Raw genomic sequence first — 57,671 nt, 5'->3', positions numbered from 1 at the left:
CACAGATGGAATCGTATTGCGGTTTATTCTGTTGATTGGCGGTCTGGTGATCTGTATCGGCTACGTGATGCGGTATGCTCGCCGGGTAAAAGCCGATCCGTCGAGATCCGTGGTTGCCAGGCAGTGGCCAGCGCACAAGAAGCTGTTCCTGGAGGATCACGAGCAAGAGATTCACAGCGCCAAGCTGACTACCACTCAAATTATTGCCCTGATTATATTTGCCCTGACCTTTGCCGTGATGATCTGGGGTGTGTCATCCCAGGGATGGTGGATGGCCCGGATGGGCTCTTTGTTCTTTGGTGCGGCCATCGTCATCGGCATTGTTGCGCGGCTGGGCGAGAAGAAACTTACTGGCAGCTTCGTTGATGGTGCGCGGGATCTGCTTGGGGTTGCCCTGGTGGTTGGGCTCGCCAGGGGCATTGTTGTGATCATGGAGCAGGGCATGATTGCCGATACCATCCTTCACAGCGCCGAAACCTCGCTGGGAGGTTTGCCCGAGCTGGCCTTTATCAACCTGATGTTCTGGATCGAAGTTGGCATGAGTTTCTTCGTACCATCTTCTTCCGGTCTCGCCGTTCTCTCCATGCCGATCCTCGCCCCGCTGGCGGATTTTGCCAGCGTCGGACGAGACCTCGTCGTGACGGCTTACCAGTCTGCCAATGGCCTCGTAAATCTGATCAACCCCACCTTTGCGGTTGTCGTCGGCGGGCTTGCCATCGGGCGGGTGTCCTACGATCGTTGGCTCGCCTTCATCTGGCCCTTGCTGCTTATCCTGACCGTGTTCATCACGATAGTCATAAGCCTCGGCGCTATGCTGTGAACACTCGACAAAAGGAGCTTTGTCATGTCTGAACACACTCTTGGAGTGCACTCTGAGACCGGAACCCTGCGCCAGGTCATCGTTTGTCGGCCTGGGTTGGCGCACCGTCGCCTGACGCCCTCCAATTGCGATGCGCTGTTGTTCGATGATGTCTTCTGGGTCAAGCAGGCCCAGAAAGACCATGACGTGTTTTCAGGCCTCATGCGTGCCCGGGGCGTTGAGGTGCTGGACGTCAACGAGTTGCTGGCGGAGACGCTGGATATCGCGAAGGCTCGCAAATGGATACTGGATCATCGCATTACCTGGAACGAAATCGGTGTCGGGATGGTCTCGGATCTACGTGCCTGGATGGACGAACTGCCGGGGACCAGGCTGGCAGAGTTTCTTATTGGAGGCCTTGAAGTAGCCGATCTGCCTTTTGATCCGGTTGGCCTGTTTGGCAACCATCTCGGTCATTACGGCTTCGTGTTGCCGCCACTGCCAAACTTCCTGTTCACCCGCGATAACAGCGCCTGGATCTATGGTGGCGTCACCCTGAACCCCATGTACTGGCCGGCGCGGAAGCCAGAAACCCTGCTTATGGCGGGTATCTACAAATTCCATCCCAAATTTGCCGGCAAGGTTAATGTGCACTGGGGCGATCCTCTCAAAGACCACGGTCTTGCCTCCCTGGAGGGTGGGGATGTCATGCCGGTGGGTAATGGTGCCGTGTTGGTGGGTATGGGGGAGCGCTCGTCCCCTCAGGCTATTGGTCAGTTGGCCAGGTCGCTTTTTGAAAGTGGCACAGCCGAGCGCGTCGTTGCCTGCCAGATACCCAAGTCCCGATCAGCGATGCATCTGGATACCGTCTTTACCTTCTGTGGCGGCAATGTGGTCACGACGTTCAAGGAAGTGGCCGATGAAATGGTCTGCTATGACCTGCGCCCCGGAGAGGGCAAAAAGCATCTCGCATTTCGTCAGGACCCGCGTCCGTTGTTCGAAGTAGTAGCCGACGTACTGGGTTATAAGCAACTGGAGATCGTTCCCACCGGCGGTTATGACCCGGCGGAGCGAGAGCGTGAGCAGTGGAACGACGGCAATAACGTCCTGGCGTTAAGCCCAGGGGTCGTCGTTGGCTATGATCGCAATGACGATACCAACGCTGCTCTGGAAGCTGCAGGCATCGAAGTGTTGGCAATACCGGGAGCGGAACTTGGGCGTGGCCGGGGCGGCGGTCGCTGCATGAGTTGTCCAACCATTCGGGATGCTGTCTGACAGTAAAGGAGAGGCTCAATGGCTTTCAATCTCAAGAACCGGCATTTTCTGACACTGCGGGATTTTAGCCCCAGGGAAATCGCCTTTTTGCTGAAGCTGTCGGCGGATCTCAAGACCGCCAAGTATGCTGGCACTGAAGTGCCCAAACTCGACGGCAAGGACATCGCGCTGATCTTCGAGAAAAACTCCACTCGAACCCGGGTCGGGTTTGAAGTGGCCGCCTTCGACCAGGGGGCGCGGGTTACCTACCTGGGGCCGACCGGAACCCACATCGGGCACAAGGAATCGGTGAAGGATACGGCGCGGGTGCTTGGCAGGGTCTACGACGCCATCGAGTACCGGGGGTTCGGACAATCCGTTGTCGAAGAGCTGGCGCAGTACGCCGGCGTGCCGGTCTACAACGGGCTCACCAATGAATTTCACCCCACCCAGATACTGGCGGATTTCCTGACCATGCAGGAGCATGTGGAAAAGCCGTTGCGGGATGTGGCCTACGTGTTCATTGGCGATGCCGCCAACAACATGGGCGACAGCCTGCTGATTGGTGGCGCCAAGATGGGTATGGACGTGCGCTTGTGCGCACCGAAGGCCTGCTGGCCCAATCAGGCCGTGCAGGAGGAAGCGCGAGCGCTGGCGGCTGAAACCGGAGCACGCATCACCATTACCGAAGATATCGACGCCGCGGTTGCCGGAGTCGATTTCGTGTATACCGATGTCTGGGTCTCGATGGGCGAGCCAAAGGAAAAATGGGCCGAACGGATCAAACTGCTGATGCCTTACCAGGTGAATGCGGCCCTGATGGCCAAAACCGGCAATCCGCGGGCGCGTTTCATGCACTGTCTGCCGGCTTTTCACAACACCGAAACTGTGGTGGGCAAGGAGATTCAGGAGACCTATGGCATAGACGCCATGGAGGTGACTGAAGAGGTGTTCGAAAGCCCCGCTTCGATTGTTTTCGATCAGGCCGAGAACCGCATGCACACCATCAAGGCCGTCCTCGTGGCGACCCTGGGAGGCTGACATGCTGGTTGTGGCAGCGTTGGGGGGGAATGCCCTCTTGAAGCGCGGGGAGCCGCTGACTGCAGAGGTTCAGCGAAAGAATGTGCAAGCGGCGGCGGTTTCGCTAGCAGCTATTGTCCGTGCCGGTCACGATCTGGTTGTCACCCATGGCAACGGTCCGCAGGTCGGGTTGCTGGCCTTGCAGGGCGCCGCTTACAAACCGGATGAGGCCTACCCGCTGGATGTCCTGGGTGCGGAAACCGAGGGCATGATCGGCTATATGATCGAGCAGGAACTGGAAAACGCCCTCGGACACGACCGACCGGTCGCGACTTTGCTGACTCAGGTGGTGGTGGATCCCAAGGACCCTGCTTTCGAAAAACCGACCAAATTCGTGGGACCGGTCTATGACCGCGAGGAGGCTGAGCGCCGGGCAGAGGGTGCGGGCTGGAGTATTGCGCCGGACGGTGACAAGTGGCGCCGTGTGGTGGCGTCGCCGAAACCTCTGGAAATACCGGACATGCGCGTGCTGAAACTGTTGCTCGATCAGGGTGTGGTCGTAGTGTGTGCCGGTGGTGGTGGAATACCGGTGCTGCGTCGGGAGGATGGCAGCATGGTCGGCATAGAGGCGGTCATCGACAAGGATGCCGCCAGTGCCTTGCTGGCCGGGCAATTGGGGGCGGACGCCCTGCTCTTGCTGACCGATGTGGATGCTGTCTACAGGGACTTCGGCACTGAGCAGTCGACACCACTTTCCGAACTGATCGTGGGCGAGGCGCGGGCGCTGGACATGCCTGCCGGATCCATGGGCCCGAAACTGCAGGCCGCCTGCGATTTTGCCGAGGCTGGCGGAATCAGCGGCATTGGACGGCTGCAGGACGCCTTGGCCATTCTGGAAGGATCGGCGGGCACTCGAGTGTCGGCCGGGTAGACCCGCTCTCGTGTTTTCCGGCTGCGAATTTTGATAATCTACGGTTATTAGGTAATAACCAAAACGATTTCCCGGAGGGCTTCATGGGGCGAATGGCTGCTGCAGGATTGATGATCACTCTGGGCTTGCTGGCCCCAACGGCGGAGGCACAGCAGGCGTCGCCTGCCCAGCCGGTGACAACAGCGGTCACCGAGCGAGGCGAACTGCAAGAGACTGTGCACCTCGATGGCGTTATTGAGGCCGTACAGCAAAGTACTGTTTCCGCGCAGACCAGTGGCACCGTGCAGCGCCTGCCTTTCGACGTTGATGATTCCGTGGCTGCCGGAGACCTGATTGTCCAGCTAGAGGACAGCGAACAGCGGTCCCGTCTGCGCCAGGCCGAGGCCGGGCTTGAGGAGGCCGAGGCGGCATTGGCGGATGCGGGGCAGCGCTTTGAGCGTATTGAAGCGGTAAACGAGCGTGGCCTTGTGTCCAGGCAGGAATTCGACCAGGCCCGCAACAACCTTGCCGCTGCCAGGGCCCGGGTCGAACGCGCCCGGGCTTCGGTTTCCGAGGCCCAGGAGCAACTCTCCTATACCCGTGTGCTGGCACCCTACGGTGGCATTCTTACCGAACGGCATGTCGAAGTCGGAGAAGCGGTCAACCCCGGCCAGCCGCTGCTCAGCGGCTTGTCCCTGGAGCAGCTCCGGGTTGTGGTGGATCTTCCCCAGAAGTATGCCGAACTGGCCCGTATGGAGCGTCAGGCCCAGGTCACCCTGGCTGATGGCCGGGTGCTGGAAACCGGTGAGATGACCTTCTACCCCTATGCCGATCCGCAAACTCACACCTTCCGTCTGCGGATGCGACTGAGTGAGCCCAATGGCTCGCTGTTTCCCGGCATGCTGGTGAAGGTCAGTGTGCCGGTTGCCAGCCGTGAGACCCTGTGGGTTCCGTTCAGCAGCCTGATCCAGCGCAGCGAGCTCCGGGCGGTATTTGTGCTCGATGATCAGGATCAGCCCAGGCTGAGGCAGGTTCGCACCGGGGTGCGGGACAATGGCCGGCTGGAGGTTCTTGCGGGCCTGAGCGAGGGCGAGCGGGTAGTCACAAACCCGTCTGTGCTGGTGGGCAGCGAGCGCCTGAGTCCGCTTGAAAGAACGGGCGAGGAGTCGAACCCGTGAGCCGTGATTTGCCGCCTGTTGGCCCCTCCGGCGCCATTGCCCGAGTCTTCCAGGACAACCACCTGACACCGTTGCTGGCCATTCTGGCGATCATCCTCGGTGTCCTGTCGGTGATTGTCACACCAAAAGAAGAGGAACCCCAGATTGATGTCACCATGGCCGACATAATGGTGGCGCTGCCGGGAGCCAGTGCCCGCGAAGTGGAAAGTGTGATTGCCACGCCGGCCGAACAGGTGATGAGTGAGATCCAGGGCGTGGAACACGTCTATTCCGTATCTCGCCAGGGACAGGCGGTGATTACGGTGCAGTTCGAGGTGGGCATCCCGCGGCAGGAAGCCCTGGTCAGGCTCTACAATCAGGTGTATTCCAACCAGGACTGGTTGCCGCCCAACCTGGGCGCTGCCCAGCCGGTGGTCAAGCCCAAGGGTATTGATGATGTCCCGGTGATGACACTCACTCTCTACGATCCGGTCAACGGGCATACCGGGGAGGAACTGACTCGCCTGGCGCACATGCTGGAAGTCGCCCTGAAACGGGTACCCGGCACCCGGGATGTCTATACCACCGGCGGGATCCCGGATCGGGTCGATATCCGGTTCGATCCGGCGTTGCTGGCGGGGTTCAACCTCACCATCGATGACATCCGGAACGCCCTGATGGCGGCCAACACCAGCAGCCAGGAGGCACGGATTGCCCGGGACAACCTGTCGATACCGGTCCAGGCCGGAACGCTGCTGGAAACCGTGGAGGATGTCCGGCGCCTTGTTGTGGGCATGCACAATGGCTCCGCGGTGTACCTGGAGGACGTGGCGCAGGTCCGCCGGGGAGGCACCGTGGCGGACCAGAGTGTAATGACCGGATTCGGGCCGGCCCGGGAAGCCGGCGTGGCTGGCCAGCCCGGCGAGGTTTATCCGGCAGTTACCCTGGCCATCGCCAAGAAGCCGGGCGAGAACGCCATCAATATCACCACGGCCATTGAAGAGCGTCTGGACCAGCTGCGCAACCGGGCCCTGCCGGAATCGGTGGAAGTGCTGGTCACCCGGGACTATGGCGTAACCGCCTCCCAGAAAGCCCGCAAACTGATTACCGATCTGATCTCCGCCACTTTGTGCGTTGTGCTGCTGGTGCTGGCGGCCATGGGCTGGCGCCAGGCCCTGATTGTCGGCATCGCGGTTCTGATCACCCTGCTGCTGACCCTGGTGTTCTCCTGGGCCTGGGGATTTACCCTGAACCGGGTGTCCCTGTTCGCGCTGATATTCTCCATCGGCATCCTGGTGGACGACGGCATCGTCATCACCGAGAACATCAATCGCCGGATCCAGAACTCCCGTCGTGCGGTCAAGGACATCATCCCGGTGGCCGTGGATGAAGTGGGCACGCCTACCATCATGGCCAGTCTCACCATCATGGCGGCGCTGATTCCGATGGCGTTTGTCAGTGGCCTGATGGGCCCCTACATGAGCCCGATTCCGATCAATGCCTCCGCGGGTATGGTGCTGTCCCAGATTGTCGCCTTCGTGGTGGCCCCCTGGCTGGCCTTCAGGCTTCTTAAACACAAGAAGGGGGAGCAGGCTGCCGAAGCCGAGGAGGCGTCCAGCTCTGCGGATGGCGTCAGCCCGTTATCCCTGCGAATTTTCCGGACCGTGCTCGGGCCATTCCTGGGGGATCATCCCTGGCGGCGCCGTTTGCTGGCACTGGTGGTGGTGGGTCTTACCCTTGTAGCTTCGTCATTGCCGGTGTTCCAGGCGGTGATCCTGAAGATGCTGCCGTTCGACAACAAGTCGGAACTTCAGGTTGTGGTCGACATGCCCGAGCGCACGCCAATGGAACAGACCCAGCGGGTGTTGCTGGATATGGGCGGCTACCTGGAAACGGTGGACGAAGTGGCCAACTGGCAAACCTACGCCGGCACCGCCTCACCCATCAATTTCAATGGCCTGGTGCGGCAGTATTACCTGCGTGGCGATCCCTACCACGGGGATATACAGATCAATCTCATGGATGAAGAGAGTCGGGACCGGTCGTCCCATACGATTGCACAATCCCTCCGGGACCCACTGACCGAAATCGGTGACCGGTACGGAGCCAGTGTGAAGATTGTCGAAGTGCCGCCCGGGCCGCCGGTACTCTCACCCGTGGTGGCCGAGATTTATGCGGTGGATGAAACCCGCCGGGCAGAGCTGGCCCGACAAGTGGCCGAAGGCATGACCAGCGTCGATGGCCTGGTGGATATCGATACCACGCTGGAGGCACCCACGCGGCAGTGGGAAGTGGTGGTGGACAGGGATCGAGCGGCACGACTTGGCGTCTCCCAGGCCCAGGTTGTCGGAGCCCTGCAGACGGCCCTGGGTGGAACCAGTGTCAGTTTCCTGCACGATGATCACGCCAAGTATCCGGTTCCAATCCGGGTGATTCTCGACGAGGGCGACAAGGCCCAGCCGTCGGTGCTGTTGTCGCTGAAGGTGCGCAGCCGCGATGGCACGCTGGTCCCCCTGGCAAGCATTGCCGACGTTCGCGAAGCCGACTGGATGGGCGCGATCTACCACAAGGATCTGCTGCCGGTGACCTATGTGACGGCGGATATGGCGGGCGAAGTCGATTCACCGCTGTACGGCATGTTTGCCATGGTCGAGCGCCTGAACCAGCAAGCGGGGGCCCCGGAGCAGTATTTCATCGACCAGCCCCCATTGCCGGAAAAGGGCACGCTTAAATGGGACGGCGAATGGCAGATCACCTACGAAACCTTCCGGGACATGGGCGCGGCTTACAGCGTGGGTGTGTTCATGATCTTCGTTCTGCTGGTGGCGCAGTTCCGTTCCTATATTCTGCCGCTGGTGATCATGGCGCCCATCCCGCTGACCCTGATCGGCATCATGCCCGGCCATGCGCTGCTGGGGCGCGAGTTCACGGCCACCAGCATGATTGGCATGATTGCTCTGGCCGGGATCATCGTGCGCAACTCGATCCTGCTAGTGGTGTTTATCCGGCAGCTGATCGACGAAGGCGTAGAGCTGGACGAAGCGGTGGTACTGGCAGGTGCAGTCCGCATCAAACCGATTGCCCTGACGGCCATTTCGGCGATGGTGGGTGCTTACTTTATTCTGAACGATCCTATTTTTAACGGCCTGGCGATATCGTTGGTCTTTGGCCTGGCCATGTCCACTTTGCTGACGGTTCTGGTGGTTCCGCTTCTGTACTACACACTTGCGCGTTGCCGGTGGATTTGACGCCAGGTCATTTGCTATCGGGTTGGCCAGTAGCGCTGCATTTCCAGGAACAGGAAGGACGCGCTCCAGGTAATCAACAGAAAACCAGTAAGCGCTTCAATGCCAGTAAGGTACCGGAGTTGGCCAATCGCCTCGATATCGCCATAGCCCAGGGTGGTGAAGGTGGTGAAAGAAAAATAGGCACAGTCCAGCATGGTGCCGCTGAAGTTGCCTGTTAGCTGGCCCCAGCCCTCGGCATGGTGCATGAAATAAAAGGCCGTGGCGAAGATCCAGACTTGCAGGGCATGGGCGGTCAGGCAGCCGAGCACCGCCACAATCAAACGGAAATGGTGGCTTTGACGCATGCGTGCGAGAAGGCCGCTCAAACGGATCAGGACTTCGTTATGTATCACTACAACGGCACACACCAGAAGGATGTTCAGCAGGGTGACGTTGATCAGAGTATCGTGAGTGGCGTCCAACGGAGTCGGTCCTGAAGCCGGGAAACCTGCCGGAGTAATCCGGAACCTGTTGAAAATTGTATAGTAAATTCGTTGCTTTCGCGCACTTTCATTTAATCAGAGTATTGACTGTCCATGTCCAGAAAACTGCTTCCCCTGTTGATGATCGCCCTGGGTATTGCCGGCTTCCTGCTTTTGAAGGCAACCCGGCCGGAACCGGCGGAAGTATCCGCCACTGAGCGCAGCTGGCTGGTGCAGGTGCAGGAGATCAATCCCACTCAAGCGACCCCGGTGTTGCCTCTGTATGGTGAGGTAGTAGCGCCGGATCTGCAGACCATCACCGCGACTCTGGCCGGGCGTATTGACCGGTTACCGGTACGGGAAGGGAAGCAGGTGAGCGAAGGTGACTTGCTGATCGCGCTGGATTCCGCCGATATCGAGCCGGTACTTGCCCAGGCCCGGGCCCAGGTCGCCGACCTGGAGGCGCAGGTGCGGTCCGAACAGGTGCGATACCGCAACGATCAGCGATCCCTGGAAAGTGAAAAGGCCATTCTGGACAACGCCCGTCGCCAGTTTGAGCGTATTCAGTCGCTGGTTGAGCGTAACCTGGCCTCCCGCGAAAGCCTTGAGGCTGCCACCGATGCGCTGGCGAGGGCGGAGTTGACCCTTCGTATCCGGGAGCGGGCCATAGCCGAGCATCCGGCCCGGCTGCAAAGCCTGGAAGCCCGGTTGTCGCAGGCCCGGGCCAGTCTGAGTTCGGCAGAACTTGACGGTGAGCGGGCGGTATCAACAGCGCCTTTTGACGGTATGGTCACCAACCTGCAAGTGGCGGCTGGCGATCAGGTATCCCGCAATCAGGCGTTGTTGAGCATCTATCCGATACAGGGGCTGGAAGTCCGGGCGCGGGTGCCGCAGATGTATCTCGGCGAGTTGGTGGATGCCCTGGCCAAGGGGGCAACACTAACGGCTACCACCGAGGATTCCGGCCAGCGCTTTGAGCTGGTCCGGTTTGCTGGCCTGTCTGATCCGGCCGGTACCGAGGCGGTGCTGGAGCTGAACGGGGAATCGGGAGCCTTGCGGCCCGGGGCCTTGCAGCCACTGCTGCTGCAGCGGCCAGCAAGGGACAACCTGATTACCATACCCTTCAGTGCACTGTACGGGGCCGACAGTGTTTACATCATGACTGATGAGAACAGGATGCAGCGGGTGACGGTGCAACGGGTTGGCGAGGCACTCAGCGAGAATGGCGAGCGCCGGTTGTTGATCGCCAGTGAACACCTGAAACCGGGCATGCGCCTGATCACCACCCACCTGCCCAATGCGATCACCGGCCTGAAAGTAAAGCTGGCGGATAGCAAGGGAGCACCGGCCTCATGAGTCGCAAAAAGGGTGTGATCGGCTTTTTTGTCCATCACCGGTTGGCCGGCAATCTGGTGATGCTGGTGATGTTGCTCGGTGGCGTAATGGCCCTGACTCGCATGAATATCCAGTTCTTCCCTACTTTCGCCCTGGATGTGGTCAGCGTGCGGGTGGTGTGGAGTGGTGCGTCGGCCGAGGATGTGGAGCGCGGTATTACCGATCCGCTGGAGCAGCGTCTGCGCAGCGTCGACGGCCTCAAGAAGATGACCTCCACGTCGGCGCAGGGGGTGTCGTCCATTACCCTGGAATTCCATGAAGGCACCGACCCGATACAGGCAGTGGATGACGTGCGCCAGCAGGTCGACGAGTTCAATAACTTGCCGGCGGATGCCGAAGAACCGCAGGTGGCCAGGGTTGAACGGTACGAACCGGTGGCCCGGCTGCTGGTTTACGGTGATGTCGACCGGGCCGAGTTGCGCCAGCTGGTGTACCGGTTTGAAGATGAATTGCTGGACCGGGGCATCGACCGGGTCACGCTCCGGGGCCTGCAGGAGCAGCAGATCAGTATTGATGTGCCGGTGGAGCGGCTGGAATCCCTGGGCCTGTCGCTGGAACAGATTGCCGATCGGGTGGCGTCGCTGTCCCGTGACCTGCCGGCGGGGATGATGGCTCAGCAGGATGCCACCCGAGAGCTGCGGGCGGTGGAACAGCGACGCAGCCCCCAGGCCTTCGAGACCATTCCGGTACTCAGCGGTGATCGCATCCGCATGCAACTGGGTGACATAGCCATCATCCGCCAGGAAGCCCGGGACAACCAGACGGTCATGGAAAACAACGGCATGCCCGCCGTAGAGCTGCAGCTTCAGCGGGCGGAAAACGGCAACTCCCTGACCGCCGCGCGGGTGTTTGAGTCCTGGCTGACGGATACCCGCCCGACCTTGCCGGCCACCGTAAATATCAAGGTGTACGACGAAACCTGGCAGCTGATTGAAGACCGGATTTCCCTGCTGGTGAATAACGGCCTGGGTGGTCTGGTGCTGGTGGTGGGGCTGCTCTACCTGTTTCTTCCCGGGCGGGTCGCCGCCTGGGTGGCGGTGGGTATTCCCACCGCCTTTCTCGCCGCCCTGGGGGTGCTATGGCTGATCGGCGGCTCCATCAACATGATTTCCCTGTTTGCCCTGATCATGGCCCTGGGGGTGATCGTTGACGATGCCATCGTGGTGGGGGAGGACGCGGACGCCCATGCCCGTATGGGAGAGCAGTCCATCTATGCCGCCGAAGGCGCTGCCAAGCGTATGGTCTGGCCAGTACTGGCTTCGTCCCTGACCACGGTGGCGGCGTTCATGCCACTGCTGGTGGTGGGAGGTGTAATAGGCAATATCCTGGGCGATATTCCGGTGGTGATGATCTGCGTGTTGATTGCCTCTCTGCTGGAGTGTTTTGTGGTCTTGCCAGCCCATCTTCGCCATGCCTTTGTCCGCAAGGTTTCCGAGAATCAGCCAGAGCGACGCCCTCACGCCGTGGCCCGTTTGCGCCGGGGATTTGAGCAACGGTTCGATACCTTCCGCGACGGCCCTTTCCGCCGGTTCTCCCGCTACAGCCTGAAGCACCGGGGCATGACCGTAGCCTCGGCACTGGCGTTGGCCATTGTCACCGTCGGCCTGCTGGCCGGTGGACGGCTTGGGTTCAATTTCTTCCCGACGCCGGAACCATCGGTGTTCTACGCCAATGCCAGCTTTGTGGCGGGCACGGACAAGGACACGGTGGCGCGCTTCATGCGGGAAATGCAGCGCTCACTCACTGAAACGGAGGAGGCCCTGGGTGGCGATCTCGTACTCCATGCCGTGACCACCTACGGCGCTACTCAAGGGGCTGAGGGCAGTTCCCGGAACGATGACGAGCTTGGCTCCATGCTGGTGGAGCTGGTGCCTTCGGACAGCCGTTCTGTGCGCAATGCCGAGTTCATTCGGGAATGGCGCAGCCGTATGACGCTGCCGGCCGGACTCGATGCCCTGAACATCAATGAGCGCCAGGCCGGCCCGCCCGGGCGAGATGTCAATGTGCGACTGACCGGTGATGACGCAGAGGCCCTGAAGCGGGCAGCGGATGAAGTGGCCCAGGCTCTGGATACCCTCCCGGGCGTGCTGGATGTGGAAGACGATATGCCCTGGGGCCGGGAACAGTTGCTCTATCAGGTCAGCCCTTATGGTGAGGCCCTGGGGCTGACCACTGTGGATCTGGGCCGACAGTTGCGGGCGGCATTTGATGGCCGGATCGCCCAGATCTACCAGGATGGTCGCGATGAGGTGGAAGTCCGGGTGCAGTTGCCGAGGGCGCAACGGGAGCAATATTCCACCCTGGAGCGCATGACCATCCGCATCCCCGATGGCCGTTTTGTACCGCTGACCCAGGTGATGAACCTGGATCACCGCCAGGGATTCCAGGCCCTGCGCCATGCCGATGGCAAGCTTGCGGTGGAGGTCACCTCGGCGCTGAATACCCGGGTTGCCACCACCGACCAGATTCTTGAAAGCCTGCAGTCCGGGCCTTTGCCGGAGATCGCCAGTCGCCACGGTGTGCGCTACAGCTTTGAGGGCCGCTCGGCCGATCAACGCGAAACCATGGCGGACATGCAAACGGGGCTGCTTATCGGCCTGGCCCTGATGTATGTGGTGCTGGCCTGGGTGTTTGCATCCTGGAGTCTGCCCCTGATCGTCATGGCGATTATTCCCTTTGCCCTGGTCGGTGCCCTGCTGGGCCACTGGATCATGGGGCTGCAGCTCACCATACTGTCGCTGTTTGGGTTGTTCGGCCTGTCCGGTATCGTGGTGAATAACGCCATTATTCTGGTGGCTTTCTACAATCAGCAACGGCAGAAGGGGCTGGACATCACGGATGCCCTGAATGAGGCCGCCGTGCAGCGGGTTCGCGCGGTTCTGCTGACGTCCTTGACGACCATCGGGGGGCTGACACCGCTGCTGTTCGAAACGTCGTTGCAGGCCCAGTTCCTGATTCCCATGGCAACGTCGATTGCCTTTGGCTTGGGACTGTCCACCTTCCTGGTGCTGCTGGTGATTCCAGCGCTGTTGTCCTGGGTCGAGCAATTCCGGGAATGGCGTGCCCAACGCAGGAACGGTGCGGCAGAACCTCTGGGGGCTGCCGACTGAATACCGGGAGAAAACATGGCCGATAACCTGATCAGTGTCGCCGGTCTGAGTAAACAGTTCGAGAGCGGCGACCAGCATGTGACCGTGTTGCGGGAACTGAGTGTGCATCTGGGGCGAGGCGAGTCGCTGGCGCTCACCGGCCCGTCCGGTTCCGGGAAAAGCACGCTGCTGAATGTTCTTTGTGGTCTGGAGTCTCCCGGTTCCGGTCGGCTGGCGATGTTGGGACAGCCTTTGGCCGGGGATGGCGCGCCAACGGGCAAGGCCCTGGAGCGGGCCTGGTGCGAATTGAGGCAGAGCCGACTCGGCGTGGTCTTTCAGGATGCCAACCTGATGCCGACCCTGTCCCTGCTGGATAATATCCGGTTGCGAGCGCGCCTGGCTGGCCGGGACGACACCAGCGCTGGCAACTGGCTCCAGAGGTTGGGCATTGGTGAGCTGGGCCAGCGTTATCCGGATCAGGTTTCCGGTGGCCAACGCCAGCGGGCTGCGCTGGCCATGGTATTTGTTACCCGGCCGGCACTGATTCTGGCGGATGAGCCGACCGGTAGCCTGGACCGGAGGACGGCTGAGACTGTCGCCGATGAGTTGTTCGAACTCCAGGCCCGCCATGGCTGTGGGCTGGTGCTGGCGACCCACGATGCGGACCTGGCAGCCCGTTGCCTGCATCAACTGGACCTCGGGCACCAGGGCGGGCCCTGAAGACCTATGTCTCCCCGCATCGCATTGTTCAGTCATTATCGTCGTCACCCCCTGCAGCTGGCCGCGCTGGCTGCCATGATCCTGCTTGCCAGCGCGCTCTGGACCGGGATACATCACCTCACCAGCCAGGCCAGGACCAGCCTTGAACAGAGCGAGCGTGCTGTCGCCGAGCGACAGCAATTGGTGCGAGAGGACGGTAATCCGGTTTCGGTACAGGACTTTGTTAACCTTCGGCGCCAGGGCCTGTGCGTGATGCCTTGGCTGGAAGTGCCGGTACCGGGGCGCGGTCGGCTGGTGGGCATTGATCCGCTGGCGGCCCATTGCTTTGCCGAGCCGGGACACACGCCAGCACCCTGGCAGGGCGAACTCGATGGCAAGCCCTTCGTCGATATCAGCGAAGCCGCCGCCCAGGCCTCAGCCGAAGCATCGGCCCTGGTTCTGCTGGTGTCGCAAGCCGACGGTCAGTCGCCACCACCGGCGGGCTACCGCTATCAGGCATTCGCCGTTGCGCCTGACACGGCAGAGCTGGGTGACAGTTTTCTGCTCAACCTGGATGCGCTCGGAGTGCTGGTCCTGCTGATTACCTCGTTGTTGTTGCGCAGTGTGTTCCTTCTGGGTCTGGCTCAACGCCGGGAAAGCCTGGCTTTGCTGTATCGCTATGGCGTGAACAGGAGCCAGCTCAGCCGACTGTTGCTGGTGGAAAACCTGCTGCTGGCGTTGGTGTGCATACTGCCCGGGGTTTGGTTGGGGCGGGCGCTGTCACTGGTTTTGGCAGATGGCTTTGGGCAGGCCCTGGAAGGCCTGTTCGACCGTCCGCTCTATGCCGGTGGAGGGGAGGACTGGTGGCTGCCAACCCTGACCATGGTGGCGGTGATCGTGGCCGCTTGCCTGGCGGGCGTTCGGGACTCGTCGGGGCCGCTCCTGACTCGGGTGCAACCGGCATTTTTTGCGGTGCTACTGGCCCTGGGGCTGGCAGTATCTCTGTGGGCACCAACTCTGATCTGGCTGTTCCTGGCGGTGGCACTGGTTTTTCTCGCTGCCGGTTGGCTGGCCCCGCTGGCGATTGCCGGGGTTGTCCGCTGGCTGGCCCGTAACACCGGGGATCCGCTGATTCGCTGGCGTCTACAGGAAGTCGCAGTCCTGGTGCGTCGGCTGGCGTTACCGCTGGTGGCCCTGCAGTTTGCCTTGGCACTGGTGCTGGCGGTTCATGCCCTGGTAACCACGTTCGAGGACACCTTTGATCAGTGGCTGGGGCAACGGCTGGAAGCGGATTACTACATTGAAGTACCGCAAGGGGCGGATATCACCGCTGCCGTAAGCTGGCTGGCGGCAAAGCCGGAGCTGGTGAGCCCGGAATTGTGGCATCAGGTGATTCGTGGGCGGGCCAACGTGCAGGCAGCATCAGGCAGGGAGCCGGTGCCTGTCGATGTGTTTGCGCTCGGGCCGGTCAGTCACCTGGTGCAAAACTGGCGCCTGCTGGCGCAAACAGAAACGCCCTGGCAGGCGTTGGCGCGGGGTGAGGGGCTAATGGTCAATGAGCAGTTGGCCAGAAGGCAACAGCTTGCAGTAGGCGACCGTCTCATTGTCAGGCTTGGCGCCCGTCGGTTACAGGCTCCGGTGCTGGCCGTTTATCCGGATTACGGGCGGCCCTCCGGTGAGGTGCTGGTGCCGGCGAGTCTCTTGCCCGAGGACTTTGAAGCCCGCTTTCGAAGCCTGTCGATAAGCGCGGGCATCGAAGAGATCAAAGTGGTTGAGGCGCAACTGGCCCGGCTTTGGCATACCCCTCAGCTGACGGTGAGGGATAACCAGGCCATCCGGACCCTGGCCACTGATGTTTTTGATCAGACCTTCTTGCTGACCCGGGCCATGACTACCCTCACGCTGATTCTGGCCGCCGCCGCGTTGTTGCTGATGGTGTGGGTCTTTCTCTCTACCCGCGCCTGGTATTTTCGCCTGCTGATCGTCTGGGGTATGCCCCAACGCCAGGCCGCGACTCAGCTCACCCGGGTCTCCCTGGCTCTGATTTTTGCGGTATTGGTTTGTGCACTGCCACTTGGCGTGTGGCTCACCTGGATTCTGGTCCAGCGCATCAATCCGCTGGCTTTTGGCTGGTCACTGCCGATGGCGGTGTACCCGGGGTTCTGGATCGAGCTGGCCGTGTTGGCTCTGATCATCGGCCTCAGCATTGCCTTGCTGATGCGCCTGCAGCTGCGTCGCCCGGCCTCGGCGCCGGAGTCCGCACACGGGCTGCAGGGAGGGGAACGATGAATCGTTTCGTTATCGTACTTCTGGCGCTGCTACTCACCGCCTGTGATCGAGCAGAAGAGCCGAGCGGATTCGCAGGCCTTGCCGGTGTGGCGGAATCTGAGCATGAGATTCAGTTCCTGCAGCCCGGGCCCGGAGACCGGCTGTCCTTCCCCGCCGATTTCGGCCCTCATCCCCAGCACCGCATTGAATGGTGGTATCTCACCGCGAATCTGGAAACCGAAAACGGCGGGCCGCTGGGTCTGCAATGGACGCAGTTCCGGCAGGCCTTGACCCCGAGGTCCGTTGAATCCGAACCGCCGAAGCCGGCACTTTGGCCTCTGGAGGCTGCCTGGATGGCTCACGCAGCGGTGAGCTACAGCGGTCAGCACCGCTTTGCCGAAAAGCTGGCCAGGGGTGACGTCGGGCATGCCGGGGCCACCGCCCAACCCTTTTCAGTCTGGCTGGATCACTGGCACCTGAGGCCAGCGAGCGGACACGTTGGCTGGCGGCTGTCGGTCGCTACAGAACACTGGTCCTACGATCTGTTGTTGCAGCCGCAAGGTGATCCTGTGGCTCATGGTGACGACGGTTTCAGCGCCAAATCCGCCAGTGGCGAAGGCTCCATGTACTTCAGCCTGGTAGATCTGAAAATTGAGGGAACGGTTACCCTTGAGGGTGACACGTTGAGGGTGGCGGGCACTGGGTGGTTCGACCGGGAGTGGAGCAGCCAGTTTCTCAAAGCCGGACAGCAGGGCTGGGACTGGTTTGCCCTGCATCTGGATTCGGGGGACAAGCTGATGCTGTTCCAGTTGCGGGAAACACAACAGGCATTCCGCTCGGGTACCTGGATTCCAGCCACGGGCGAGCCGGTGGCGCTGGGGCCGGAACAGATCGGGCTGACCTCTGTGGGCCAGCCAGCCGGTTATCCGCGCCGTTGGCAGATAACCCTTCCGGCTTTCGACGTGAACCTTGAGGTCTCCGCGCCGGCAGGGGATTACCGGAATTCCGGGCTCTATCCGTATTGGGAGAGCCCGGTTTCCGTCACCGGAAGCCATTCCGGCGTGGGTTACATGGAGCTTACCGGTTACCAGGCACAATAAGGCCCGGAAACTCACTCAACGGCATTGGCACCGATACGGTGAATGCTGAGGTCGGCACCGTTGAACTCTTCTTCCTCTGTCAGTCTCAGGCCGCTAATGGTTTTGATGGCACCGTAAACGATGAGCCCGCCGGCAAAGGCCACGATCACACCGGCCACCGAGCCAATAATCTGCGACATCAGGCTGACGCCACCCAGGCCCCCGAGCGCTTCCTGGCCGAAGATACCGCAGGCAATGGCGCCCCAGACACCGCATACGCCATGCAAGGGCCAGACACCCAGAACATCATCCAGCCGCTCGATTTTCGCCTGTGCCCACTCGAACAGGTAGACAAAGATGGCGCCGGCCACGCCCCCGGTAATCAGGGCGCCGACGGGGTGCATCAGGTCTGAGCCGGCGCACACCGCCACCAGTCCGGCCAGCGGACCGTTGTGAATGAAGCCAGGGTCTTTGCGGCCGAGCAGCATGGAAACCAGAATACCCCCCACCATGGCCATCAGGCTGTTGACCGCGACCAGGCCACTGATGCCGTCCAGAGTCTGGGCCGACATGACGTTAAAGCCGAACCAGCCCACGGTCAGAATCCAGGCGCCGAGGGCGAGAAACGGAATGTTGGAAGGGGCAAAGGCCACGACCCGACCGTTGCGATAGCGACCGGTGCGGGCGCCGAGCAGCAGCACCGCAGCGAGAGCAATCCAGCCACCGACAGCATGCACCACAACGGAGCCGGCGAAATCATGGAAGGACGCACCAAACTGGTTCTCCAGCCAGGCCTGGAAACCAAAGTTCCCGTTCCAGATCAGGCCCTCAAAGAAAGGATAGACCAAGGCCACGATCAGGCCCGAGGCAATCAGCATGGGGTAGAAGCGGGCACGCTCTGCGATACCGCCGGAAACGATCGCCGGAATGGCCGCGGCGAAGGTCATCAGGAAGAAAAATTTGACCAGTTCATAGCCGTTGGCGGAGGTGAGTTCGGCGGCGCCATTGAGAAAGTGCCCGCCATAGGCGATGTAGTAGCCGATGAAAAAATAGGCGACTGCGGATATGCCGAAGTCGGTCATGATTTTAACCAGGGCATTTACCTGATTTTTATGGCGAACAGTGCCCACTTCCAGGAACGCAAAGCCGGCGTGCATGGCCAGCACCATAATGGCGCCAATCAGAATGAAGAGCGTGTTGGCGCTCTCGGTCAGGGTGTGTACGGCACTCGTGATATCCACGGGTTTTTCTCCTGAGTGTTTTGATTACGCGGCTTCTGATGAGCCGTTGTGCATTGTTGGGGTGCGACTTAAGCAAGTGCTGTTCCAAAACAATGCATATCAAGTACTGCAGGGGGGTTGGAGAACCTGAGGGCGCCGAGGGAGGTATTTATCTGCGTCAAAGTGCACCAGAGGCGTGCGCATCAAGGGCTTGTGCACCAATCTGGATAGGGCGCGAGGCAAGGTTTTACTACCAGGTAATCTCGCTGGGCGTATCCCGACCGGGCTCAATGCCAATAATGGCTTCTTGCGACTCGCTTTCGGAACGAATCAGCTCGCGAAGGCGCAGTTCCTGCTCTTCCATGGGCTCTGACAGATCGATAACGATTTCAACCCGCCGGTTCTTGGCTCGGTTTTCCGGCGAGGTGTTGGGTACCCGTGGTTCGGTGTCGGCCAGACCGGTCACCCGGATGCGGTCCGGAGTCACCTGCTCCCGAGCCAGCAGAACATTAGCCACTGCGGCGGCACGGGCTGCGGACAGGTCCCAGTTACTGTAGAAACGTTCGGTGCGGATGGGCACGTTATCGGTATGGCCTTCAATGGCGAGGTCGCCGGGCATGTCGGCCAGAACCTCCGCCATATCCAGAAGCAGGCCTTCGAATTCCCAGGTCAGTTGGGCTGAACCTGAGGCAAACGAGCCCTTCTCCTCAATGCGAATGATGATGCGGCGCTGATCTTCCGAGACGTTGATCCGGCCATCCAGAATCGCCGGTTCCAGCACTTCAAGAATCCGGGCCATGTTGGCGTCCATCTGTTCCTGGATGGATTCCTCAATGGCTTTCTCTTCGGGGCTTTTCAGAGTCTGGATTTCGGGCTGTACGTCGGTGGTGGTCTGTTTGACTTCATTGACCACAGTGGGCTCTGGCGGCGCCGGCGAAAACTTGTCGAAGATCGGGCTGGTTCCCTGAGGGATCTCAAGCGCAGGCACTTCCCGCTGCACCCCGAAGGCCTTGGAGAGTTCACCGGCGATCTGTTTGAACTTCTGGGCGTCAATTTCCGAAAACGACAGGAGCAATACGAAAAAGCACATCAGCAGCGACATCAGGTCGGCAAATGTGACAACCCACGCAGGAATCCCGGGCTTTTCCTCTTCTGGCAAATCATCCATGTTTAACCGCCTGCCGTTTCCGCATCGCCGTTTCTGGCCCGCTCTTTGGGCGAAAGATAGCTGGACAGCATCTGCTCGATAATGCGCGGGTTGGTGCCTTCCTGGATGGCGACGAGGGCATCAATATAGAGCGATTGCATGCGGGCCTCCTCCGTCATGCGCAGGGACAGCTTGTCGGCAATGGGGGTAGCGATCATTGTGGCGATCATGGCGCCGTAGAGCGTGGTCAGCAGGGCTACGGCCATGGCCGGCCCGATGGACTTGGGATCTTCCATGTTGGACAGCATCTGCACCAGGCCAATCAGCGTGCCAATCATACCCATGGCCGGAGCCACATCTGCCATGGCGGTGAACACTTTTGCGCCCGACCGGTTGTGTTCCAGTGTCATCAGGCGTTCCTTGTTGAGGAGCTGCTTGATGGTGTTGCCGTCCTGTCCGTCCACCAGCATCTGAATACCCTGGCCCAGGAATGGACTACTGACCTCCCTCCCTTCGATACCAAGAACGCCCTCTTTTCGAGCGATGCTGGCAATCTCCACCAGTTCTTCGATGCTGGCCTGAGTTTCGGGCAGTTTGAATTTGAACGCTCGGGCTGCCACCTTGAAGGCATCAAAAAACTGGGCAAGACTGAACTTGGCCAGTACTACCAGCAAGGTACCGCCAATCACAATCAGCAGGGATGGCGGATTGATGAACATGCCTGGCGATGCGCCCAGTATAATGGCCGAAGAAATCAGAAGAATGGCGCCGACGAGGCCGATAAGGGTGGCGAAATCCACAGTAACTCCAGAACTGTGCAGGTGACGATTAAGGGGGCGGGAGAATACTCCCTGGTTGATTATTAATCAATGCCCGGTTGGTCCCTCATCCTATGATGAGTGAAGCTCCTTCCATGCAGCGTAGCGGTGCAGATCGGATTCGACCAGTTTAAGGCACAAGGCAACCACACCGGCATCATCAACCAGGCCGAAGCCGAAGATCAGATCCGGAATCAGGTCCAGCGGATTCAGCACGTACAGCAACGCTCCGGCTACCGCAGCGATGGACTTCCAGGGTATGGCCCGGTAGTGGCCGTACCAGTAATCGCGAATCAGCGAGAACATCAGCTTGATATCGGTAGAGAAACGATTCAGCCTGCCGCTGTTTTTGACTTTCTCTTCAACGGCTTTTTGTCGTTCAAGCAGGGCCTCAAGGTCGCCTCTGTGAACCTTGGCACTTTGCTCTTTCAACTCGTTTGCAGCCGTTTTATCTGAGATCCATGCCATACATTGTCACCACTTTGCTCAGCGATTGCCTCAACATAACGAAATCGTGCTGGTTCGTCACCTTCCCAGGTCATTTCAATAATTCGTGAGACTTCCTGGGAGTTCAGGATCGGGCGCTTCATGGTCTTTGGATTTGTGGTGGTCCGGAACGAAGGCCAGCCGTTTTCGAATCAGTACGTCCTGAGCTCTGAGTAATGGCTCGGTATCTGTGGCCGGCTCGGTCAATGTAAAAAGGTAGGCGACGGCTTCTGCGGTTGAGAGTTGCCCGGCCTTTGGGGCCTTTCGGATACGGTAACGCGAAGCCGGTGGATCAGCGAAATGAAAGCAGGGCAACTGCCGGAACTGCGGGTTCAGGTGCAGGATTTTAGCGGCTTTACGCCAGGTGCCGTCCAGAACCAGCCACTGGTCGATCTGGGCTGCCGCGTTGCTCTCCACGGGCTGACTGTCAGCACATGGAAACAGCAGTCCGGAACGGGTTTCGGTTAACAGACGCTCCAAGCCTTGATGGGAAAAAGAGGCAGGGCTCTCGCCGACCAGTACCTCCAGCCGGGTCAGGCACTGCTGAAGTACTCGCACAGTACCCTTGCTGTGACCGACTTCTGACGGGTGCTGCAAAATGATGACGCGATGGCGGTTGTCGACCTGCTCGCAAACCTCGCATACGCAGGTGTTCGGGTGCAGGCCGCAGCGGGTACACAGTGCTCTGGCCACGCTTAACCCACGAAAATGCGCTTGGCCAACCCCGCGCCTTTCAGGCCGCGAACGGCCAGGGTTGTAACCAGCCCGCCGATCATTGCCCCGACCACGCCACAGGTAAGAATATCCTGCCCGGTCAGGTACAGTCCGGGGATGTCGGTTTTCGGCCTCAGCCAGCGTTGCTCGAAACGTTCTGGCGTGTGGTCCAGCCCGTACAGCTCACCCTGCTCATAGCGGCAGAACCAGGCGGTCGACAGTGGTGTGGAGGTTTCCACATAGTCGACTTTACCTCGAAGCTGGGGCAATTTTTCGTACATGACTTCCAGAAGCTGCTCGGTGATCCGAGCCTTCAGAGCCTCATAATCCTCGCCCCGTTTGCCCCAAGTGGAGCCCTGCCACGGCTCGAACATTTCCCAGGTGGTGGGCGCCACAATCTCGATGGTGGAGGTTCCGGGCCAGCGGTTCTGGTAGTCCGGGTCTTTGGCTGCCGGGAACGAGATGTAGACTACCGGGAAAGAGGTGTTCCGGGGATCTTTCAGGAATTGCTCCACGTTGCCATCATGGTCTGCGCTCGGATAAATCCAGAAGTTGGTGCGCGGCAAGCCGAGCTGGTCGGGCGTGCCTTTCAGGCCTATATACAGGCCGATATGGGGCATTGAGGGTTTGATGTGTTCCCGGCTGCCAGGATAGCCAATGCTGTCTGCGACAGACTCGGGTAAAAGCCGTTCGAAAGTATTGATCACACCGGCGTTGCTGATCACCAGCGGTGACCGGATATCATGGCCATCGGCCATGCGCACACCCACGGCTTTGCCCTTTTCGACCAGGATCTCTCTGACGTCGGCGTAGGTGAGCACGTCGCCACCACCGGACTGAATCACCGGGATGATGGTTTTGGCAATTTCCGAGGCACCGCCCACCGGGTAGAAACCACCGTACAGGTAATGCTTGGCAATGAGCGCATGTATCATGAAGCTCGACTGTTTCGGGGTTACCCCGCAATCGCCCCACTGACCGGTAATGGCGCCAATCAGCTCTTCGTTGGCGGTGAGTTCCCGCAATACGTCATAGGTGGTGCGGTTGAAACAGTCCGGCAGTACCGTTTTCAACCCTCTGGAAACCAGTGGCGCAGCCAGCGCGGGCGAGAGTTTGGACAGGGTATACCATTGCATGCCATCGGCCACTTTTCCGAGCAGAGCCAGGTAACGGTCGATGGCCTCTTCTTCGTCCGGGAAGGACGCCAGTAGCGAGTGCCTCAGGCCTTCCTTGCCGGCCCTGAGGTTGACCACTTTGTCGCCCAGAAAGAACCGGTCGTAGTTTTCATCCATCGGTGCCCATTCGAGCTTGCCGTCGGTGATGTAATCGAACAGCCGGCGGCCGAGGGTGTGGCGCGCGCCCATGTCGCCTATGTAGTGCACGCCCACATCCCACTCGTAGCCATTACGGGCGTAGCTGTGGGTGTAGCCACCGGCGGTGTAATGCTGTTCCAACACCAGTACTTTGTAGCCGGCTTTGGACAGGCAGGCGGCGGTGGTCAGACCGCCGATACCGGAGCCGATCACTACCGCATCATAGGGCCCATCGAGCCGGCTCGCGCGGTAACGGGTACCGATTCGGATTGTACTGGGCTTCAAGGATTTCGAATTTGTATCTACCACCACGCTTTTCCCCACATTTCCGGATTGGCCCAGTTATCGGGATTGTTCCAGGCCCGTTTATGATTGTAAGTATCCAGATTGTAGGTATAGAGCGTGAGTGCGCCGTTCTCGCTTTCGATATCGGCATGACGCTGAAAGCCCAGGGCGATGAAGTCGGTAAAGCCCCAGTCTGTGGTTTGGGGCACCAATACCGCAATTTGATGGGTGCCATAGTTGCGTAACTGTCCCAGTAAAAGCGCCCCTTCTTCGTAGGGGAGATGTTCCAGGGTGTCGGTAATAATGGCCAGGTCGGGCACGGAATCCAGTGGCAGTCGGGCGTTCGGATCTGCGGTGTCCAGCGTCAGCAAGCGAACGGCTTCCCGTTGCCCGTGCCACACCTCGCTGACCCGGCTGGCGGTGTCGCCACAATACAGGAGGATGTCTGGCTGGCTGGTATCCAGAATCCGGGCCAGTACTCTCTCTGGTTGGCTAACAGGTGTTGTCATGATATCGGCCAGTCTGCTGCGTCTACGGTATGCAGGCCCACTGGTTGCTGAGCCTCCCCCTGCCAACGATGCACGAAGGCTCCGTCAGGATCGTACTGTTGCGCCTGCTTGTCCAGATTGAACTGCCGAAGCCCGCGGGGATCGGCGCCGACGCCGGCCAGATACTGCCAGTTTCCGTAGTTACTGGCCACGTCGTAATCCACCAGTTGCTGTTCGAACCAGGCAGCACCGTAACGCCAGTCCAGTTCCAGTTCATTGATCAGGCAGCTGGCCACCAGTTGGCGTGCGCGATTGCTGATGTAGCCGGTTTCCCGTAACTGATTCATGGCCGCGTTGACTATCGGATACTGGGTATTGCCCTCGCACCAGGCCTTGAATCGATGGCCATAGAAGGTCACCGGGCGGCGTTTACGTTGCACGCCATCGCGGCTAAACAACCGCCCCCCGTGTTTAAGGGCATACCAGTAGAAATACTCGCGCCAGAGCAGCTCAAACCAGAGCCAGTAGGTCGAATCGTTACGGGTGTGCTGACGTTCGTATTGTTCGATGGCGGCAACCACTTCCCGAGCTGACAGGCAGCCGTTCGCCAGCCAGGGGGAGAACTTGGAGGATGAGCTCCAGTCGTCCAGCGCATTGCGGGTTTCCTTGTAGTTGGCAATGCGATGTTGTCCGAATACGAAGGCTTGCAGCTGTGCCAGGCCGGCTTCCTCACCGCCGGTGAATGGTGACCGATGTATCGGTTCCGGTATCGGCGGGCACTGGCCCCGGTTATCTTCGGGGAATCCCGGGGGTGGTGGCAGTGCGCTGACGGTTCGAATCCTGAGGGTGTGGTCCGGTTGCTCAGCTTTCTCCACCTGCTTGCGGAATTGCGAGAAGGTATCGGGCAGCTCTGCCAGTTCCATGGGAAGCTGGCCTTCCGCAAACATGCCCAGGGTTTCGAACTGCTGAAACGTCACTTCCGGCAGGCGGGTTTTGAGGGCCTGCCACTGCGCGGCTTCTTCGGTGCCGGGTAGGCGTGAGCGGATCAAACGCTGCACGCCGTGCTCCCGGGCCAGCTCTGGCAGAACGATTTCCGGTTCGCCCCAGGCGATATGAAGTCGTTGCCCCAGGGGCCGCAGGCTCCGTTCCAGTGCCATCAGACTTTGCCACAGGAAGCGCCAACGATGATCACCCAGTGCACGGCACTGAAACCGGTCACCGGTAAACCAGCGCGGGTCTACGACAAAGACACACAACAGCATGTCTGAACGGGCCGCGGCCAGCAAGGCCGGGTTGTCGTGCAAACGAAGGTCGCGGGTAAACCAGTAAAGTGTATGCAACGTAAATGCCCCTCTGAATACGACTGACTGTACGGATTTTTACGTCTGCGTGCGGATTTGGTTTCCCTGAATAATGCACGCATTCATATGCGTGTCGGTGCGAGAACGATTCTCCGGAACGTGCCGCCCAAAACGAGCTTCTAACCCACAGAACAGGATGTCCGTGGCTTTTTGACCTGTGCAAGAGTAAACGACGATGTTCCTGACCCGAAAGAAAAAGCAAGACATGGCCGATTGCCAGGCCCGTGCCAGCCAATGCCAGGCTGTGTACAGCGCTATCCGCCACGCGGTGGCGACGATTGAATTTACCACGGACGGGTTGATCGTCGATGTAAACGACCGTTTCCTTGAGGTGGTGGGCTACCGCCGGGATGAGGTGGTGGGAAAACACCACAGCCTGTTCTGTGATCGTGAAGTGGCAAACTCGGCGGAATACCGGAAGTTCTGGGATTCGCTCCGGGCCGGCCAGGCGCAGACGGATACCTTCCTGCGCCGGCGAAAGGATGGCCGTCAACTCTGGCTGGAGGCAACCTATTTTCCGGTGCACGGGGATGATGGCCGGGTTCAGCGGGTAATGAAAATTGCCTCGGATGTCACTGAGAAACAGGAGCACTTGCGGGACCAGCAGGCGGTCTTTGAGTCCGTCGACCGCTCAATGGCGATCATCGAGTTCGAGCCGGACGGTACCATCATCACCGCCAATGCCAATTTCCTTGCCGCGACCGGTTACCGTCTGAGCCAGGTTGAGGGCAAGCACCACCGGATGTTCTGTGATCCCGGTTTTTACCGGGACAATCCCGATTTCTGGAAGGGGCTTGCCGGTGGCCAGTTCCGCAGTGGTCGTTTTCACCGCCTGTGCTCAGATGGCAGTGATCTGTGGCTGGAAGCCAGCTACAACCCGATACTGGATGAGCGTGGACGTGTCATCAAAGTGATCAAGTTTGCCAGTGACATCACCGAGCGGGTGGAAAAGGCACTACAGACCCAGGATGCGGCAGCGGTGGCGTCATCCACTGCCACCCAGACCGCCAACATCATCGGCAGGGCGGATGAGGCGCTTCGACAGTCGAAAACCACCGCCGAACGCATTGAAGCGGGCGTGGATAAAGCCCGGGCCCTGATTGCCGACCTGAATGAGCGGTCGCAATGCATCGAGAAAATGGTCGATACCATTGCCGGCGTCGCGGATCAGACCAACCTGTTGGCCTTGAATGCGGCCATTGAGGCCGCCCGGGCCGGAGAGCATGGCCGCGGCTTTGCCGTGGTGGCCGACGAAGTGCGAAAGCTGGCGGCCAGAACAGGCACCGCCACCGATGAAATTGCCGATGTGATTCATACCATTCTGGAGCTGTCTGGTGGCGTGGAAACCCAGATTGCAGAGGTTCTGGATGTGGCGGTGGAAGGTCGCCGGCAATCCGGGGATGCCGAGGCGGTGATCGCCGAAATCCGCGATGGCGCCAGAGCGGTACTGGCCGCTATTGATGACATAGGACACTAAAGCCCGGACGGCTCTGAGCCGTGCTAGAGTTGTGAACAGTATCAATGTCGGCGCTGGCCGACCGAACCGGACAACAGGAGAGTGAACGTGATCAAGTCCCGCGCAGCTGTGGCGTTTGAGGCCAACAAACCGCTGGAAATTGTGGAAGTGGATGTGGCGCCGCCCAAAGAAGGCGAAGTACTGGTGAAGATCGTGGCCACAGGCGTGTGCCATACCGATGCCTACACTCTGTCCGGCGCCGACCCCGAAGGCCTGTTTCCGACCATTCTCGGCCACGAGGGCGGCGGCATTGTTGAAGCCGTAGGGCCGGGTGTGACCGGCCTGGAAGTGGGTGACCACGTGATCCCGCTGTACACCGCAGAATGCGGTAAATGCAAGTTCTGCACCTCCGGCAAGACCAACCTGTGTGGCGCGGTGCGCGAAACCCAGGGCAAGGGTGTGATGCCAGACGGCACCTCCCGGTTCTCCTACAAGGGCCAGCCGCTGTATCACTACATGGGCTGTTCCACGTTTTCAGAGTACACCGTACTGCCGGAAATCTCCCTGGCCAAAATCCCTAAGGAAGCCCCGCTCGACAAGGTGTGCCTGCTGGGCTGTGGTGTAACCACCGGGATTGGCGCGGTGCTTAACACTGCCAAGGTTGAAGAAGGCGCCACGGTCGCCATCTTTGGCCTGGGCGGCATCGGCCTGGCGGCCATCATCGGCGCGACCATGGCCAAGGCCGGGCGCATCATTGCGATCGATATCAACCCCGGCAAGTTCGACATTGCCAAGCAGTTGGGTGCTACCGATGTGGTTAACCCCAATGACTACGACAAACCGCTCCAGGAAGTCATCATCGAGATGACCGACGGCGGTGCCGACTATACCTTCGAGTGTGTGGGCAACGTGAAGCTGATGCGTGCGGCGCTGGAAGCCTGTCACAAGGGATGGGGTGAAAGCACCATCATCGGTGTGGCCGGTGCTGGTGAAGAAATCAGTACCCGCCCGTTCCAGTTGGTAACCGGCCGGGTCTGGCGCGGTTCCGCCTTTGGTGGCGTGAAAGGCCGTACCGAGCTGCCATCCTATGTGGAAAAAGCCGAGAAAGGTGAGATCCCGCTGGATGTGTTTATCACCCACGAAATGAAGCTGGAAGACATCAACAAGGCGTTTGACCTGATGCACGAGGGCAAGAGCATCCGGTCGGTGATTCATTTTTGACCGTAATTCTCTTAAGGGGTGGCAGGCCGGCTGCTACCCCTCCTATCAGCGATCTGTGAGCTTTAATTCAATGCGCCGGTTTCTCTGCAACGCTTTCGGTGAGGTGCCATCTGCTACCGGGAAGAACTCGCCAAATCCGGCAGCCGCCATGCGACGTTCCGGCACTCCCTGGGTGGCAAGATAGCGAACCACGGCCACGGCACGGGCGGTTGAAAGCTCCCAGTTGGAGGGGAACCGTTGGGTATTGATGGGCAGCATGTCGGTGTGGCCATCAATCCTCAGGATCCAGTCCACGTCGTCCGGAATCCTGGATGAGATATCCAGGAGCAAATCCGCAAGTTTGTCCAGCTCCTGCCGGCCTTCTTCGCCCAGCTCCGCTGAGGCCGAAGCAAAAAGGAGTTCCGAGGGCAGCAGAAAGCGGTCGCCGACAATCCGGACGTTCTCATTACCTGCGAGAATATCCCGCAGCCGAGCAAAAAACTCAGACTGATACTGCTGCAATTGGTTGACCCTTTCCGCCAGCAGGGTGTTCAGCCGCCGGCTGACTTGTTCCAGTTCCTGTTCCTTTTCATCGGTCATCTGCTGCTGTAGCTCAAGGGCGGAGGCAATCTGACGGAGCTGCTCCCGCAGTGAAACAATCTGGTTGGACAGCTGCAGGATCATTGCCTGCTGACTGGCTGATATCTGGTCCTTTTCCCCCACGGCTTCTTCCATGCGGGCAAGTTGCTCGGCCTGGGCTTCGACGCTTGCTGTTTGGCGCATCAATTGTTCGCGGTTGGATTCAAGCTGTTCAATCAATTGATCATTCCGTTTCAGGCTGGTGCTGTAATCATCCTGAAGACGAACTATCTGGTTTTCCAGGGCCTCGGTTTTACTTTGTTCCAGCCCCAGCAACTCCGATAGTTCGTTAAGCTGGGCGCTAAGGCGCGCCAACTGGTTATCACGGTCAGATAATGTTTGGGACAGGTAAAGCTGACTGACCACGTACACCAGCAACATGAAAATCACCAGCATCAACAGGGCGGACAGTGCATCTACATACCCGGGCCAGACGTTGGTGGTGCTCCGGCTGCGGCGCCTGGATCCGATCATGACAGGTCTTTCTCGGCATCGACACGGTCAACCAGGTTGGTGACCCCGGTCAGCCATTCCTCCAGGCCGTCGTAGAAGCGGTTCTGGGCATGCCCCGCCTGGATATCAAGGAATCCCAGAATCAGTGAACCCCCGAGCCCCAGCAAAGATGAACTGAATGCGGTTCCCATACCCTCGAGTGGCGCAAGGAGCCCTTGCTGTAGTTCCGCAAAGACCTTACCAAAATCCTCCTGTCCCATGTCCAGGCCGGTGATTACCTGGCCTACGGAATTGATGGTACCGAGCAAGCCCCAGAAAGTGCCCAGAAGGCCGAGGAATACAAGCAGGCTAATGAAATACCGGGTAATTTTCCTTTGCTCGTCCATTCGGGTGTGAATGCCGTCCAGCACGGTGCGCAGGGACAGTGTAGAAAGCGTGAAGCGGTCCCGTTTGGCGTCTTCGCCCAACTGTCTGGCCAGTGGTTTGAGCAGGCGGGGTTCCCGTACCACGGAAAGGCCGGCATGGCCAGTGCGGAATTGGGCAATCCATTTTAGCTCGGGGAACAGGACAAATACCTGCCGGTAGGTGAGTGCAATGCCGACGATGAGAACCCCGACAATCAGGAGATTAAACACCCAGTTGGCCATGAACGCCGACATCAAGGGCTTGTGGATCAGGGCGCCGACGATGACGACAACGCCCAGGAACAGTGTCATCCAGAAGAGGGTATGCTTGGGATTGCTCATAGCGATGGCCAGCTTTTGAGAGAGTTCTCAAAGCGTTAGCACAGATATGAGAAGCTGTTGGCGACGGTAACTGAACTTTAATCGAAGCCCTTGGTGGCTGGTCAGTTGGTCGGTTTGGGCAGGGGAGCCTTCAAAGAGTGGGAGTGAGGTCAGATGATAATTCATCTGACCTCAGATTCATGGTCCGGTCTCTGCCTGATCAGCCTTGCTGAAGGGCCTGCAGCACAGCCTTGGCAGCGCCTTCGGAAGACGCCGGGTTCTGGCCGGTAATCAGCTTGCCGTCCACCACAATGTGCGGTGCCCAGTCATCGCCCCGGCTGTAACGGGCGTTGTTCTGCTTGAGCATGTCTTCCAGCAGGAAGGGCACAATATTGGTGAGCTGCACAGCGTCTTCTTCGGTATTGCTGAAACCGGTGACTTCACGGCCGCCCACGATGTTCTGGTCCGGTTTTATGAACACATTCTTGAACACGGCAGGAGCATGGCATACGGCGCCGATCACCTTGTCTTGCTCGTAAGCGGTTTTGATCAGGGCTATCGACTTGTCGTCCTCGGCCAGATCCCACAGCGGGCCATGGCCACCGGGGTAGAAGATGGCGTCGTACTGATTCATGTCCACGTCGGCCAGTTTTCTGGTGCTGGCCAGCATTTCCCGGGCATGGGTGTCTTCACTGAACCGCCGGGTGGACTCGGTCAGTGCATCTTCAGCCTCGCTGTTCGGGTCAACCGGTGGCTGGCCGCCTTTAGGGGATGCGAGGGTGATGTCGGCGCCTGCGTCTTTGAATACGTAGAACGGCGCAGTGAATTCTTCCAGCCAGAAACCGGTTTTGTGGCCGGTGTCGCCCATCTGGTCGTGGGAGGTTAGTACCATCAGAATCTTCATGCCAGTCGACCCTCCTGTCGGGAGTCCGGGTGTATTTCGTTCGTCTCACTACATCAAATTGTGATGATCGCTCGGTTTTCAACCGTCAGTACGTTAGCACTGGCATATTGGATGCTCATTAACGGCTATACTGCGAGGGTAGTTATCGCACATGTAACGTCATGGACCAGGACGGATTTATATGAGGTGGATTGCCTTGAAAGGCGTGCTTGCCGGCATTCTGATGCTGCTTTGGGCGCCTGGTGTTCTTTCACAACAGGGCACTGAAACAGTAGAGCCACTGACGGTGACCGTTGGCGTTGACCACTCGCCGCCCTACCGTATTCTCGAGCCGTCGCAAAAATCCGGTCTTTATCTTGAGCTATTCGAGGAAATTGCCGACCGGCTAGGCTGGCGTGTGCAGTACCGGGAGGCGCCATTCCGGCGCATCCTGCTGCTGATGCGCAGGGGTGAGGTGGATGTCATGCTGGGGCCGCTGCGTACCGAAGAACGGGAAGAATTCATGACCTTCGTGGCTCCGGCTTTTCCGCCGGAGCGGCGTCTGTTTTTCTACGTGAGCGAGAGTAACCGTATTGAGCGATACAGCGATCTGCCGGGAAAAGTCATCGGTATTCTGGAGGGCGCCCGTTACTTTACCCGGTTTGACAACGATCAGGCTCTGCATAAAGAGTCTGCGGCCCACTACGAAAACCTGATGATGATGCTTCAAAGAGGGCGGGTTGATGTCGTGGTGGCCCCCGAGCTGGTTGGTTTGTATACGCTGAGAGCCCAGGGGATAGACGCGAACATTTCACCGTTATTCGTGCCGGGTGACCGCTCCTGGATTGCGGTTTCGAACCAGTCTCCTGCCCGCCGGTATGCAGAAGATATAAGGGCAGCCCTGAAATTGATTGAACGCGAGGGGATTCGAGAAGACCTGGTGCTTAAGTACCAGGAACAAAAAGCCTATTGATCGATTTCCATGTTCTATACCGATACGCGCCTGCTAAAAGGAACTTAGGGTGCTTACCTTTGTCTGTGATCGTTTGACAAGTTTTGGCAAAGGGACTGGTATGAAGACGATTCGATTGTGGGATCTCCCCACCCGGCTGTTCCACTGGTTACTGGTAATTGCTGTGGTTGGCGCAGTGGCGACGGTCAAACTGGGCGCTGGCTGGATGGCCTGGCATGAGCGTTTTGGACTGGCGGTTGTAGGCTTGCTGGCGTTCCGGGTGGTCTGGGGGCTGGTGGGCTCCACATACGCGCGCTTTAGTCAGTTTATATCGGGGCCAGGGGCGATGATCCGTTATCTTAGGGGTCAGTGGCAGGGCGCAGGCCACAATCCCCTTGGTGCCTGGTCGGTGCTGTTGTTACTGGGACTGTTCGGTTTTCAGGCGGTTACCGGTTTATTTGCCAATGATGAAATTGCCTTTAACGGCCCACTCTATCGGCTGGTGTCGTCGGGCTGGAGCGATACCCTGAGCAGCTGGCACCGTCTCATGGAATGGGGGCTGTACGCCGTGGTTGCCCTTCATGTCCTGGCGGTGCTGTTTTACACCCACGTGCGTAAGGATAATCTGATAAAGCCGATGGTGACTGGCCGAAAGCAGGTTAAGAGCTCAGAGCTGAAAGACGCCAGCGGCGGTGGCTGGCTGGCAATGATCATTGCACTGGCGATTGCCGTTGCTGTGGTCTGGGCGGCTAGTGGCGGACTGATTCCGCCACCGCCGCCACCGCCCCAGAATCTGGGTTGGTAAGCCCCTTGGCCTACTTGGCGCGGAAGTTGTCGTGGCAAGCCTTGCAGGTTTCACCGACTTTGGCGAACTGGCGTGCAATCGCGGCCTGGTCGCCGGCTGAAGCCAGTTCCTGCAGTGCGTTGGCTTCACGGACGAAGCTGACCGCAATTTCCTGAACCTTCATCGGCTCCTCAAAGAAGTTGGGCTTGAGGCGGGTGTTCTCGGCCCGGTCATTGGCGCTGTCACGGCTGTAAAGCACGCTCATGCCGGAGTTGGCCACGGCTGCAATGGCTTTGGCGGCTGCGGCAACCTGGTTCTGGTCAAACGCTACGGAGCCATCCACGGTCTGGGCCTTGATTTTGCCCATGTTCCAGGACGCAAACTGGTAGGCGGCCTGGCGGGTTTCGATCTGGTCTTCCACGCTCATCTGGGCCACGGTCGGGGTTGAGATCGCGGCCGCAAGCACCGCAACGGAAACAAAACGTTTATTCATTCCAGGTCCCTCTCTTGGTGTGATTGGTGATAATGCAAAAATGCTCTATAAAGGCGTGGTTATAAGCATGCTACCTGTATAGACTCATTCCTGACAGCTATAAGAAACGAAAGTTCAATCTGAGGAGTTGCACGATGTCGATCTGGACGGTTACCCCTAATCTTGAGCAAATGACAGAGGCCAGCAAAAACACCGCGGTCAGTCATATGGGCATTGAATACCTCGAAATCGGTGACGATTATGTGAAAGGCCGGATGCCGGTGGATGAGCGCACCGTCCAGCCATTCGGGATCCTGCATGGTGGTTCCTCCGTTGTGTTGGCGGAAACGCTGGGCAGCATGGCTGCCAACTGTTGCCTGAAAGATAAAAATACGGTCGCTGTGGGGCTGGATATTAATGCCAATCATATTCGGCCTGTTACCGGGGGATGGGTCTATGGCACGGCGAAGGCCATACACATCGGCAGTGCAACGCAAGTATGGGAAATCCGCCTGGAAAACGATCAAGGCAAGGTGACCTGCATTTCCAGGTTGACCATGGCGGTAACCCGCCGCTCGTAAGAAAACAGGGAGCGATGGCTCCCTGATTCCGACCTTGCGCGTCGATTTGCGAAATAAGCTCGCCATCCTTGATTAATATCAAAAGAAAATCGTTTGCCGGGACTGTCGCCCTGCTATACTTAAAATAGTTGAGGATGTTAACTAAATGCCATGAGGTTATTCCTCACGGGAAGGTTTCACTGTGCTGAAAATTCGTTGTAACAGGGTGTCTTCGAAAGCGCACAAGTCCTGGTATGCGTTGCTCTTTTTGCTATGCGCATCCTTTGGTCTGCGAGCTGCCCCTTTGTCTGAGTGCTCAACGCTGAGAGTGAGTGGTAATCCGGAGTATCCGCCTCTCCTATGGCCGAGCGTGGCGTCGCCGGATCTTTTAGATGGCGCGGTTCCTCAGTTCCTGCGGGAATTGGCTGAGCCCCTGGGTATCAAGGTCAGTGTCCGCAACATTGGGTCCTGGGCGCGGGTGCAGCGGTTGGCAGAGTTGGGGGAGATCGATCTGGTGGCCGGGGCCTTTATCACGGCAGAAAGATTGGGCTACCTGGATTATATTCTGCCGCCCATGATGCACCTCGATACCAATGTCTGGGTGCCGCAGCGAAGGATGTTTGAGTATCGGCACTGGCCGGACCTGGAGGGGAAACAAGGCAGCACCCTGATCGACAACAGTTTCGGTGAGCGGTTCGACAGCTTTGCCGCCGATCACCTGGATATCCTCGGCGTCCGCTCCATTCACCAGTCCTACCTGATGGCCGATATCGGTCGTATCGATTATGTACTGTACGAGTTGTTGCAGGGGCGGGCGAAGCTGGCCCGGTATGGCATGTCGAATGACTTTGTGGCGCTGGAGCCCCCTGTGAGCAGAGAAGGCCTGTTCTTCGCGTTTCCGAAACTATCCCGCTGCAATAGCAAAGCCTTGCGAGAGGCTTTTGCAGCCAGGTTGCTGGAGTTGACGGAGCAGGGCAGGCTGGAAGAGTTGATTGAAGAGTATCTCATCCGGTATACCGAGGAGGGCCGTTAGCGAGGCCTTCCTGGGTTTAGGTGGCCAGTGTCACTCTGCTTCTTCCTTTGGCCTTGGACTGGTACATGGCCTCGTCTGCGCGACACATCAGATCTTCCAGTCTGCGGTCGCCGTTTCCCAGGCTACTGATTCCGATACTTGCCGACGGCGAGATTCTGCTTTTCTCGTAAGACACCACCAGATTACAAAGCAAGGCCAGCAAGCGGCTCGCCAACACGTGTGCCATCGTCATGTCGGTGTCCGGTAGCAGAATGGCGAATTCCTCTCCGCCCATTCTGGCCACAATATCGCAATCCCGAATCCGGGCTTTCAGTAGCCCGCTGACCTGCTTCAACACTTCATCGCCCGCCTGGTGACCGTAGGTATCGTTGATGATCTTGAAGTGATCCAGATCCATCATGACCAGAGTCAGTGGTGTCTGATGCCTGGCAGACTGGTTCAGCAGTTGCTCTCCGAACTCGAAGAACGCGCGTCGGTTATGCAGCCCGGTAAGTTCATCCTCCAGCGCTGCTGCCCTGGCTTTTTCGTGGGCTGCCCGCAGCTCCAGCTCCATCTGTTTACGTTCGGTAATATCAGTGGCAATCTCCAACCTCACCAGGCGGCCATCGGTCCAGCGGATCGCCTGGTCACGGCACTGGTACCATCGTTGGTCCAGTTGATTCTGGAACTCCCAGACATGGGGTTTGTTGGGCTCGCCCTGATCATTGATCAGCAGGTGATTGGTGCAGAAGCTGCATGGGCCGTCACCGTTCTGAAGCACCTGCCAGCATTTTCGGTTGCCAATGTCACCCCAGATCTGCCGGCCGTAAGCGTTCATGTACAGCAGATCGTGTGTTGTAAAATCGGAGACGTACACCAGGGCATCCAGATTATCGAGTACGGCCTGAAGACCTTCCGGGGGTGTTTCCTCGGTGGCTGGCGGTGTCTGATCCCGGTGAACGGGCAGATTCAGTGACGGAATGCCGGATTTCATGGGGTGTGCGCTGTCTACTTTTTATTCAGTTTAATTTCCAGTATGGCTTTTGTCATACGACGCTGTCTGCAAAAGCGTGTAAGGTTTGCGGACATTACCTACGTTGGCCGGACAGCCGGGCCAACGAAATTCTGGCTTCATGAGGGTTTGGAAAGGGATGAAGGTGTCCGGGGAAAACTGCCCCTGCGGTAGCGGGAAAGCCTACCTGCTGTGTTGTCAGCCCTGCCATGCAGGCGCGCCTGCCACCACACCGGAGGCGTTGATGCGTTCCCGGTTCAGTGCCTTTGTGGTGAAGGATGCCGATTATCTGCTCGAGACCTGGCATCCGGAGACCCGGCCGGCGGAACTGGACCTTTCCGGCTCACCGGAATGGGTTTCGCTGCAGATATTCTCCTCCAGTGCCGGTGTCGACACGGGCCGGGTTCACTTCCGGGCGGTCTATCGTGCCGGTGGTGGTTGGGGTTATCTGGAAGAGCGATCAGACTTCAGCAAAGAGAATGGCCGCTGGTTCTACCGGGAGGGCGAAACCCGCGAGGGAGTGCTGAAGCCCGGTCGAAACGACCCCTGCCCCTGTGGCAGTGGTCGCAAGTTCAAGGCCTGTTGTCTTTAAACGTTCTATTCGAATTTCGGCAGATCCGGCTGAGCGACCTCTTTACCCGCTTCCAGCCAGGCGTCAAAGCCGCCTTCAATGGATTGTACGTTCATATAGCCCATCTCTTTCAGCGCTTTGGCGCTGAGTGCTGCACGGCCGGAGGTTTTGCAGTAGAGCACAATTTTCATCTGCCGGTTCTCCAGCGCGGGGTCGTTGGTGAACTTGAATTCGAGCATGCCCCGGGAAATATTCACGGCGCCCGGAATATGGCTGGAGCGGTATTCATCGGCGTCCCGCACATCCAGCAGCAAATCGGCATTTTTAATGGCCGCCTCGGCGTTGGCCAGCGGCACCTCCTGAATCTCTTTTTTGGCTTCGGCAACAAGGTCGTGGGCAGTCTTCATGGCAGTTCCCTTTGAGCGTGGGTGTGTCTTTTCAGGTTACGGCATTTACCACGGGCGAGTCACCTATAGGTTGTCTGTGACTAAGGCATGAGCCTTTGCCCAGCGGGTTTGTGCTAGATTGACGGGCCTGACAATGAGGAAGCTATGAAACCGCTGAATGAAACCACTAAAGGCGTGGTTTACGGGTTAGGCGCCTACACCCTTTGGGGAAGCTTTCCCCTGTATTTTGCCCTGTTCAAGGGGATCCCTTCCTGGGAGGTGCTGATCCATCGGGTGATCTGGTCCTGCCTGTTTCTGGCCGTGGTCATCTCGATACTCAAGCGCTGGCCGCCGGTGGTGGCGGCACTGCGACAGCCGCGCCGGCTGGGGTATGTGCTGGGTTGTGCCGTGTTTATTGCCCTGAACTGGGGTATCTATATTTATGCCGTGGAAACACGCCATGTGTTGCAGGCCAGTCTGGGCTATTTCCTGACGCCGTTGGTAAATGTGGCCATGGGGCTGCTGATCCTGGGTGAGCGTATTTCCCGGCTGCAGGCCGCGGCGGTGGGTCTGGCGGCGGTTGCGATTCTCTATCAGCTGTTGCTGCTGGGCGAGCTGCCGTGGATTACGCTGGTACTGGCGTTCAGCTTCGGCACCTATGGCCTGATGCGCAAGAAAGTCGAACTTGATGGCCTTTCCGGTCTGTTTGTTGAAACGCTGTTATTGCTGCCGTTGGGCTTGCTGACCCTGGCCTGGCTGTCGTCGCAGGGGCTGTCGCACTTTTCGGACAGCACCTACAGCGCATTGTTACTGGCCTCCAGTGGCGCGGTGACCGCCATCCCGCTGCTGGCTTTTGCCGGGGCTGCGCGCCGTTTGAAGCTGTCTACCGTGGGCTTTCTTATGTACATCAACCCCACGATCCAGTTTCTGATCGCGCTGTATATCTTCCATGAGCCGCTTAGCACCGCCAAACTGGTGAGCTTTGTGATGATCTGGGTGGCGTTGGCAATATACTCGTGGTCGGCCTGGGTGGGCCGATCGAACAGAGAGGCTTCGGCATGAAACAACCCATCAGCGGCTATCACAAAGACGGGGAAAACCACTGGGTAGCGCAGCTGGCGTGTGGCCATAACCAGCACGTGCGACATGATCCGCCCTGGGTAAACCGGCCCTGGGTTGTCACGGTGGAAGGTAGGCAATCCATGTTGGGGGTTAAGCTGGATTGCCGGAAATGTGATGACGATGCGCCAGCGGATGTCCGTCCGGAGAGTCCGGAAGGACCTCAGTCTCCCGGTCAGGCCAGGGTTTCCAGATAGGCTTCCAGTTCGTTGGCGAGCCAGCCCACCACGGCGCCCCCTTGCGCCTGCTCCGACTCCAGCGCACTGAACACTTTCCACCAGCGGGCGCTGCGGTGGTGGATGGTTTTCAGCTGTTCCTTGCGCAATGCCTCAGCAATCAGGGGTAAGGGTAAATCCGCCCAGCCGGCGCCATCAATCACCGCATCACGCATCAGTTCGTATTGGGTAAAGGCGAGGTAGTTGGCGGTTTCCGGGGATTCGGCCACCAGTTGGGCATCGAGCATGTAGGCCAGGGTGATTTCCGTGTGGCTGACCAGGTCGTCCTGAGTGACCCGTTTCAGCTGACTCAGGGGGTGGTCCGGAGCTGCCACGGTGAGCATGCGCACATCAGCCAGTTCCCGAAACCATTGATAACCTTCGTTCAGCAATTCCGGCATCAGGCCATAGGCCACATCCACGGACTGGATGCGAACCAGCGGCGCCAGTTCCCGGGGCGAGGCAAGGTAAACCGACAGGCTGGTCTGGGGGAAGCGTTGTTTCAGCCGGCGCAGAATGTCCCGCCAGATATCTTCCGGAATGGCATCGTCCCGGGCAATGCGCAGGACCGATTCGGCACCACTCAGGTGGTGCTGGCAGCGAGCCCTGATCTGGCTGGCAACCTGGTCGAATCGCCGGCAGTCGGTCAGGATGGACTGGCCGACGGCCGTCAGGTGCAGTTGATTGCCGCTGCGTTCAAACAGCTCCACCCCCAGTTCATCCTCCAGGGACGCCAGCACGGTACTGACGGTGGTGCGGCTGCGGTTCAGTTCCCGGGCCGCCGCGGCCACGCTGCCGTTGCGCACAACCGAGAGGAAGGTCTTGATCTGTGACGTTTTCATGGTTTGCTCTTTGCGACGGATTTTCCGTCGCTCAGCGACTCACACCTGTTGAATGATGCCGCTAATATGGCAGCAATTCTCAGGAGGTCAAAATGTTTACTTCTCTGGCGCGGGAAAACCTGGCGCTGACATTATCAGCGGTGGGCGCGGGCGTGTTTGCGCTCGCCGGTATTACCTGGGGTCTTTGGGTCGATTCCCTGGTTATTCTCTTCGATGGTGCCTATTCCCTGATCAGCCTCGGGTTGTCGCTCCTGTCACTCTATGCCGCCCGCCTGGTTCGCCGGCCGGCCAATGACGATTACCCATTCGGGATGGGGGCCGTGGAGCCGCTAGTGATCGCTGTGAAAGGTCTGGTGATTGCAGTGGTGTGTATCTTGTCGCTGGTATCGGCGGTGGTGTCGCTGCTTCAGGGCGGCCGTGCCGTGGCGGCGGACATGGCAATGATCTTTGGTGCGGTGAACGTGGTGGGGTGTCTGGCGGTCTGGGCGTATCTACGGTGGTCAAGTCTGCGCAATGGTTCGGGGCTGGTGCAGGCGGAACAGCGCCAGTGGCTGATGGACAGTGCCCTAAGCGCTGCCGTAATGATTGGTTTTGGCGCGGCCTGGCTGCTGGAACGCAGTCATTGGGCGGAGCTGGCCGTGTATGCCGACCCGGTAATGATGCTGGTGATTTCGGTCTACTTTATGACGGTGCCGGTGAAGATGGTTCTGGAGTCAGTTCGGGAGCTGTTGCTGGCGGCACCGAAAGACGATGCACTGGACGACATCCATGAGACCCTGGAAGACCTGGGCCTGAATCCGGAACAGGTCCGGGTGGCCAAGCTCGGCCCGAACCTTCTTCTTGAGGCCTCAGACGTTCAGTCCACCCATAGCCAGTATTTGCCTGCGGGTATTGGCTTTCTCTTGCTCAAGTTTGCCAGTCAGTGACACCCCGTCGCACTCCGGATGGTCGGCGAGGAATCGTCGGGTCAGCTCGATCTGGACATGCAGATCCTGGAAACGGCCGTACAGATCCTGTCGCTGGCGTAGCTCTTTCCGGAATGGCTTGCTGTACCGGGCATCCAGTTCCAGAAGATAGCGGATACGCTTGAGGTTCTTGCGCAGCTGGTGCAGGGCTTCATCCGGAGCGGTGTGCAGCAGTTCTGCGGTTTTTCGGTTGAACTGCTTCAGGCGCCGGTTTGTCGCGGCCTGGATGTCTTTTTTCCGCAGGTTTGCAGCCAGCTTATGAAAAGATTTGGACTCAATATAGTCTTGCCAGCGCGACAGGCTTTGCTGGTAGCGTTTCTGGCCAAGGCGTTTGGCCAGTTTGCGCTGTGCTTTAGATGCCCTGAGCCGCGCCCAGTCGGTCAGCGTGGTGCAGAGTTGTGGGTTGTCGTGGCACAGCTCGGGGATATCCTGAAGAAATACGTGCAGATCCCGCAGGGCGCTGGTGGCCCGGGCATGTCGCTTCAGTTCTCGGATATGCTCCTGTAGTTGGCGATCGCCGGTAATCTCGGCCAGGGGTTCGGCAATGGCCCGACTGCGGCGAAGGGCAATGCGGTATTGGTGCAGGAATTCGTCATCCAGCCCCAGCATCACCCCCGGGGTCAGCAGTTCCAACTGATTGTTCAGCTGCTGCAAAACCTCCGGGAGTGTGTTCTGGTCCAGTTCAGTGGCGCCGGGACTGGCTTTTCGGTTCTTGCGCCGGAATTCGTTGTAACTGAAATCACGAGGCGTCAGGAAGGTTTCCAGTGCACCCTTGTTTTTGTCCACTTTCTTCCAGTGCCTTACCGGCAGCCGGATCTCAAGGATACTGGCGGTTGGCAATTCGAACGGAGCCTGAGGCGCCAGAAAGGCGGCCAGTTCGAGTAATGCCGGGTTGTGGCCAATAAGGGTAATGCGGTTCTGGTTGTTATCCAGATTCTGCAGCCAGCGTAATAGACGCCGGAAGTCGAAGGTGTAAAGCTCGTTTTCGGTGACGACTTGGGCCGGCTGGGCGTCGACGCTGAGTGCGCCTGCCAGCGTTTGCTGGGCTCGCACAGCGGGACTTGCATAAACGGCGCCAGACAGCGCGCCCAGGCATCTCAGTGCCCGTGCGAGCGGCGCAAGCTGGCTTTGGCCTCTGTCATTCAGCGGGCGTTCCTGATCGCAGAGGCTGTCGTCGTTCCAGCTCGATTTGGCGTGGCGGATAAGAAAAAGCCGTTTCATGCATGCTTGCTCATGAGCTGAATATTCAGACCTTAGTCTGACACAGCCTCAAGTCGTTTACATGACGGCCGATAAGTATTTAGACGTATGACCCTGATATGACGGGCTTGTTTACACAAAAACCTGTTCCGGACCTGCGTTTGGTATACAGCTTTTAACAAACTGCAACGGAGTGCGGGCTGCGTTTGTGCATAATCAAAGGATTACAAGAAATGACCCCGGAGCGAAGACCATGACCTTCATGAGCAACCTGACCATCAGAACACGGCTTCTGATTGGAGTGTTGGTGCCTGTACTGATTACGGCTGGAACAGTTGCATGGATTACGGCGAACCAGATCCGGGCCAATGGAGAGGCAGAGTTGGAACGCCTCGAGCAGGAACTGTTGGAAGCGCGCAAGGAAGGTTTGAAAAACCTGGTTGAAACCGCGAAATCCGTGGTGCTTGAGGCCAAGTCCACTCCAGGTTATACGGAGCAGGAGGCGCAGGAAGAGGCGCGAGAGCGGTTGCGGTCAATCAAGTTCGGTCAGAACAACTATGTCTTCGCCTATGATCGCAGCCTGTTCAATCTCGCCTATGCACCGGATCCCTCCAAGGAAGGGCCGACTACCAATCCGAACACCCAAAAGCTGGTTCGCGGGTTGTTCGATGCGACAGGTGATGATGGCTTCATGCCTTATGAGTGGGCGAACCCTGCTACCGGCCAGGTGGAACCGAAAGTCTCCTACTCCACCATCATTCCGGGCTGGGACTGGATGATAGGTTCCGGCGTGTATGTAACCGATGTTCAGAGAGCGGTGGCCGCTGCCCGGCAAGAAATCGATGCAACCATGACGTCTGCTATGGGCTTCATTTTACTGCTGACCATTGTGGTGGTGGTGATTTCGTTGGTAATCGGGTTGGTCATTGGCCGCACCGTGACTGCGCCGCTGAACAAGGTCAGCGACATGATGCGGGAGATTGCCGACGGTGAGGGCGACCTGCGCCAGCGCCTGCCGGAAGATGGTAAAGATGAGCTGGCCGTTCTGGGCCGCCGCTTCAACCACTTCGTCATCAAGATTCAGGACACCATCCGTGAGGTCGGCTCTACCACCGACCAGGTGGCTTCGGCGGCTGAAGAACTCAGCCGGGTGGCGAATGAAACCCGCCAGTCGGTTCAGGAGCAGGGTTCGGAAACCGACCAGATTGCTTCGGCCATCAACGAAATGGCGGCAACGATTCAGCAAATCTCCGGCAATGCCAATGAGGTGGAAGGCGCAGCTTCCGATGCGGACCGCATGGCCAAAGAGGGTGGCGAGACCATTAATAGCGCTCAGGGGGCGGTCAATCAGCTGTCCCAGGAAATGGAAGACACCGCTCGCAGCATCAATGCCCTGGCCGAGAAGTCGAACGATATTCAGCAGGTGCTGGATGTGATTCACGCGGTTACTGAGCAGACCAACCTGCTGGCCCTGAACGCTGCCATTGAGGCAGCCCGGGCCGGCGAGCACGGTCGCGGTTTCTCGGTGGTTGCCGACGAAGTGCGCCAGCTGGCCAAGCGGTCAGCGGAATCGGCTGATCAGATCCGGGAAATGATTGATGGCTTTGTGGCGGAGTCCAAGGCTTCGGTGGAACGTATGAACAACTCCCGCAAGAGCTCGGAGGCGACGGTTGAACGCATCAATCATGCCACCAGTGCACTGAACACCATCGTGACGTCAGTGACCCAGATCCACGATCAGGTGACTCAGATTGCGACCGCCGCTGAACAGCAGAGCCAGGTGGCGGAAGAGATCAACCAGAACGTGGTGCGGATTGTCGACGCGGCCCAGCGCAGCGACACCGGCGTGACCCAGACCAATGAGGCCAGCCACGAACTGGCCCGGTTGGGAGAGAATCTGCGCGAGCTGGTTGGCCAGTTCAAGGTCTGATTACCCTCATAAGAAAGCCGGCCCGCCACATTGGCGCGGTCGGCTTTCGTCGTTATGATGGATCATTCAGGCATATTTGAATCAAAAACTGATAACAATGGAAGCCAACACTATGTCCCTGCGTAAAACCCTGCTGGCGGCGGTCAGCACTCTTGGCCTGCTGGCCAGCCCTTTCGCGGTCTCTGAAGAAACCTTTACCCTGCGTCTCGCGGAAACCTGGGGGCCAAATTCCGGCCTGCTGGGGGATGCGCCCCGAAACATGGCGGCCATGGCTGAGGAAATGTCCGGCGGTCGGCTGAAGATCCGGATTGATTCCTCCAACAAGCACAAGGCCCCTTTCGGTATTTTCGATCTGGTCCGTAACGGCCAGTACGACATGGGCCACACCGCCTCTTATTACTACAAGGGCACCATTCCCAACGCCATGTACTTCACCACCATACCCTTCGGCATGATTGCGCCGGAGATGTATGCCTGGTTCTACCACGACGACGGCATGGAGTTGATGCAGAAGGTATATGAACCCTTCGGGCTGCTGTCCTTCCCGGGTGGCAACACGGCCAATCAGATGGGTGGCTGGTTCCGGAAAGAGATCAAGTCTCTGGAGGACCTGAAAGGCCTGAAAATGCGCACCCCCGGCTTTGCCGGCGAGGTTATGTCGGAAGTGGGCGTGGCGGTCACCAACCTGCCGCCGGGCGAGCTGTATACCGCGCTTGAGCGCAACACCATCGATGCCGTTGAATGGGTTGGCCCAGCGCTGGATCTGCAGATGGGCTTTCACCAGATTGCCAAGTATTACTACTCCGGCTGGCAGGAGCCCAATGCCGAAGTGCAGTTCCTGATCAACAAGAAAACCTGGGACAAGCTGCCGGCTGATCTGCAGGCTATCCTGCGGGTCTCCATGCGTACCGCAGCGTATGACATGTATATCCAGAGCACCCACGAAAGCGGTGTGGCCTGGGAGAAGATGAAGCAGGAATACCCGGATGTGACTCACAAGGTGTTTCCTCCGGAGGTTATTACCGCCCTTCGAGAAACCACCAATCGCCTGTTGGATGAATTTGCCGAGAAAGACGAACTGGCGAATGAAATCATCACCTCACAGCGTGAATACCTCAAGCAGGTGCGCCCCTGGACTAACATTTCGGACAAGGCGTATCTGAACAGTGTCGCGGAGCAGTAAAACCGCTGCGTGACAATCGGGCCTGACAGGGCTGGAAAACAGGAGGGGCGTGGTCAGGGAATATCCGCACGCCCCTTTTTGTTTGCGTCTGTTTCTGGAAAAATACGCCGCTCAAACTTTGGGCAGGGCCGATGAAACAGACACTGCTATCTCTGAGCAATCTCACCAAACAGTTCGACGGCAAAAAAGTGCTGGATTCACTGGATCTGGACATTTTTGACGGCGAGTTCATTACCCTCCTGGGGCCCTCCGGTTGCGGCAAGACCACCTTGTTGCGGATGATGGCGGGTTTCGAGCATCCGGATGACGGCACCATCGCGCTGGGCGATCAGGACCTGACTCACACCCCGCCGGAGCACCGCCCGCTGAACACGGTATTCCAGAACTACGCGCTGTTTCCTCATATGTCGGTCTTCGACAACGTGGCCTATGGCCTGAAAATGGAAAAGCGGCCGAAGCAGGAAATCCGGGAGCGGGTCGAGGATGCCCTGGCCATGGTCCAGCTCGAGGACTTCGCCCGGCGCAAGCCGCATCAGTTGTCCGGCGGCCAGCAGCAACGGGTGGCCATTGCCCGTGCGGTGGTCAAGCGCCCGAAGGTACTGTTGCTGGATGAGCCGTTGTCGGCGCTGGATTACAAATTGCGCCGCACCATGCAGGTTGAGCTCAAACGCCTGCAGCGGGAGCTGGGTATCACCTTTGTGTTTGTCACCCATGATCAGGAAGAAGCCCTGTCCATGTCCGACCGGGTGGTGGTGTTGAAAGACGGCCTGATCCAGCAACTGGGGACGCCGCGGGAAGTCTACGAGCGCCCGGCTAACCTGTTTACCGCCCGTTTTGTCGGTGAAACTAACTTCTTCCCGGGCCGGGTGGACAAAGCCAACGGCGACGACACTATCACCGTGGATGTGTTCGGCCTGAAGCGTACCTTCCGCAAGCCGGATTTCCCGGTCTCCGGTGGCCAGTCCCTGCATGTGCTGTTGCGCCCCGAGGATATCCGTGTACTGGCGCCGGACGATGAGGATGGTGTGGCTGGCAAGATCGTTGAACGTAACTACAAGGGCAGTACCCTGGATTCGGTGATTCATCTTGAGGATGGCACCGAGGTGCTGGCGTCGGAATTCTTCGACGAAGACGACCCTACCTTCGACTATCGCCTTGGCGAGCCGGTCAAAGTGAGCTGGGTTGATGGCTGGGAATGGCTGTTACCCACTGAGCCGGAAGCTCTGCCAGAGGAAGAAGGCACCGATGCGTAGCCTGACACAGCAGCCGTTCCGTGCGGCGGTGCTGGTGCTGGTCTGGGGCTGGTTGCTGTTTCTGGTGCTGACCCCCAACCTGTTGGTGGTCGGTGCCAGTGTAATGACCCGGGACCCGGGCTCCTTTATTTCGCTGCCGCTGACCCTGGATGCCTATCGGCAACTGCTCGATCCGCTGTACCTGGAAGTGTTCCTGCACTCCCTGTACATGGCAGCCATGACGACGCTGGTGTGTCTGTTGATCGGCTACCCGTTTGCGTGGGCGTTGTCCAAGGTCGGCAAACGCAATCAGGTGCTGCTGATCTTCCTGCTTATCGTGCCGTTCTGGACCAATTCCCTGGTTCGAACCTACGCCCTGAAGTTGATCCTGGCCACCAACGGCCTGCTCAACAATGGTTTGATGTCGCTTGGTGTGATCGATGAGCCCATGCAACTGCTGTATACCGAGGGGGCGGTGATTATCGGGCTGGTGTATCTGTTGTTGCCGTTCATGATCCTGCCGCTCTACTCCGTGTTTGAAGACCTGCGGGAAGACTACCTGAGGGCGTCGCACGATCTGGGCGCGGGGCGCCTGTCCACGTTTATCCATGTGATCGTGCCGCTGACCCTGCCGGGGGTGCTGGCGGGCATCATGCTGGTGCTGTTGCCGGCCATGGGGTTGTTCTTTGTGCCTGATATTCTGGGCGGTTCCCGCAACCTGCTGGTGGGTAACGTCATCAAGAACCAGTTTCTGGATGCCCGCAACTGGCCCTTTGGTGCCGCTGCCAGCATCCTGCTGACCCTGGCCATGGCGTTCCTGATGTTCGCCCACCGCCTGAGTAAACGGCGGATCGGGGAGGACGGTGTATGAATCGCTGGCTGCCCCGCACCTACCTGACGCTGGTGTATCTGCTGCTGTACGTGCCTATCGTGGTACTCGTGGTGTTCTCCTTCAACGATTCCCGCACCGGTTACGAATGGGGTGGCCTGAGCCTGCGCTGGTACGAAGCCCTGTTGAACAACCGGGCCATGGTGCAGGCCATGTGGAATTCCCTCTGGCTGGCGCTCTCCGCGGCCACTGTGTCGACGTTGATCGGCGCGCTCACCGCACTGGCACTGCACCGATACCGGTTCCGGGGCAAGAAAGTACTCAATGGCATGCTGTTTGTGGTGATGATGTCGCCGGAAATTGTCCTGGCGATTTCGCTGCTGGCGCTGTTTCTGCTGGTGGGGCTGCAGCTGGGGTATGTATCCCTGTTGCTGGCCCACGTTACCTTCTGCCTGCCGTTTGTGGTCATCACCGTGATGGCCCGGCTCAGCGGGTTTGACGAACGCCTGCCGGAGGCGGCCCGGGATCTGGGCGCCAACGATTTCACCATGACCCGCACGGTACTGATTCCGGTGATCATGCCGGCCCTGCTGGCGGGCTGGCTGCTGGGGTTTACACTGTCACTGGACGACGTGGTGGTCAGTACGTTTGTCAGTGGCCCGAGTTATGAAATTCTGCCATTGCGCATCTATTCGATGGTGCGGGTGGGCCTGAAGCCCGAAGTGAATGCCCTTGGCACCCTGCTACTGGTATTCTCACTGGTCATGTTGATCTTGTCTCAATGGATACTGTTAAGGAGCAAACGATGAAGAAACTGGCACTGGCCGGCCTGCTGGCGGTGGGCCTGACTGGCTGCAGTGGTTCTGAGGAGCCCAAGGTTCTGAACCTGTACAACTGGTCTGAGTACATGCCCCAGGAAGTTCTGGATCGCTTTACTGAGGAAACCGGTATCCAGGTGGTCTACACCACCTACGACAGCAACGAAGCCATGTATGCCCGGCTGAAACTGCTGGATGAGAGCGCCGCCTACGACCTGGCCGTGCCCTCCACCTACTACGTGAGCAAGATGCGGCAGGAAGACCTGCTAATGCCCATCGATCGCAGCAAGATTGAAGGTTTCGACAACCTGGATCCGGAACTGGTGAACCTGGATATCGATCCGGAAAACCAGTACAGCGTGCCCTACCTGTGGGGCACCACCGGCCTGGCCGTGGATACCGCGGATGTGGAAGGCGAGGTTACCGCCTGGGCCGATCTGTGGGATGAGCGTTTCGAAGGCCGGGTCATGCTGACCAACGACATGCGTGAAGTCTTCCATGTGGGCCTGCGGGTACTGGGTTATTCCGGTAACAGTACTGACCCTCAGGAAATCGAGGAAGCCTACGAGAAGCTGACCGAGCTGATGCCGTCGGTGCGTACCTTTAACTCGGATGCCCCTCGCATGCCGTACCTGGAAGGTGAAACCGACGTGGGTATGATCTGGAACGGCGAAGCCGTCATGGGCCGCGATACTCTGGATTCCCTGGAATACGTGTATCCGGAAGAAGGCATCATCGCCTGGCTGGACAGCTTCGTGATTCCCAAGAACGCCAAGAACCCGGAAGCCGCTCACCAGTTCATCAGCTTTGTGCTGCAGCCGGAAATCTCGGCCCTGATCAGCGAAGAGATCGGCTACGCCACGCCCAACCTGGCGGCCCGGGATCTGCTGGATGACGCCGTTGCGAACGACCGGGCCAGCTACCCCAACGCCACCGACATGATCAATGCCGAGTTCCAGACCGACATTGGCGACGAGGCGCTGCAGGTGTATGCCAAATACTGGGAAATGTTGAAGTCCGGTCAGTAACCGGAAGAGCATCATGAACCTGAAAAACGGAGGCTTCGGCCTCCGTTTTTTATTGTCCAGGTTTCACAAAACTGAAATACATGGTCTATAACTTCCTGATAACAAAACCTTAGCGAGTTCGCATAACACCGTTTCAGGGGAATGAACGACCATGGCACTGCGCAAGACACGGATATCAGCACTGGCCACCCTGCTGGCCGCAACCACAGCTTCCGGCAACCTGCTGGCGGAAGAACTTCGCCTGATTACCTGGGGTGGCTACGCCCCGGATGAGGTGGTCGCCCAGTTCGAGGAAGAAACCGGAATTGATGTAAAGATCACCTTGTCCAACAACGAGGACATGATCTCCAAGCTTCGGGCCACCGGTGGCGCCGGTTTTGATCTGGCCCAGCCGAGCCAGGATCGCATCGTGGGTGTACAGCGCCAGTTCAACATCTACAAGCCCATTGATTACAGCCGCATCAATACCGGCCAGTTGCAGGCGTCGATGGTGAAGGCGGCTCAGGAGTCGACGGCTCTGGATGGTCAATCTTACGGTGTGCCCTCGGTCTGGGGTACCAGTGGCCTGATTGTGCACAGTTCCGTCGCGGACACCGTTACCGATTACACCGACCTGTGTGACCCGGCAGTGGCTGGCAAAGTGAGTTACCGCCTGAAGCGGCCGACGCTGATCGGCTTTGCCTTCGCCATGGGCATGGATCCATTTGCGGCCTATGAAGACCGGGACGAGTACCAGTCCATCCTGGCGAAAGTGGAAGACAAACTGATCGACTGCAAAGACAACGTGAAAACCTACTGGACCGGTGGCGACCAACTGCTGTCGCTGCTTCGTACCGGAGAAGTGACCGCTGCCATGGCCTGGGATGCCGGCGGCTGGAAGCTGAATGCGGAGAACCCGGACATCCGCTTTGTGGCGCCGGAATCCGGAGCCCTGGGCTGGATTGATACCTTTGCTATCCCGCGCCGCAGCGAGAACGAAGAGGCCGCCTACAAGTGGATCAACTTTGTGATGCAGCCGGAAATTGCGGCCAAAATCACCAATGCCTCCGGCAACTTCACGGCCTCCAAAGGGGCCGATGAGTTTGTGAACGCTGAGCTGCGGGACGCCTATCGCCTGAGCTTCGATGAAGAAGCCATCAACAACATCAAATGGTATCCGCCGGTACCACCGGGGCTGGAAGCCATGGAAGGGCAGGTGCTGGATCGCGTCCAGGCGGCGAACTGATCCTTATGGCAACAGAGTCTGACCTGTCCTGCAGCGGACTGGTCCGCCGCTTTGGTAATAACGCGGCGGTGGACCATGTGTCGCTGGATGTTCCTGCGGGCACCTTTTTTTCCATTCTGGGGCCGTCGGGGTGTGGCAAGACCACCCTGCTGCGGCTGCTGGCAGGCTTCGACAAGCCGGATGAAGGAGATATCTTCATTCGCGGCCAGCGCATGAATGAGGTGCCGCCTAACAAGCGCCCGGTGAACATGGTGTTCCAGCACCTGGCGCTGTTCCCCACCATGTCCGTCGGTGACAACATTGGCTATGGCCTGAAACGCAAGAAGGTGCCCGCGGCCGAGCGCCGCAAGCGGATTGCACGGGTGCTGGAACAGGTGGGGCTGCCGGAACTGGAGAATCGCAATCCCCAGGAATTGTCGGGTGGCCAGCGCCAGCGCGTGGCCCTGGCCCGCTGCCTGGTGCTCGAACCCACCTTGTTGTTGCTGGATGAGCCTCTCGGTGCCCTGGATCTGAAACTTCGGGAGCAGATGAAGGTCGAGCTCAAACACCTGCAAAAGCAATTTGGCACCACCTTTGTGTACATCACCCATGACCAGTCCGAAGCCATGGTGATGTCGGATCAGGTGGCGGTGATGAAAAATGGCCGCTTCGAGCAGGTGGCGCCGCCGGAGGAGCTTTACCGGCATCCGGCAACGCCGTTTGTCGCGGGGTTTGTCGGCGACAACAATCGCCTGGCGGGGACGGTGGTGTCCGTGGCCGATGATGTGGCGGCTGTTCGTCTGAGCGATGGTGCGGTGGTACGCGGTCGGTCTGCATCGGCGGGCCTGGCACCTGGTGCCCAGGCAGAATTGTACATTCGGCCGGAATCATTGTCGTTTTCGCAAACGGCTGCGGTCGCGGGTTCCTCCTCACTGCAGACCCGAGTCCGGACCACGCTGTTTGATGGCGCCAACAGCCGGGTTGAAGTCGAAAGCAATGGCCAGGCACTATTTGCACGACTCCCCCAGGACGGCTCGGCGCCGGCGCTGACGCAGGACGGCCACCTTGAGCTGTCGTGGGATCCGGACCTGGCCCGGGTATTTGGAGCTGCGCACCAGTGAATAGCTCGGTTAGCCGTTTCTCGCTGTGGCTGTTATTGGCGCCTTTCCTGCTCTGGATAGTGCTATTGGTGCTGGTGCCCCATCTACAGATGTTGCGGGTGTCGTTCCAGGTACGGGAAAGCTGGGATACCCTGGCCTGGGGGCTGGAGCAGTACCAGAATTTCTTCAGTGAATCCTACTACTGGCGTACCTTCGTGCGTACCGGGCTCATGTCCCTGTTCACCACCTTCCTCACCCTGCTGATTGCCTTTCCCATTGCCTGGTACATTGCCCGCCTGGCCCGTGGGAGGAGCAAGGGTATTCTGTTCCTGGCTTGCCTGATCCCGTTCTGGGCCAGCGAGTTGGTGCGTACCTACGGCTGGATGATCCTGTTGCGGGAGAGCGGCCTGTTCAGTTCCTGGCTGCAGGCGCTGGGCTGGGTGGATGGCCCGGTGGAGATGCTCTACAACGATGTCGCGGTGATCATCGGCCTGGTCTACAACGGCCTGCTGTTTATGGTGGTGCCGCTGGTGACCACGCTCGACGGCATGGACGAGAACCTGGTCGAGGCCGGCTACGATCTGGGTGGCGGCCACGGTACCGTGCTGCGGGAGGTAGTGATTCCCTGGGCCATGCCGGGCATTGTCTCCGGCTGTATTGTGGTGTTCATGCTCACCCTGGGCAGTTACCTCACGCCGATTCTGATGGGGGGCAAAGACAGTGCCTGGTTTACTCAGCAGATTTTCACCCAGTTCATCACCCGGTTTAACTGGGAGCAGGGGGCGGCTTTGGGGGTCTTGCTACTGGTATTGTCGTCGCTGCTGGTCTGGCTGGGCCTGAAGCTGACCGGGCAATCCCTGCGCAAGGTTATGGGGTGATGTCATGATCCGTTCTGTACCTCGGTCCCGGTTGTTTGATGCCCTTTACCTGAGCTATCTGTTGGCCTTTTTCCTGTATCTTGCGTTGCCTTTGCTGGTGACGGCCGTGTTCGCATTCAACGACTCGCCGTTCCCGTCATTACCGTGGCAGGGTTTTACCCTGGACTGGTATCTGGCCGACGGCACCGACGGGCGTACCGGGCTGTTTCACGACGACGGATTGCTCAGTGCGCTCTGGGTCAGTACCAAAATTGCGTTCTGGGTGACGCTGGTCAGTGTGGGGCTTGGCTGCGTGAATGCAGTATTGTTCGAGCGGGTGGAGTTTCGCGGCAAGGAGCTGCTGTACCTGTTGATGCTGCTGCCGCTGGTGATTCCGGGCGTGATTCTCGGGGTATCCATTCTGGTGTTCTACAGTGGCATGGCCAACGATGTCTCCCGCTTGTGGGGTATCGAGCTGGACCTGTTCCGGCCGGGGCTGACACTGGTGGTGATGGGGCAGGTTACCTTCATTACCACTCTGGCTACTCTGGTGATTGCCGCCCGGCTGCGCAAATTTGACCGACAGCTGGAAGAGGCCGCCCTGAATCTGGGGGCCACGCCGCTTGTGGCGTGGTTCACGGTTACTCTGCCGTGGCTGCTTCCCTCCATCCTCGGGGCCGCGGCGATGGCGTTTTTGATGTCCTTCGAGAACTTCAATACCACGGTCATGCTCACCGGTAGTGATACCCCGCTCACCGTGGCCCTGTTCAATCGTCTGCGGGAAGGCTCAACGCCGGTGTTGAACGCGGTGGCGCTGTTTCTGATGCTGGTGTCTGCGTTGCTTGCGCTGTTTACCCTCCGACAAAAAAGTTGAGAAAGTTCTGTATCTGGCGTTTACGGTTTATACTGGAACGATCACTCCTGAAAGCGGGTTCTGCTTTGCACGCGTCCACTTGTCGCATCAGATTTCTGCTGGTGATCATCGCCCTCGGGGTCTGTCTGTCCCAGCCTGGATTTGCCGCTATCCAGCCGGTGGATGAGGGATGGCAGTATCGCTGGGGTGATTCCCCGTTTTTGACTGATGGCACGCCATTGTGGATCCTTGAAGACTCTCCACAACACTGGCACGACATTGGTTTTCCATCGAACCCTCCTGGCCGCGATGGTCGTGAGCATGCCTGGTTCAGGGTGCAATTGCCGGAAGGTAGCTGGTACCAGCCTGTCCTTTATGTTTATAGCGTCGACATCATTGTGCAGGCCTGGTTTCGGGGTGAATTGCTCTATCAATATGGCACCTTTGACCAAGAGGGAAGGGGCCGTTTTGAGGGATGGCCCTGGCATGAAATACGGCTACCCGAGGATTATCAGGGAGAGACGCTCTATTTCCGGATATTCTCGAATTACACCGACATAGGGTTATGGGGGGAGGTCGGGATTACCGATCATGCCGATCTGACGGTATACCTCCTCGGGGGAGCTGCTGAGGAACTGGTAGTCTCGGCATTGTCGGCTCTGATAGCTTTTCTGGCTCTGGTGTTCGCCGTAATCCAAAGGGGCCAGCGCAGTTTCGCCAGCATTGCTCTGTTTTCATTCCTGACCTCGGTGATGCTGTTGGCTGAGAGCCAGGCGAGCTTGTTGATTGCTTACAAACCTTTGTTGTGGGACTACCTCGCGGCCGGCTCTTACTACCTGATTCCTATGGCGTTGGCCTTGTTGTTGCGGCAATGGCTAGGCGCTGCACGTCCGGTGCTGATCAGCTGGCTGGTGTGGATTCATCTTGGATTGGCGGTGAGCGCCCTGGCCCTGGCGTTGGTCGGCGCGGTCGACCTTTCTTCGACCTTCCCGGTGTTTGATGTGTTGCTTCTGGTCTCGCTGGTGGTGATGGCTGGCGCTGTGTTGCCACGCTTTCGTGTGCTGTTCGGGGAGCAGCAGGTGCTGGTGGTGGCTTGTGGTGGGCTGGCGGTGCTGCTGATTGTTGATATGGCCGTTGCTCACGGGTTCCTGCCCTGGGGCCGGGTGCCGGTGAGCTGGGGAGCGCTGGGTTTCTCGCTGGCGGTGGTCAGTATTTCGGTCTGGCACTACGGCAAGACCCAGAAAGAGCTCCAGCAACTGAACGTCCGGCTGGAACAGAAGGTTCGGGAGCGCACCGCCCGCGCTGAGTCGCTGGCAGAAAGAGAAGTCGCCAGGGCCCGCTTGTTGGCACTGGAAAGCAAGAAAAGCCAGAAACTGGCGGATGTGATTGCGGCTCTGCAGGATTGCGCCGGCATTGAGGAAGCGTTCGAGCCCCTGTTAAGAGCCATGCCGGAGCTCTACCTGCCCATGACCGGTTGTTTCTATCGAAGAGGCATCGATGGGCAGTACGACCGAGTGGTTCACTGGGGCGGTACCCCGGAGGATGTGTTCCCGGCGTCACTGGGGGCGAACCTGTCCGTCCTGACCGAAACCGTACTCCCGGTACGCAGTTACGATTTACCGGCTCAGATGTGCTTTTTCCTGCGGATAGAGTCTGCCCGCTCCGGCAATCGGCCTGAAGGGGTGTTGATGCTGGAGCGCCCGGACCTGCCGCCAGTGGTGAAAGACTATGGCATCGCAAGGGTGATTTCCTGGGTATACCAGTCGGTTGAGAAAATTGGCATTACCCTGTCTGGGCTGGCCTTGAGGGCTGAATTGCAACGATTCTCCTATGAGGACAGCCTGACCGGACTGAAAAATCGTCGCTACTTTGATGAGCTCTTTCGCCATGAGCGGGAAGTCTCGGCTCGTTCTGATCGGCCGCTATGCCTGCTGATTTTCGATATTGATCACTTCAAACTTTTCAACGACTGTCATGGCCACGAGGCCGGTGATCAGGCGCTGAGAATGGTCGGTGACGTGCTCGCTACCTGTTTTCGCGGCAGTGATACCGTTTGCCGTTATGGTGGTGAGGAGTTTTCGGTGCTGATGCCCGGGGCGTCCCTTGATGAGGCCCGGCAAAGGGCCGAGCAACTGCGGGCGGCCATCTCAGCCGAGCCAGTGGAACATCGGGGTGAAAACCTGGGGAGCCTGACCATTTCAGCAGGCATTGCTTGCTGGCGGGAGAATTGTCCGGAGTTCGACGAGCTGTTCCGGGCCGCCGACCAGGCTCTGTACCAGGCCAAGGAAACGGGCCGCAACCGAGTAGTTGCGGCCTCGCTCTGACATCAATGCCAGATATTGCTGTCGATCTTTTCGTGCAGCTCAGGATAGTCCTTGGACTTGAAGTGCGGCACCAGGCCTTCCTTGCGCTGAGCCAGGTAGTCTTTGGTCAGTTTCACAACCGTGCCGGACAACAGAACGATAGCAATCAGGTTGATGGTGGCCATCAGCCCCATGGATGCGTCCGCCGCATTGAATACCGTGACCACTGCTTCGTAGCCACCCCAGATCACCATGCCCAGCGCAGCGAGCCGCAACAGGGTCAAGCCCAGAGTGTTGCCGCCGCGCAGGTAGATCAAAGCGTTCTCGGCGTAGGTGTAGTTGGCGACAATGGATGTGAAGGCGAAGAACAGAATCGCGATGGCGATAAAGTAGCCCCCGAACTCACCCAGGTGTACTTCCATGGCCTGTTGGGTCAACTGGGTGCCGGTCACACCGGAACCCGGCTCCAGAACGCCTGCCAACAGGATCATCACGGCCGTCGCCGTACAGACAATGATGGTATCGATAAAGACACCGAATGCCTGAACCAGACCCTGTGAAGAGGGATGGTGCGGAGCCGGGGTTGCGGTCGCGGCAATGTTGGGTGCCGAGCCCATACCGGCTTCGTTGGAGAACAGGCCGCGTTTGATGCCATTCAGCATGGCAGCGGTAATGGAGCCTGCCGCGCCGCCGGCGGCTTCTTCCAGGCCAAAGGCACTTTTTACGATCAGCGCCAGAATGCCCGGAACTTCGGTAATGTTCATGGCCATCACGCCCAGCGCCAGGAGTACGTAGGCGCCGGCCATGAACGGCACGACAAACTCAGCGAAGCGAACGATCTTGCGCAGACCGCCAAAGATAACAATGCCGGCAAAAGCCGCGATGACCACGCCAACACCGAGCTTGGGCACACCAAAGGCGCCCTGCATGGCATCGGCAATGGAGTTGGCCTGTACGGCGTTGAAAACCAAGCCGAAGGAGATAATCAGGCAGACCGCGAAAATGGCCGCAGCCCAGGGCGCTTTCAGGCCTTTGGCAATGTAAACCGCCGGGCCTCCCCGGTACTGGCCCTTGCCGTCGCGAACCTTGTACAGCTGGGCCAGAGTGCTTTCCGCATAACCGGTGGCCATACCGACGAGGGCTACCATCCACATCCAGAAAATGGCACCGGCACCGCCCAGGTACAGGGCAACCGCAACCCCGGCAAGGTTACCGGTACCCACCCTGGAGGCCAGGCTGGTACACAGGGCCTGGAACGGAGAAATCCCGTGTACATCGCTTTCCCGGGAGCCACGGATGGCGCGGACCATTTCGCCGAAATTGACGAACTGAAGGAAGCCCAGACGGATGGTAAAGAAGACACCTACGGCAAGCAGGCCATAGACGAGGACATAGCCCCAGAGGATCGAGTTGAGAAAATCAACAATTGCAGTCATGGCTAGACGCCTTGTGATTTGTGAATGAGAAGTAATCCGAGGCGAGGCAGTCTAGCACGGTGAAAAATCAAGCAGACTGCGGAAATCCGTGATTGCCGGACAGCAAGGAATATGCTGTCCGGCGGTACTGCGGGGAGGGTTTCGCCGGTTCAGACCACCAGCACCGGGCACTTGGCCTGGGAGGCAACCCGGTGCGAGACGCTGCCCAGAAAGGTGCCGTCCTTGTCGCTGTTGGTGCCCTTGGTGCCCACTACAATCAGGTCGGCCTCCTTGTCCTGGGCAAATTTCACAATCACCTTCGAGGGCCGGCCGGCTTTGACGAAACCGCGTACCTTGGTGGCGCCATGCTCCTTGGCCAGCTCCTTGGCGTGGTTCACTACGCCTTTGGCATACTCAGACAGCACCTTGTCCGGGATGTCCATGTCGTCGGGCCTTCCGATAGACAACGACGCCTCAAACAGGCTGTGATGCTTGTACACACAGAGGATGTAGATCTCGGCGTCCGGGATCAGTTTCTGCAGTTCAATGGCTTTATCCAGTGCCTTGAGTGAGGTTTTGGAACCATCCACAGCGGCCAGAATCCGTTTAAACATGTTGTTCTCCTTTGATCAGTGGCTGTGGATCTAGTCCCTGAACGCGATGTCACGCAGGAACAGGGCAATATCCGGGAAGGCGATGATCAGGCCGGCAGCCGCCACCAGCATGAATATGAACGGAGGCGTACCCCGGATAACTTCCATGTAGGGCCGTTTGAAGATGGCAATGGCGGTGAAGATGTCGCAGCCAAAGGGTGGCGTGGCAGAACCGATGGCCACCTGCAGGGTAATCAGCACACCGACAAGCACCGGATCCAGCCCGGTGGCCTGAATAGCGGGCGCAAAGATCGGTGTCAGCACCAGGATAACCACGATGGGATCGACGAACATACAGGCGATGAAGAAGGCCACACAGATGGCAATCAGCACGCCCACAGGCCCGGCCTCGTTGACGCCAACCGCTTCCAGGATCGCCTGGGGAATCTGGGCAAAGGAAATGATCCAGGAGAAGCCATTACCCACGGCCACCAGAATGAACACCACAGCCGTGATCAGCCCGGTGGATTTGGCAATCTTGTAAATGTCGTTCAGTTTCAGCGACCGGAAGACCACAAACTCCAGCAGGAAGGCGTAGAGCACGCAGACTGCCGCTGCTTCGGTGGGGCTGAAAATACCGCCGTAGATACCACCGACAATGATCACCGGGAACATCAGGGGCCAGGAGGCATCCCTGACTGACATCGCCCGTTCTTTCCAACTGGCTTTGGCTTCCGTCGGAACATTGTTCTTGTAGGCGTAGATCAGGCAGTAGATCGAGAACATGAACAAAATCAGGATGCCCGGGCCGATACCCGCAATGAACAGTTCGGCAATGGAGGTTTCCGAGATGACCCCGTAGATGATCATGCCGATGCTGGGAGGGATCAGGAAGGCGATGTCACTGGCGTTGATAATCAGAGCCAGAGTGAACGGATCGGAGTAGCCGGCCTTTAGCATTTTCGGGCGCAGCGGTGAGCCTACGGCAACCACGGTGGCCTGGGTTGAGCCAGACACGGCCCCGAACAGGGTGCACGAGGTGGCGGTACTGATGGCCAGGCCACCTTTGATGTGGCCGATAAAGGCCATGACCATATTGATCAGGCGGTCTGCAGACTGGCCCCGGGTCATGATATCGGCCGCCAGAATGAACATGGGTACCGCAATCAACGACGCTGGCCGGATGCCACCCATCATCTGCTGGATGAATGTGCCCATCTGCCCGAAGCCATCGAACATCATAACGAAGCCGATGACGGCAGCAGTGGTTAGCGGAATCATCATCGGGAAGCCCAGAAGCAGCAGCCCGATCATGACGATCATCATAATAGTTGCCATGGTGTGTCTTTCCTTAACCTATGGGTTCACGCTGCTTCAGACTTCGGTTTCGGTATCGGCGTAGCCATCCACCACACCCGTCGACAGGTACACGTCTTTGGTGGTGAAGTTCTTGATGGCGGTCAGCAGGTACTGGATGCCGGTAATGGCGAAACCGACAGGGGCCCAGATGTAAATCCACCAAATCTCAAAACCAAGCGCTGGCAAAATCCGACCCCGGCTGTACAGGGTCTGGATATACTCGAAGGAGTGATAGCACAGGAAAAACATGACCACGGAGGTAAACAGGGCGATGATGATCATCAGTACCTTGCGGCCCTTGGTCGGGAAG

General features: G+C 58.8%; 53 protein-coding genes and 1 pseudogene (2 of these 54 cut by a window edge). 33 read left to right on the top strand and 21 right to left on the bottom strand.

The features are described from left to right. The 6 genes from ACAM27_RS01295 to ACAM27_RS01270 all read left to right on the top strand — a co-directional run. Positions 1–820 carry the 3' portion of a YfcC family protein gene (locus tag ACAM27_RS01295; RefSeq protein WP_022993383.1) on the top strand. The gene continues 629 nt to the left of window position 1, outside the view, so 820 of the gene's 1,449 nt are visible here — the last part of the coding sequence; its start codon lies off the left edge, out of view; its stop codon occupies positions 818–820. Between the two features lie 24 nt (positions 821–844). Further along, entirely contained in the window at positions 845–2,074 is a 1,230-nt protein-coding gene (locus tag ACAM27_RS01290; RefSeq protein WP_022993382.1) for an arginine deiminase, read from the top strand. Between the two features lie 18 nt (positions 2,075–2,092). Further along, the gene (locus ACAM27_RS01285) at positions 2,093–3,094 is read left to right on the top strand and encodes an ornithine carbamoyltransferase (RefSeq protein ID WP_183579940.1); all 1,002 of its coding nucleotides are present in this window, start codon (positions 2,093–2,095) and stop codon (positions 3,092–3,094) included. A gap of 1 nt (position 3,095) precedes the next feature. Continuing rightward, positions 3,096–4,004 (top strand): carbamate kinase, encoded by a 909-nt coding sequence (gene arcC / locus ACAM27_RS01280; protein WP_222534232.1) that lies wholly within the window; start codon positions 3,096–3,098, stop codon positions 4,002–4,004. Positions 4,005–4,087: 83 nt separating this feature from the next. Beyond that, positions 4,088–5,161 (top strand): efflux RND transporter periplasmic adaptor subunit, encoded by a 1,074-nt coding sequence (locus ACAM27_RS01275; protein ID WP_222534233.1) that lies wholly within the window; start codon positions 4,088–4,090, stop codon positions 5,159–5,161. Then, complete coding sequence (locus tag ACAM27_RS01270) at positions 5,158–8,388, top strand: efflux RND transporter permease subunit (RefSeq protein WP_369612433.1); 3,231 nt, start codon at positions 5,158–5,160, stop codon at positions 8,386–8,388. Before ACAM27_RS01275 ends, ACAM27_RS01270 begins: the two co-directional genes overlap by 4 nt. A 14-nt stretch (positions 8,389–8,402) precedes the next feature. Here ACAM27_RS01270 and ACAM27_RS01265 read toward each other — a convergent pair whose 3' ends face one another. Beyond that, positions 8,403–8,849 (bottom strand): potassium channel family protein, encoded by a 447-nt coding sequence (locus ACAM27_RS01265; RefSeq protein WP_121208157.1) that lies wholly within the window; start codon positions 8,847–8,849, stop codon positions 8,403–8,405. 114 nt (positions 8,850–8,963) lie between these two features. Between ACAM27_RS01265 and ACAM27_RS01260 the strand changes: the two genes are divergently transcribed. From ACAM27_RS01260 to ACAM27_RS01240, 5 genes are read left to right on the top strand one after another with little or no spacing between them, the layout of a single operon-like run. Beyond that, complete coding sequence (locus tag ACAM27_RS01260) at positions 8,964–10,205, top strand: efflux RND transporter periplasmic adaptor subunit (protein WP_222534235.1); 1,242 nt, start codon at positions 8,964–8,966, stop codon at positions 10,203–10,205. Then, complete coding sequence (locus ACAM27_RS01255) at positions 10,202–13,354, top strand: efflux RND transporter permease subunit (protein ID WP_222534236.1); 3,153 nt, start codon at positions 10,202–10,204, stop codon at positions 13,352–13,354. The genes ACAM27_RS01260 and ACAM27_RS01255 overlap by 4 nt, the downstream gene beginning before the upstream one ends. 15 nt (positions 13,355–13,369) lie before the next feature. Next, positions 13,370–14,053, top strand: coding sequence for an ABC transporter ATP-binding protein (locus tag ACAM27_RS01250; protein ID WP_222534237.1), 684 nt, complete (start codon positions 13,370–13,372; stop codon positions 14,051–14,053). Between the two features lie 6 nt (positions 14,054–14,059). After that, positions 14,060–16,321 (top strand): FtsX-like permease family protein, encoded by a 2,262-nt coding sequence (locus tag ACAM27_RS01245; RefSeq protein ID WP_222534238.1) that lies wholly within the window; start codon positions 14,060–14,062, stop codon positions 16,319–16,321. Next, positions 16,318–17,400 (top strand): lipocalin-like domain-containing protein, encoded by a 1,083-nt coding sequence (locus ACAM27_RS01240; protein ID WP_222534239.1) that lies wholly within the window; start codon positions 16,318–16,320, stop codon positions 17,398–17,400. The genes ACAM27_RS01245 and ACAM27_RS01240 overlap by 4 nt, the downstream gene beginning before the upstream one ends. 11 nt (positions 17,401–17,411) lie before the next feature. Here ACAM27_RS01240 and ACAM27_RS01235 read toward each other — a convergent pair whose 3' ends face one another. From ACAM27_RS01235 to ACAM27_RS01200, 8 genes are all read right to left on the bottom strand, one after another. Then, positions 17,412–18,620 (bottom strand): ammonium transporter, encoded by a 1,209-nt coding sequence (locus ACAM27_RS01235; RefSeq protein ID WP_222534240.1) that lies wholly within the window; start codon positions 18,618–18,620, stop codon positions 17,412–17,414. 229 nt (positions 18,621–18,849) lie between these two features. Then, positions 18,850–19,767 carry a flagellar motor protein MotB gene (locus ACAM27_RS01230; RefSeq protein WP_023007771.1) on the bottom strand — a complete coding sequence of 306 codons (918 nt, stop codon included), beginning with the start codon at positions 19,765–19,767 and terminating at the stop codon, positions 18,850–18,852. A 2-nt stretch (positions 19,768–19,769) separates the two neighbouring features. Continuing rightward, the gene (gene pomA, locus ACAM27_RS01225; protein WP_014420230.1) at positions 19,770–20,546 is read right to left on the bottom strand and encodes a flagellar motor protein PomA; all 777 of its coding nucleotides are present in this window, start codon (positions 20,544–20,546) and stop codon (positions 19,770–19,772) included. 90 nt (positions 20,547–20,636) lie between these two features. Continuing rightward, positions 20,637–21,032, bottom strand: coding sequence for a YkvA family protein (locus ACAM27_RS01220; RefSeq protein ID WP_023010703.1), 396 nt, complete (start codon positions 21,030–21,032; stop codon positions 20,637–20,639). 75 nt (positions 21,033–21,107) lie between these two features. After that, on the bottom strand, positions 21,108–21,743 hold the full coding sequence (locus ACAM27_RS01215; protein WP_222197703.1) for a tRNA-uridine aminocarboxypropyltransferase: 636 nt from the start codon (positions 21,741–21,743) through the stop codon (positions 21,108–21,110). A 2-nt stretch (positions 21,744–21,745) separates the two neighbouring features. Next, positions 21,746–23,389, bottom strand: a complete 1,644-nt coding sequence (locus ACAM27_RS01210; protein WP_328798322.1) for an NAD(P)/FAD-dependent oxidoreductase — start codon at positions 23,387–23,389, stop codon at positions 21,746–21,748. After that, on the bottom strand, positions 23,380–23,871 hold the full coding sequence (locus ACAM27_RS01205) for a DUF6231 family protein (protein ID WP_014420234.1): 492 nt from the start codon (positions 23,869–23,871) through the stop codon (positions 23,380–23,382). Before ACAM27_RS01205 ends, ACAM27_RS01210 begins: the two co-directional genes overlap by 10 nt. Then, a complete protein-coding gene (locus ACAM27_RS01200) occupies positions 23,868–25,190 on the bottom strand; it encodes a DASH family cryptochrome (RefSeq protein WP_369612432.1) in 1,323 nt (440 codons plus the stop codon). The genes ACAM27_RS01205 and ACAM27_RS01200 overlap by 4 nt, the downstream gene beginning before the upstream one ends. Before the next feature lie 196 nt (positions 25,191–25,386). Between ACAM27_RS01200 and ACAM27_RS17520 the strand changes: the two are divergent. From ACAM27_RS17520 to ACAM27_RS01190, 3 genes and pseudogenes are all read left to right on the top strand, one after another. Continuing rightward, positions 25,387–26,148 (top strand): annotated as a pseudogene (locus ACAM27_RS17520) (PAS domain-containing protein); the annotation flags it as partial. Beyond that, on the top strand, positions 26,122–26,688 hold the full coding sequence (locus ACAM27_RS17515) for a methyl-accepting chemotaxis protein (RefSeq protein WP_374730300.1): 567 nt from the start codon (positions 26,122–26,124) through the stop codon (positions 26,686–26,688). The pseudogene ACAM27_RS17520 and the gene ACAM27_RS17515, both read left to right, overlap by 27 nt. Positions 26,689–26,775: 87 nt before the next feature. Then, positions 26,776–27,888, top strand: a complete 1,113-nt coding sequence (locus tag ACAM27_RS01190; protein ID WP_041654464.1) for an S-(hydroxymethyl)glutathione dehydrogenase/class III alcohol dehydrogenase — start codon at positions 26,776–26,778, stop codon at positions 27,886–27,888. A 45-nt stretch (positions 27,889–27,933) separates the two neighbouring features. Here the strand turns inward: ACAM27_RS01190 and ACAM27_RS01185 are convergent, their stop codons facing one another. From ACAM27_RS01185 to ACAM27_RS01175, 3 genes are all read right to left on the bottom strand, one after another. Further along, a complete protein-coding gene (locus ACAM27_RS01185) occupies positions 27,934–28,980 on the bottom strand; it encodes a peptidoglycan -binding protein (RefSeq protein ID WP_023010710.1) in 1,047 nt (348 codons plus the stop codon). Next, positions 28,977–29,705: a MotA/TolQ/ExbB proton channel family protein gene (locus tag ACAM27_RS01180; RefSeq protein ID WP_222197700.1), complete on the bottom strand. Its 729-nt coding sequence runs from the start codon at positions 29,703–29,705 to the stop codon at positions 28,977–28,979. Before ACAM27_RS01180 ends, ACAM27_RS01185 begins: the two co-directional genes overlap by 4 nt. Positions 29,706–29,904: 199 nt before the next feature. Further along, positions 29,905–30,588, bottom strand: a complete 684-nt coding sequence (locus tag ACAM27_RS01175) for a type 1 glutamine amidotransferase domain-containing protein (RefSeq protein WP_011783877.1) — start codon at positions 30,586–30,588, stop codon at positions 29,905–29,907. Between the two features lie 181 nt (positions 30,589–30,769). Here ACAM27_RS01175 and ACAM27_RS01170 point away from each other — a divergent pair, with 181 nt between their 5' ends. Both ACAM27_RS01170 and ACAM27_RS01165 read left to right on the top strand, forming a co-directional pair. Next, positions 30,770–31,540: an ABC transporter substrate-binding protein gene (locus tag ACAM27_RS01170; protein ID WP_022993362.1), complete on the top strand. Its 771-nt coding sequence runs from the start codon at positions 30,770–30,772 to the stop codon at positions 31,538–31,540. A 100-nt stretch (positions 31,541–31,640) separates the two neighbouring features. After that, positions 31,641–32,324 carry a cytochrome b/b6 domain-containing protein gene (locus ACAM27_RS01165; RefSeq protein WP_022993361.1) on the top strand — a complete coding sequence of 228 codons (684 nt, stop codon included), beginning with the start codon at positions 31,641–31,643 and terminating at the stop codon, positions 32,322–32,324. Between the two features lie 10 nt (positions 32,325–32,334). Here ACAM27_RS01165 and ACAM27_RS01160 read toward each other — a convergent pair whose 3' ends face one another. After that, the gene (locus ACAM27_RS01160) at positions 32,335–32,796 is read right to left on the bottom strand and encodes a cytochrome c (RefSeq protein ID WP_022993360.1); all 462 of its coding nucleotides are present in this window, start codon (positions 32,794–32,796) and stop codon (positions 32,335–32,337) included. Between the two features lie 134 nt (positions 32,797–32,930). Between ACAM27_RS01160 and ACAM27_RS01155 the strand changes: the two genes are divergently transcribed. Beyond that, entirely contained in the window at positions 32,931–33,356 is a 426-nt protein-coding gene (locus tag ACAM27_RS01155) for a hotdog fold thioesterase (RefSeq protein WP_014420257.1), read from the top strand. Positions 33,357–33,639: 283 nt separating this feature from the next. Further along, positions 33,640–34,368 (top strand): ABC transporter substrate-binding protein, encoded by a 729-nt coding sequence (locus tag ACAM27_RS01150; protein ID WP_226538053.1) that lies wholly within the window; start codon positions 33,640–33,642, stop codon positions 34,366–34,368. Between the two features lie 16 nt (positions 34,369–34,384). On the opposite strand, the gene ACAM27_RS01145 is transcribed toward ACAM27_RS01150, so the two are convergent. After that, a complete protein-coding gene (locus ACAM27_RS01145) occupies positions 34,385–35,341 on the bottom strand; it encodes a GGDEF domain-containing protein (RefSeq protein ID WP_222534244.1) in 957 nt (318 codons plus the stop codon). A gap of 139 nt (positions 35,342–35,480) precedes the next feature. Between ACAM27_RS01145 and ACAM27_RS01140 the strand changes: the two genes are divergently transcribed. Next, positions 35,481–35,951, top strand: a complete 471-nt coding sequence (locus tag ACAM27_RS01140) for a YchJ family protein (RefSeq protein WP_226538052.1) — start codon at positions 35,481–35,483, stop codon at positions 35,949–35,951. A 5-nt stretch (positions 35,952–35,956) separates the two neighbouring features. Here ACAM27_RS01140 and ACAM27_RS01135 read toward each other — a convergent pair whose 3' ends face one another. Continuing rightward, positions 35,957–36,337 carry a rhodanese-like domain-containing protein gene (locus tag ACAM27_RS01135; protein ID WP_014420261.1) on the bottom strand — a complete coding sequence of 127 codons (381 nt, stop codon included), beginning with the start codon at positions 36,335–36,337 and terminating at the stop codon, positions 35,957–35,959. A gap of 144 nt (positions 36,338–36,481) precedes the next feature. On the opposite strand from ACAM27_RS01135, the gene rarD reads away from it, so the two are divergent. Beyond that, positions 36,482–37,378, top strand: a complete 897-nt coding sequence (rarD, locus tag ACAM27_RS01130) for an EamA family transporter RarD (RefSeq protein ID WP_222197698.1) — start codon at positions 36,482–36,484, stop codon at positions 37,376–37,378. Continuing rightward, positions 37,375–37,632 (top strand): DUF3565 domain-containing protein, encoded by a 258-nt coding sequence (locus tag ACAM27_RS01125; protein WP_222197697.1) that lies wholly within the window; start codon positions 37,375–37,377, stop codon positions 37,630–37,632. The genes rarD and ACAM27_RS01125 overlap by 4 nt, the downstream gene beginning before the upstream one ends. Here ACAM27_RS01125 and ACAM27_RS01120 read toward each other — a convergent pair. Next, complete coding sequence (locus ACAM27_RS01120; RefSeq protein WP_222197696.1) at positions 37,611–38,492, bottom strand: LysR family transcriptional regulator; 882 nt, start codon at positions 38,490–38,492, stop codon at positions 37,611–37,613. The genes ACAM27_RS01125 and ACAM27_RS01120 overlap by 22 nt on opposite strands. 92 nt (positions 38,493–38,584) lie before the next feature. On the opposite strand from ACAM27_RS01120, the gene ACAM27_RS01115 reads away from it, so the two are divergent. Next, positions 38,585–39,418 (top strand): cation diffusion facilitator family transporter, encoded by an 834-nt coding sequence (locus ACAM27_RS01115; RefSeq protein WP_236072858.1) that lies wholly within the window; start codon positions 38,585–38,587, stop codon positions 39,416–39,418. On the opposite strand, the gene ACAM27_RS01110 is transcribed toward ACAM27_RS01115, so the two are convergent. Beyond that, positions 39,341–40,678, bottom strand: coding sequence for a CHAD domain-containing protein (locus ACAM27_RS01110; RefSeq protein ID WP_222197695.1), 1,338 nt, complete (start codon positions 40,676–40,678; stop codon positions 39,341–39,343). The genes ACAM27_RS01115 and ACAM27_RS01110 overlap by 78 nt on opposite strands. 232 nt (positions 40,679–40,910) lie before the next feature. Between ACAM27_RS01110 and ACAM27_RS01105 the strand changes: the two genes are divergently transcribed. The 11 genes from ACAM27_RS01105 to ACAM27_RS01055 all read left to right on the top strand — a co-directional run bounded on the left by ACAM27_RS01105 (position 40,911) and on the right by ACAM27_RS01055 (position 54,015). Further along, complete coding sequence (locus ACAM27_RS01105; RefSeq protein ID WP_011783892.1) at positions 40,911–42,587, top strand: methyl-accepting chemotaxis protein; 1,677 nt, start codon at positions 40,911–40,913, stop codon at positions 42,585–42,587. 112 nt (positions 42,588–42,699) lie between these two features. Beyond that, positions 42,700–43,770, top strand: a complete 1,071-nt coding sequence (locus tag ACAM27_RS01100) for a TRAP transporter substrate-binding protein (protein ID WP_189383320.1) — start codon at positions 42,700–42,702, stop codon at positions 43,768–43,770. A gap of 131 nt (positions 43,771–43,901) precedes the next feature. Beyond that, positions 43,902–45,023: a spermidine/putrescine ABC transporter ATP-binding protein PotA gene (gene potA / locus ACAM27_RS01095; protein WP_011783894.1), complete on the top strand. Its 1,122-nt coding sequence runs from the start codon at positions 43,902–43,904 to the stop codon at positions 45,021–45,023. Continuing rightward, positions 45,016–45,873 (top strand): spermidine/putrescine ABC transporter permease PotB, encoded by an 858-nt coding sequence (gene potB, locus ACAM27_RS01090; protein ID WP_011783895.1) that lies wholly within the window; start codon positions 45,016–45,018, stop codon positions 45,871–45,873. Before potA ends, potB begins: the two co-directional genes overlap by 8 nt. After that, positions 45,870–46,640: a spermidine/putrescine ABC transporter permease PotC gene (potC, locus tag ACAM27_RS01085; RefSeq protein ID WP_011783896.1), complete on the top strand. Its 771-nt coding sequence runs from the start codon at positions 45,870–45,872 to the stop codon at positions 46,638–46,640. The genes potB and potC overlap by 4 nt, the downstream gene beginning before the upstream one ends. Then, positions 46,637–47,677: an extracellular solute-binding protein gene (locus tag ACAM27_RS01080; protein WP_011783897.1), complete on the top strand. Its 1,041-nt coding sequence runs from the start codon at positions 46,637–46,639 to the stop codon at positions 47,675–47,677. The genes potC and ACAM27_RS01080 overlap by 4 nt, the downstream gene beginning before the upstream one ends. A gap of 151 nt (positions 47,678–47,828) precedes the next feature. Then, entirely contained in the window at positions 47,829–48,902 is a 1,074-nt protein-coding gene (locus tag ACAM27_RS01075) for an extracellular solute-binding protein (RefSeq protein ID WP_011783898.1), read from the top strand. Between the two features lie 5 nt (positions 48,903–48,907). Further along, positions 48,908–50,002 (top strand): ABC transporter ATP-binding protein, encoded by a 1,095-nt coding sequence (locus ACAM27_RS01070; protein ID WP_011783899.1) that lies wholly within the window; start codon positions 48,908–48,910, stop codon positions 50,000–50,002. After that, a complete protein-coding gene (locus ACAM27_RS01065) occupies positions 49,999–50,859 on the top strand; it encodes an ABC transporter permease (RefSeq protein ID WP_011783900.1) in 861 nt (286 codons plus the stop codon). The genes ACAM27_RS01070 and ACAM27_RS01065 overlap by 4 nt, the downstream gene beginning before the upstream one ends. Before the next feature lie 4 nt (positions 50,860–50,863). Further along, a complete protein-coding gene (locus ACAM27_RS01060; protein ID WP_011783901.1) occupies positions 50,864–51,712 on the top strand; it encodes an ABC transporter permease in 849 nt (282 codons plus the stop codon). Positions 51,713–51,777: 65 nt separating this feature from the next. Beyond that, positions 51,778–54,015, top strand: coding sequence for a diguanylate cyclase (locus tag ACAM27_RS01055; protein ID WP_036149967.1), 2,238 nt, complete (start codon positions 51,778–51,780; stop codon positions 54,013–54,015). A 2-nt stretch (positions 54,016–54,017) separates the two neighbouring features. On the opposite strand, the gene ACAM27_RS01050 is transcribed toward ACAM27_RS01055, so the two are convergent. The 4 genes from ACAM27_RS01050 to ACAM27_RS01035 all read right to left on the bottom strand — a co-directional run. Then, a complete protein-coding gene (locus tag ACAM27_RS01050; protein ID WP_011783903.1) occupies positions 54,018–55,430 on the bottom strand; it encodes a sodium:alanine symporter family protein in 1,413 nt (470 codons plus the stop codon). Between the two features lie 149 nt (positions 55,431–55,579). Continuing rightward, a complete protein-coding gene (locus ACAM27_RS01045) occupies positions 55,580–56,023 on the bottom strand; it encodes a universal stress protein (RefSeq protein ID WP_011783904.1) in 444 nt (147 codons plus the stop codon). 30 nt (positions 56,024–56,053) lie between these two features. After that, positions 56,054–57,340 carry a TRAP transporter large permease gene (locus tag ACAM27_RS01040; RefSeq protein ID WP_369612431.1) on the bottom strand — a complete coding sequence of 429 codons (1,287 nt, stop codon included), beginning with the start codon at positions 57,338–57,340 and terminating at the stop codon, positions 56,054–56,056. Positions 57,341–57,376: 36 nt separating this feature from the next. Continuing rightward, positions 57,377–57,671, bottom strand: partial view of a TRAP transporter small permease gene (locus ACAM27_RS01035; RefSeq protein ID WP_011783906.1) — the 3' portion only. 299 nt of this gene lie beyond the right edge of the window; the window shows 295 of its 594 coding nt (coding positions 300–594); its start codon lies beyond the right edge, outside the window; it ends in the stop codon at positions 57,377–57,379.

Source organism: Marinobacter sp. RI1, assembly GCF_041155085.1.
Lineage (GTDB): Bacteria > Pseudomonadota > Gammaproteobacteria > Pseudomonadales > Oleiphilaceae > Marinobacter > Marinobacter nauticus.
The sequence above is the reverse complement of the archived record's forward strand: the minus strand, read 5'-3'. Positions and strand labels throughout refer to the sequence as shown.

Bases quoted from the DNA above. Each gene is read 5' to 3' on its own strand.
- ACAM27_RS01105 (WP_011783892.1), top strand. From the start codon at position 40,911: ATGACCTTCATGAGCAACCTGACCATCAGAACACGGCTTCTGATTGGA.
- ACAM27_RS01070 (WP_011783899.1), top strand. From the start codon at position 48,908: ATGGCAACAGAGTCTGACCTGTCCTGCAGCGGACTGGTCCGCCGCTTT.
- ACAM27_RS01120 (WP_222197696.1), bottom strand. From the start codon at position 38,492: ATGAAAACGTCACAGATCAAGACCTTCCTCTCGGTTGTGCGCAACGGC.
- potC (WP_011783896.1), top strand. From the start codon at position 45,870: ATGAATCGCTGGCTGCCCCGCACCTACCTGACGCTGGTGTATCTGCTG.
- ACAM27_RS01165 (WP_022993361.1), top strand. From the start codon at position 31,641: ATGAAGACGATTCGATTGTGGGATCTCCCCACCCGGCTGTTCCACTGG.
- ACAM27_RS01230 (WP_023007771.1), bottom strand. From the start codon at position 19,767: ATGGATGATTTGCCAGAAGAGGAAAAGCCCGGGATTCCTGCGTGGGTT.
- ACAM27_RS01050 (WP_011783903.1), bottom strand. From the start codon at position 55,430: ATGACTGCAATTGTTGATTTTCTCAACTCGATCCTCTGGGGCTATGTC.
- ACAM27_RS01175 (WP_011783877.1), bottom strand. From the start codon at position 30,588: ATGAAGATTCTGATGGTACTAACCTCCCACGACCAGATGGGCGACACC.
- ACAM27_RS01285 (WP_183579940.1), top strand. From the start codon at position 2,093: ATGGCTTTCAATCTCAAGAACCGGCATTTTCTGACACTGCGGGATTTT.
- potB (WP_011783895.1), top strand. From the start codon at position 45,016: ATGCGTAGCCTGACACAGCAGCCGTTCCGTGCGGCGGTGCTGGTGCTG.
- ACAM27_RS01275 (WP_222534233.1), top strand. From the start codon at position 4,088: ATGGGGCGAATGGCTGCTGCAGGATTGATGATCACTCTGGGCTTGCTG.
- ACAM27_RS01180 (WP_222197700.1), bottom strand. From the start codon at position 29,705: ATGAGCAATCCCAAGCATACCCTCTTCTGGATGACACTGTTCCTGGGC.
- ACAM27_RS01260 (WP_222534235.1), top strand. From the start codon at position 8,964: ATGTCCAGAAAACTGCTTCCCCTGTTGATGATCGCCCTGGGTATTGCC.
- ACAM27_RS01125 (WP_222197697.1), top strand. From the start codon at position 37,375: ATGAAACAACCCATCAGCGGCTATCACAAAGACGGGGAAAACCACTGG.
- ACAM27_RS01220 (WP_023010703.1), bottom strand. From the start codon at position 21,032: ATGGCATGGATCTCAGATAAAACGGCTGCAAACGAGTTGAAAGAGCAA.
- ACAM27_RS01245 (WP_222534238.1), top strand. From the start codon at position 14,060: ATGTCTCCCCGCATCGCATTGTTCAGTCATTATCGTCGTCACCCCCTG.
- ACAM27_RS01115 (WP_236072858.1), top strand. From the start codon at position 38,585: ATGTTTACTTCTCTGGCGCGGGAAAACCTGGCGCTGACATTATCAGCG.
- ACAM27_RS01170 (WP_022993362.1), top strand. From the start codon at position 30,770: ATGAGGTGGATTGCCTTGAAAGGCGTGCTTGCCGGCATTCTGATGCTG.
- ACAM27_RS01060 (WP_011783901.1), top strand. From the start codon at position 50,864: ATGATCCGTTCTGTACCTCGGTCCCGGTTGTTTGATGCCCTTTACCTG.
- ACAM27_RS01080 (WP_011783897.1), top strand. From the start codon at position 46,637: ATGAAGAAACTGGCACTGGCCGGCCTGCTGGCGGTGGGCCTGACTGGC.
- ACAM27_RS01255 (WP_222534236.1), top strand. From the start codon at position 10,202: ATGAGTCGCAAAAAGGGTGTGATCGGCTTTTTTGTCCATCACCGGTTG.
- ACAM27_RS01040 (WP_369612431.1), bottom strand. From the start codon at position 57,340: ATGGCAACTATTATGATGATCGTCATGATCGGGCTGCTGCTTCTGGGC.
- ACAM27_RS01185 (WP_023010710.1), bottom strand. From the start codon at position 28,980: ATGATCGGATCCAGGCGCCGCAGCCGGAGCACCACCAACGTCTGGCCC.
- potA (WP_011783894.1), top strand. From the start codon at position 43,902: ATGAAACAGACACTGCTATCTCTGAGCAATCTCACCAAACAGTTCGAC.
- rarD (WP_222197698.1), top strand. From the start codon at position 36,482: ATGAAACCGCTGAATGAAACCACTAAAGGCGTGGTTTACGGGTTAGGC.
- ACAM27_RS01045 (WP_011783904.1), bottom strand. From the start codon at position 56,023: ATGTTTAAACGGATTCTGGCCGCTGTGGATGGTTCCAAAACCTCACTC.
- ACAM27_RS01075 (WP_011783898.1), top strand. From the start codon at position 47,829: ATGGCACTGCGCAAGACACGGATATCAGCACTGGCCACCCTGCTGGCC.
- ACAM27_RS01205 (WP_014420234.1), bottom strand. From the start codon at position 23,871: ATGACAACACCTGTTAGCCAACCAGAGAGAGTACTGGCCCGGATTCTG.
- arcC (WP_222534232.1), top strand. From the start codon at position 3,096: ATGCTGGTTGTGGCAGCGTTGGGGGGGAATGCCCTCTTGAAGCGCGGG.
- ACAM27_RS01135 (WP_014420261.1), bottom strand. From the start codon at position 36,337: ATGAAGACTGCCCACGACCTTGTTGCCGAAGCCAAAAAAGAGATTCAG.
- ACAM27_RS01110 (WP_222197695.1), bottom strand. From the start codon at position 40,678: ATGAAACGGCTTTTTCTTATCCGCCACGCCAAATCGAGCTGGAACGAC.
- ACAM27_RS01145 (WP_222534244.1), bottom strand. From the start codon at position 35,341: ATGAAATCCGGCATTCCGTCACTGAATCTGCCCGTTCACCGGGATCAG.
- ACAM27_RS01140 (WP_226538052.1), top strand. From the start codon at position 35,481: ATGAGGGTTTGGAAAGGGATGAAGGTGTCCGGGGAAAACTGCCCCTGC.
- ACAM27_RS01155 (WP_014420257.1), top strand. From the start codon at position 32,931: ATGTCGATCTGGACGGTTACCCCTAATCTTGAGCAAATGACAGAGGCC.
- ACAM27_RS01250 (WP_222534237.1), top strand. From the start codon at position 13,370: ATGGCCGATAACCTGATCAGTGTCGCCGGTCTGAGTAAACAGTTCGAG.
- ACAM27_RS01240 (WP_222534239.1), top strand. From the start codon at position 16,318: ATGAATCGTTTCGTTATCGTACTTCTGGCGCTGCTACTCACCGCCTGT.
- ACAM27_RS01290 (WP_022993382.1), top strand. From the start codon at position 845: ATGTCTGAACACACTCTTGGAGTGCACTCTGAGACCGGAACCCTGCGC.
- ACAM27_RS01160 (WP_022993360.1), bottom strand. From the start codon at position 32,796: ATGAATAAACGTTTTGTTTCCGTTGCGGTGCTTGCGGCCGCGATCTCA.
- ACAM27_RS01100 (WP_189383320.1), top strand. From the start codon at position 42,700: ATGTCCCTGCGTAAAACCCTGCTGGCGGCGGTCAGCACTCTTGGCCTG.